The organism is Rothia sp. HMSC073B08 (genome assembly GCF_001812975.1).
GTDB classification, from domain to species: Bacteria; Actinomycetota; Actinomycetes; order Actinomycetales; family Micrococcaceae; genus Rothia; species Rothia mucilaginosa.
Map to the genome: position 1 here is coordinate 1 of NZ_KV811044.1, position 57671 is coordinate 57671.

At 58.6% G+C, this 57671-nt stretch carries 49 protein-coding genes and 1 tRNA gene (1 of these 50 running past the window's edge); 12 read left to right on the top strand and 38 right to left on the bottom strand.

Translation table 11 applies throughout. From position 1 onward, the window contains the following. The first annotated feature begins 79 nt into the window (after positions 1-79). Together HMPREF2884_RS00020 and HMPREF2884_RS00025 are read left to right on the top strand one after the other, a co-directional pair. Entirely contained in the window at positions 80-562 is a 483-nt protein-coding gene (locus HMPREF2884_RS00020; RefSeq protein ID WP_070614745.1) for an acyltransferase, read from the top strand. 1 nt (position 563) lies between these two features. Next, the gene (locus HMPREF2884_RS00025; RefSeq protein WP_070614633.1) at positions 564-1499 is read left to right on the top strand and encodes a glycosyltransferase family 2 protein; all 936 of its coding nucleotides are present in this window, start codon (positions 564-566) and stop codon (positions 1497-1499) included. A gap of 118 nt (positions 1500-1617) precedes the next feature. On the opposite strand, the gene HMPREF2884_RS00030 is transcribed toward HMPREF2884_RS00025, so the two are convergent. The 7 genes from HMPREF2884_RS00030 to rsmI all read right to left on the bottom strand — a co-directional run bounded on the left by HMPREF2884_RS00030 (position 1618) and on the right by rsmI (position 9275). Next, positions 1618-2811 carry a glycosyltransferase gene (locus tag HMPREF2884_RS00030; protein ID WP_070614635.1) on the bottom strand — a complete coding sequence of 398 codons (1194 nt, stop codon included), beginning with the start codon at positions 2809-2811 and terminating at the stop codon, positions 1618-1620. A gap of 77 nt (positions 2812-2888) precedes the next feature. Then, positions 2889-3905, bottom strand: coding sequence for a 4-(cytidine 5'-diphospho)-2-C-methyl-D-erythritol kinase (locus HMPREF2884_RS00035; protein WP_070614636.1), 1017 nt, complete (start codon positions 3903-3905; stop codon positions 2889-2891). A gap of 68 nt (positions 3906-3973) precedes the next feature. Further along, complete coding sequence (gene rsmA / locus HMPREF2884_RS00040) at positions 3974-4846, bottom strand: 16S rRNA (adenine(1518)-N(6)/adenine(1519)-N(6))-dimethyltransferase RsmA (protein WP_070614637.1); 873 nt, start codon at positions 4844-4846, stop codon at positions 3974-3976. Between the two features lie 456 nt (positions 4847-5302). Beyond that, positions 5303-6124: a glycosyltransferase family 25 protein gene (locus tag HMPREF2884_RS00045; RefSeq protein ID WP_070614639.1), complete on the bottom strand. Its 822-nt coding sequence runs from the start codon at positions 6122-6124 to the stop codon at positions 5303-5305. 11 nt (positions 6125-6135) lie between these two features. Beyond that, a complete protein-coding gene (locus HMPREF2884_RS00050) occupies positions 6136-6960 on the bottom strand; it encodes a glycosyltransferase family 25 protein (RefSeq protein ID WP_236146153.1) in 825 nt (274 codons plus the stop codon). A gap of 274 nt (positions 6961-7234) precedes the next feature. Beyond that, the gene (locus HMPREF2884_RS00055; RefSeq protein WP_070614644.1) at positions 7235-8308 is read right to left on the bottom strand and encodes a TatD family hydrolase; all 1074 of its coding nucleotides are present in this window, start codon (positions 8306-8308) and stop codon (positions 7235-7237) included. Between the two features lie 37 nt (positions 8309-8345). After that, positions 8346-9275, bottom strand: coding sequence for a 16S rRNA (cytidine(1402)-2'-O)-methyltransferase (rsmI, locus tag HMPREF2884_RS00060; RefSeq protein WP_070614646.1), 930 nt, complete (start codon positions 9273-9275; stop codon positions 8346-8348). Between the two features lie 184 nt (positions 9276-9459). Between rsmI and HMPREF2884_RS00065 the strand changes: the two genes are divergently transcribed. Continuing rightward, positions 9460-11106, top strand: coding sequence for a dolichyl-phosphate-mannose--protein mannosyltransferase (locus HMPREF2884_RS00065; RefSeq protein WP_070614648.1), 1647 nt, complete (start codon positions 9460-9462; stop codon positions 11104-11106). 120 nt (positions 11107-11226) lie between these two features. On the opposite strand, the gene HMPREF2884_RS00070 is transcribed toward HMPREF2884_RS00065, so the two are convergent. The 3 genes from HMPREF2884_RS00070 to HMPREF2884_RS09485 form a co-directional block, all read right to left on the bottom strand. Further along, entirely contained in the window at positions 11227-12561 is a 1335-nt protein-coding gene (locus HMPREF2884_RS00070; RefSeq protein WP_070614650.1) for a TIGR01906 family membrane protein, read from the bottom strand. Between the two features lie 147 nt (positions 12562-12708). After that, positions 12709-12936 carry a DUF3499 family protein gene (locus tag HMPREF2884_RS00075; protein ID WP_070614652.1) on the bottom strand — a complete coding sequence of 76 codons (228 nt, stop codon included), beginning with the start codon at positions 12934-12936 and terminating at the stop codon, positions 12709-12711. 20 nt (positions 12937-12956) lie between these two features. After that, a complete protein-coding gene (locus HMPREF2884_RS09485; protein ID WP_070614654.1) occupies positions 12957-13373 on the bottom strand; it encodes a WhiB family transcriptional regulator in 417 nt (138 codons plus the stop codon). Between the two features lie 663 nt (positions 13374-14036). On the opposite strand from HMPREF2884_RS09485, the gene HMPREF2884_RS00085 reads away from it, so the two are divergent. Next, positions 14037-14840, top strand: coding sequence for a TIGR03089 family protein (locus HMPREF2884_RS00085; protein ID WP_070614657.1), 804 nt, complete (start codon positions 14037-14039; stop codon positions 14838-14840). Positions 14841-14947: 107 nt separating this feature from the next. Here the strand turns inward: HMPREF2884_RS00085 and HMPREF2884_RS00090 are convergent, their stop codons facing one another. Beyond that, on the bottom strand, positions 14948-15565 hold the full coding sequence (locus HMPREF2884_RS00090) for a GtrA family protein (protein WP_070614662.1): 618 nt from the start codon (positions 15563-15565) through the stop codon (positions 14948-14950). A 339-nt stretch (positions 15566-15904) separates the two neighbouring features. Here HMPREF2884_RS00090 and HMPREF2884_RS00095 point away from each other — a divergent pair, with 339 nt between their 5' ends. The 3 genes from HMPREF2884_RS00095 (at position 15905) to HMPREF2884_RS00105 (ending at position 18854) form a co-directional block, all read left to right on the top strand. Beyond that, complete coding sequence (locus HMPREF2884_RS00095; RefSeq protein ID WP_070614664.1) at positions 15905-17095, top strand: 5-(carboxyamino)imidazole ribonucleotide synthase; 1191 nt, start codon at positions 15905-15907, stop codon at positions 17093-17095. 99 nt (positions 17096-17194) lie between these two features. Next, positions 17195-17833: a 5-(carboxyamino)imidazole ribonucleotide mutase gene (gene purE, locus HMPREF2884_RS00100; protein ID WP_070614666.1), complete on the top strand. Its 639-nt coding sequence runs from the start codon at positions 17195-17197 to the stop codon at positions 17831-17833. Between the two features lie 19 nt (positions 17834-17852). Further along, a complete protein-coding gene (locus HMPREF2884_RS00105; protein ID WP_070614668.1) occupies positions 17853-18854 on the top strand; it encodes a lipid II:glycine glycyltransferase FemX in 1002 nt (333 codons plus the stop codon). A 165-nt stretch (positions 18855-19019) separates the two neighbouring features. Here the strand turns inward: HMPREF2884_RS00105 and glpX are convergent, their stop codons facing one another. Further along, positions 19020-20027, bottom strand: coding sequence for a class II fructose-bisphosphatase (glpX, locus tag HMPREF2884_RS00110; RefSeq protein ID WP_070614670.1), 1008 nt, complete (start codon positions 20025-20027; stop codon positions 19020-19022). A gap of 417 nt (positions 20028-20444) precedes the next feature. Here glpX and HMPREF2884_RS00115 point away from each other — a divergent pair, with 417 nt between their 5' ends. Then, a complete protein-coding gene (locus tag HMPREF2884_RS00115) occupies positions 20445-21164 on the top strand; it encodes a carbonic anhydrase (protein WP_049338718.1) in 720 nt (239 codons plus the stop codon). Positions 21165-21388: 224 nt separating this feature from the next. Next, on the top strand, positions 21389-22795 hold the full coding sequence (locus HMPREF2884_RS00120; RefSeq protein ID WP_049338717.1) for a class II fumarate hydratase: 1407 nt from the start codon (positions 21389-21391) through the stop codon (positions 22793-22795). A gap of 133 nt (positions 22796-22928) precedes the next feature. Here HMPREF2884_RS00120 and HMPREF2884_RS00125 read toward each other — a convergent pair whose 3' ends face one another. The 5 genes from HMPREF2884_RS00125 to mca form a co-directional block, all read right to left on the bottom strand. Further along, on the bottom strand, positions 22929-24200 hold the full coding sequence (locus HMPREF2884_RS00125) for an MFS transporter (RefSeq protein ID WP_246827895.1): 1272 nt from the start codon (positions 24198-24200) through the stop codon (positions 22929-22931). Between the two features lie 417 nt (positions 24201-24617). Next, positions 24618-25124, bottom strand: coding sequence for an NUDIX hydrolase (locus HMPREF2884_RS00130; protein ID WP_070614673.1), 507 nt, complete (start codon positions 25122-25124; stop codon positions 24618-24620). Between the two features lie 126 nt (positions 25125-25250). Continuing rightward, a complete protein-coding gene (locus tag HMPREF2884_RS00135; protein ID WP_070614675.1) occupies positions 25251-25778 on the bottom strand; it encodes a prepilin peptidase in 528 nt (175 codons plus the stop codon). A gap of 118 nt (positions 25779-25896) precedes the next feature. Further along, complete coding sequence (uppS, locus tag HMPREF2884_RS00140; RefSeq protein ID WP_005508943.1) at positions 25897-26706, bottom strand: polyprenyl diphosphate synthase; 810 nt, start codon at positions 26704-26706, stop codon at positions 25897-25899. 280 nt (positions 26707-26986) lie between these two features. Then, a complete protein-coding gene (mca, locus tag HMPREF2884_RS00145; protein WP_070614677.1) occupies positions 26987-27958 on the bottom strand; it encodes a mycothiol conjugate amidase Mca in 972 nt (323 codons plus the stop codon). 432 nt (positions 27959-28390) lie between these two features. Here mca and greA point away from each other — a divergent pair, with 432 nt between their 5' ends. Continuing rightward, the gene (gene greA, locus HMPREF2884_RS00150; protein WP_049355875.1) at positions 28391-28888 is read left to right on the top strand and encodes a transcription elongation factor GreA; all 498 of its coding nucleotides are present in this window, start codon (positions 28391-28393) and stop codon (positions 28886-28888) included. A 170-nt stretch (positions 28889-29058) separates the two neighbouring features. Here the strand turns inward: greA and ilvA are convergent, their stop codons facing one another. The 19 genes from ilvA to sdhC all read right to left on the bottom strand — a co-directional run bounded on the left by ilvA (position 29059) and on the right by sdhC (position 53541). After that, a complete protein-coding gene (ilvA, locus tag HMPREF2884_RS00155; RefSeq protein WP_070614679.1) occupies positions 29059-30312 on the bottom strand; it encodes a threonine ammonia-lyase in 1254 nt (417 codons plus the stop codon). Positions 30313-30522: 210 nt separating this feature from the next. Continuing rightward, positions 30523-31758, bottom strand: a complete 1236-nt coding sequence (locus HMPREF2884_RS00160; protein WP_070614681.1) for an AI-2E family transporter — start codon at positions 31756-31758, stop codon at positions 30523-30525. A gap of 173 nt (positions 31759-31931) precedes the next feature. Beyond that, positions 31932-32939 (bottom strand): Bax inhibitor-1/YccA family protein, encoded by a 1008-nt coding sequence (locus HMPREF2884_RS00165; RefSeq protein WP_070614683.1) that lies wholly within the window; start codon positions 32937-32939, stop codon positions 31932-31934. Positions 32940-33136: 197 nt separating this feature from the next. Further along, positions 33137-34021 carry a Cof-type HAD-IIB family hydrolase gene (locus tag HMPREF2884_RS00170; protein WP_083309656.1) on the bottom strand — a complete coding sequence of 295 codons (885 nt, stop codon included), beginning with the start codon at positions 34019-34021 and terminating at the stop codon, positions 33137-33139. Between the two features lie 306 nt (positions 34022-34327). Next, a tRNA-Leu gene (locus HMPREF2884_RS00175) sits at positions 34328-34401 on the bottom strand. 288 nt (positions 34402-34689) lie between these two features. Beyond that, positions 34690-36075 (bottom strand): NAD(P)/FAD-dependent oxidoreductase, encoded by a 1386-nt coding sequence (locus tag HMPREF2884_RS00180; protein WP_070614686.1) that lies wholly within the window; start codon positions 36073-36075, stop codon positions 34690-34692. A gap of 470 nt (positions 36076-36545) precedes the next feature. Further along, positions 36546-38177: a S8 family peptidase gene (locus HMPREF2884_RS00185; protein ID WP_070614688.1), complete on the bottom strand. Its 1632-nt coding sequence runs from the start codon at positions 38175-38177 to the stop codon at positions 36546-36548. Between the two features lie 63 nt (positions 38178-38240). Further along, complete coding sequence (locus tag HMPREF2884_RS00190; RefSeq protein ID WP_005508954.1) at positions 38241-39194, bottom strand: Ppx/GppA phosphatase family protein; 954 nt, start codon at positions 39192-39194, stop codon at positions 38241-38243. 152 nt (positions 39195-39346) lie between these two features. Further along, positions 39347-39946: a DUF501 domain-containing protein gene (locus HMPREF2884_RS00195; protein ID WP_070614690.1), complete on the bottom strand. Its 600-nt coding sequence runs from the start codon at positions 39944-39946 to the stop codon at positions 39347-39349. A gap of 84 nt (positions 39947-40030) precedes the next feature. Then, positions 40031-40675, bottom strand: coding sequence for a septum formation initiator family protein (locus HMPREF2884_RS00200; RefSeq protein WP_070614693.1), 645 nt, complete (start codon positions 40673-40675; stop codon positions 40031-40033). 252 nt (positions 40676-40927) lie between these two features. Then, positions 40928-41839, bottom strand: coding sequence for a beta-1,6-N-acetylglucosaminyltransferase (locus HMPREF2884_RS00205; protein WP_070614695.1), 912 nt, complete (start codon positions 41837-41839; stop codon positions 40928-40930). Positions 41840-42012: 173 nt separating this feature from the next. Continuing rightward, positions 42013-43293 carry a phosphopyruvate hydratase gene (gene eno / locus HMPREF2884_RS00210; protein WP_005506838.1) on the bottom strand — a complete coding sequence of 427 codons (1281 nt, stop codon included), beginning with the start codon at positions 43291-43293 and terminating at the stop codon, positions 42013-42015. 371 nt (positions 43294-43664) lie between these two features. Next, positions 43665-44411 (bottom strand): nucleoside triphosphate pyrophosphohydrolase, encoded by a 747-nt coding sequence (locus HMPREF2884_RS00215; protein ID WP_070614696.1) that lies wholly within the window; start codon positions 44409-44411, stop codon positions 43665-43667. 89 nt (positions 44412-44500) lie between these two features. After that, positions 44501-48247: an ornithinee aminotransferase gene (locus tag HMPREF2884_RS00220; RefSeq protein ID WP_070614697.1), complete on the bottom strand. Its 3747-nt coding sequence runs from the start codon at positions 48245-48247 to the stop codon at positions 44501-44503. 248 nt (positions 48248-48495) lie between these two features. After that, positions 48496-49746: an amidohydrolase gene (locus HMPREF2884_RS00225; RefSeq protein ID WP_070614698.1), complete on the bottom strand. Its 1251-nt coding sequence runs from the start codon at positions 49744-49746 to the stop codon at positions 48496-48498. A gap of 242 nt (positions 49747-49988) precedes the next feature. Continuing rightward, positions 49989-50777 carry a succinate dehydrogenase iron-sulfur subunit gene (locus HMPREF2884_RS00230; protein WP_005508960.1) on the bottom strand — a complete coding sequence of 263 codons (789 nt, stop codon included), beginning with the start codon at positions 50775-50777 and terminating at the stop codon, positions 49989-49991. 1 nt (position 50778) lies between these two features. Then, positions 50779-52542 (bottom strand): succinate dehydrogenase flavoprotein subunit, encoded by a 1764-nt coding sequence (sdhA, locus tag HMPREF2884_RS00235; protein ID WP_070614699.1) that lies wholly within the window; start codon positions 52540-52542, stop codon positions 50779-50781. 51 nt (positions 52543-52593) lie between these two features. Next, positions 52594-53079, bottom strand: coding sequence for a succinate dehydrogenase hydrophobic membrane anchor subunit (locus HMPREF2884_RS00240; protein WP_049338686.1), 486 nt, complete (start codon positions 53077-53079; stop codon positions 52594-52596). Positions 53080-53082: 3 nt separating this feature from the next. Next, entirely contained in the window at positions 53083-53541 is a 459-nt protein-coding gene (gene sdhC, locus HMPREF2884_RS00245) for a succinate dehydrogenase, cytochrome b556 subunit (RefSeq protein WP_005508964.1), read from the bottom strand. A 347-nt stretch (positions 53542-53888) separates the two neighbouring features. Between sdhC and HMPREF2884_RS00250 the strand changes: the two genes are divergently transcribed. Together HMPREF2884_RS00250 and HMPREF2884_RS00255 are read left to right on the top strand one after the other, a co-directional pair. Continuing rightward, positions 53889-54998, top strand: a complete 1110-nt coding sequence (locus HMPREF2884_RS00250) for a mannose-1-phosphate guanylyltransferase (RefSeq protein ID WP_070614747.1) — start codon at positions 53889-53891, stop codon at positions 54996-54998. 280 nt (positions 54999-55278) lie between these two features. Further along, complete coding sequence (locus tag HMPREF2884_RS00255; RefSeq protein ID WP_070614700.1) at positions 55279-56643, top strand: hypothetical protein; 1365 nt, start codon at positions 55279-55281, stop codon at positions 56641-56643. Positions 56644-56780: 137 nt separating this feature from the next. Here the strand turns inward: HMPREF2884_RS00255 and HMPREF2884_RS00260 are convergent, their stop codons facing one another. Both HMPREF2884_RS00260 and trpS read right to left on the bottom strand, forming a co-directional pair. Then, positions 56781-57338, bottom strand: coding sequence for a 2'-5' RNA ligase family protein (locus HMPREF2884_RS00260; protein ID WP_246827897.1), 558 nt, complete (start codon positions 57336-57338; stop codon positions 56781-56783). A gap of 72 nt (positions 57339-57410) precedes the next feature. Continuing rightward, a protein-coding gene (gene trpS / locus HMPREF2884_RS00265) for a tryptophan--tRNA ligase (RefSeq protein WP_070614704.1) crosses the window boundary here: on the bottom strand, positions 57411-57671 show its end. 804 nt of this gene lie beyond the right edge of the window; the window shows 261 of its 1065 coding nt (coding positions 805-1065); its start codon lies off the right edge, out of view — the gene reads right to left on this strand; its stop codon occupies positions 57411-57413.

Consider the following 57671-nt stretch of genomic DNA (forward strand, 5'->3'; position numbering starts at 1 on the left):
CCAACCACACTCAACTCTGAAGAGCCCCTTTAATACTTATAGGGAGCGTTTTTCCCTGCCCACCCTTATGAAGGTATTCATGCTCAACACTCTCAAACAGCTCAAGCACCAGCATTTTCTGGAGCAGAAGACCAAACGCCGCGCGGCACGCATCGAAAAACTCCGCGCCGCCGGCGTCACCATTGGCGACGGCACCTACGTGCATCCCAGCTCCGAAATTCTTCCAGGGGCTCGGATTGGCTCCGGTTGCTGGATTAACCGTGATATCTTTATCGACTGCGCAGTCCAGATGGGCGACCGCGTCTACCTGGGCCCGCGCGTCACCCTATGCACCGCAAGCCACGAGATGGGTCCCTCACGCCAGCGTGCAGGAAAAAATGTTGAGGCTCCTATCGTGATTGGTGACGGTTCCTGGCTCGGCCAGAACGTGTCCGTCATTGCTGGCGTCACCATCGGCGCCGGATGCATGATTGCCGCGGGTGCTGTGGTGGTCTCCGACTGCGAGCCGAATGGCCTGTACGCCGGTGTCCCCGCCCGCCGAGTCAGGGAACTCGGTGAATAACATGAGCGAACAGTACGCGTACGAAGCCTCCGTCGTGATTCCTGTCTACAACGGCGCCGCATTCATTGAAAAGCAGCTACAAGCCCTGGCTGAACAGCAAACTAGCCGCTCTTTCGAGGTGCTGGTCAGCGACAACGGTAGCACTGATAATACCCGCGCACTGGTAGAGAGGTTCAACGCCCCCTACCCGTTGCGTTGGGTAGATTCCAGCAACATTAAGGGCCCCGCTAATGCCCGTAACGTTGGTGCGTTGGAAGCCCGAGGCAAGATTCTTGTCTACTGTGACTCGGACGACTACGTGGAAACCGGATGGTTGGAAGGCCACCTAGCGGTACACGACAGGCACAGCCCCGCGCTCGTTTCGGGAGCTAACCTGCACAATACCAATCCCACTGAGGTGCTCAAAGCCTACGGCGTGCCCCTCGATTCTGACGAGAAGGTCTTAGAGAACAGCTCCCTCGTGGAGACCGAAGACCAGGTACCTCCCTTCGCGGGTTTCCTGCCCTCAATTACCGGTTGCAATTTCTCCGTCCCGCGCGATGTATACATACGTAACGGCGGCATGGATTGTAGCTACATCGCGGGGTCCGAAGAGACTGATTTCTCCTGGCGCGTGAGCCTAAGCGGCGTGCCCTTCTACAAGACCTACGCCTCGCTGGTACGCTACCGTCTTCGCTCCACCCCAAAGCAGATTTTCCGTCAGCAACGTAACTACCAGCACTACCGCATGCTCCTCTGGGCTCGTTTCAAGGACCGGGGTATGACCGGCCCGAGCATCAAGTACTCGGTTATTGCTCTGGCGAAGTCCCTACCGCTGCTACTCTTCCCTGCTACTCGTTTGGTGGGTGCACGAGAAGCCGGTGCAAACCTAGGCGCTCTCAAGGGGATGCTCCAATACCGTTTCCATGCGGTCCCGGAACGTCAGCTCATGGGATAATAACGTATCTTTCGATGCACCTCTAATGGTTAGCCTGCAGAGGATATAGAAGAATGCCGGTTCTAGAGTAAATCTAGAACCGGCATTCTTCTATATAAGCATTCCTCGGTGCTTACAGCTAACGGTGGATAGAGCCAAAAACCTTCTCCCAACACTGAACAATATATTCGGGAGAGAAAATAGAGGACTTCTCAACGCACAAAGCAGATTTTTTAGCTCTCAATTCATCATCACCTATAGCCAGGCGTAGCTGCTTCGTCAGCGCCTCAACGCTACGTTCTTCAGCGAGATAGCCGAATTCAGGCAAATAGTCCAACAATAGATAGCTGGAGGGGTAAGAAACCAAAGGCGTACCAACGCGCATGCCCTCTTGCAAAGACATGGGGCCACCCTCAAAATCAGAGGCACAAATGGTCAATGATGCTTCAGCATAGGCTTCAAGCACCTGCTCGGAGCTCAGGGGTCCACCCACCACGATACGCTCGGCGAGGGCAGGTTCAAGGGTCTCGAGAAGTTCATGCATCTGACGCTCAGTCTCGTCATTTCCGCTGCCGTTGAGCTTCAAAGTCCATTCAGGGAACTCCGGCGCACACGCAATGAAGCTCTCCAGAATGCGCATGAGACCCTTCTCAGCCCCATAGCGGCCAATATACTGAATAACTGGCTTCTTCTGCTGAGCTATGCCCATAATCTTCTGCTGAATCTCAGGGGTGATATAAACGTTAGGGTTAAAGACAGCGTCAACCGGGCGGTTCAGCCATTCAGCAAAGAGGCGCGCGTCTCCTTCAGAAAGCGCGATGAAGGAGTCGTAGTAGCGCCCAATATCCTTAAGGGTCTTTTCACGAGTTGTGCGGTGAAAGCTGTCGAAAGCGCTGTGGAATTCGTAGAGATACCCGATCCCCTGCTTCCGCCCCTGTCGCGCATAGTCCACCAGATACTCAGCAATGTCGGTCATCGAGGTCAGAACAACGGTATCTTTGCCCAGCGACTGCAGGTAACGGCGGGTGCGCACTGCGTTATAGCGGTCCCACAGGACGGTAAATGCCTTCTTAGCCGCCAGCACGGCACCCAGCGGTCCGGGGTTGTTGTACACCAGCTTATTATGGGTGGTCTTCGAGACAAGCGAACCGGCGCGGATCACAAAATCCGGGGTCACAGCGTCAGGGTTATCTCCCGTATTGTCGTAGAGCGCCAGATAGCTAACGTTGTACCCGGCTTCTTTAAAGGCCCTGCCCAGGATCCTGTTAACGGTCGTAATACCGCCAAGAAGGCTAAAACGGTCCTGGGCGATAACAATATTTTTAACCTTCATAAGATTCTCCCTTTCCGCCAGAGAATAATAGAAGTCAGTGAGTGATAAATCGTTATCTAGTGTGACAGATATATGAGCTACGCACTAGTAACTTCGGCAGCTACGGCGTGGTGGCCCTCAACACGGAGAGAGGTAGCGAGAGCCTCTGCTCGTGCTTGAGAAGAGGCCAGTAGCAGCACGGTCGGACCGGAGCCAGACACCAGAGATGCGTGCACTGCCCCGTCATTGCGCAGGGCCAGGGTTTCAGCCAGCTGCGGGGCGCACGAGAGCGCGGGTGCCTGCAGGTCGTTACGCAACAGGGCCGCTAGGGAGGCGAGCGCCGCCTCCGAACCGTCATAAGAGTTCAGGGCTTCCAGAAGCTCTAGGGGTTCCACCAGCTCGCCGGAGGCGGGATACTCACCGGCGGCACGGCCCGCGTCCAGCTGCTTGAATACGCTGGGGGTGGAGAGGCCAAACTGCGCGGCAACAATCACCAGGTGCAGAGGTTCCCGAGGCGCCGCAATATTCTGCAGCTCGGTACCGGTCCCCTGCCCCAGTGCGAGGGCCTGCCCGAGCGCGGCACGCACGCTAAAGGGAATATCGGCGCCCAGTTGCGCGGCAAGACGTTCATAATCCGTCTGGGTCAGGAGCGCACCGGTGCGGCCGGTTGCGTGCAGATAGCGGTCCGTAGCAATGAGGGCGGCAGCCGCGTCCGCTGAACCGCCCGCCATGCCACCGGCCACGGGTACAGCCTTCGCAATGTGCAGGTGCAGCGCCGGCGTGGATTCAACGCCGTGCCCAGAAATACCGTGTTCGGCAAGAATCAGCTCGGCGGCACGGTATACGAGGTTCCGCTCGTCCATCGGCACGTCGGCGGGATCGAACTGGCCAGCCTGCATCTGCTGATCCACCAGGGAACCGGGCACAATATCCATGCTCAGGCTCAGGCCCTGAGTCTGCCCTTCAGAGACGGTGACGGTCTCGGTCAGAGAAACCGCAGCAAAAAGCGTGGTCAGCGGATGGTAGCCGTCCGGGCGAACGTCCCCCACAGCAAGGTACAGGTTTACCTTTCCGGGGGCATCAACCGAAATAGCAGTCTGGGAGGCGGTACTCATCAGCGCATACACCTTTCGCGCGGAAACTCGCTTAAGAACATCAATGAAAAATTCGGTGCAGGAGGAAACTACTCTGCGGCAGGCTCAGCCGGGACGGTCAGCGAAGCCTCCGCGATACGGATAAAGCCGTGGATGTCCAGCTTCTCACCGCGCTCGGTCGGGGCGATACCGGCAGCCACCAAAATCTGCTCCGCACGCGCACCCGAGCCCGCCCAGGAGCTCAACGCAGCGCGCAGGGTCTTACGGCGCTGGGCGAAGGCCGCATCGATAATCGTGAACACCAGGTCACGGTCCACGGTTGAGAGAGGCTCCTCGCGCATGCGGAAGCCCACCAAACCGGAGTTAATCTTCGGGGCCGGCCAGAACACATTCTTGCCGATAACACCCGCCTTGTACACCTCGGCGTACCAATTGGCCTTGACCGAGGGAACACCGTAAATCTTCGAACCCGGAGTCGCCGAAAGACGGTCGGCAACCTCGTCCTGAACCATCACCAGCGCGTGACGGATGCTCGGGAACTGCCCGAACAGGTGCAGGAGCACCGGCACCGCCACGTTGTAGGGCAGGTTCGCTACCAGGGCGGCCGGGGTGCGGGGAAGCTCGGTCACCTTCAGCGCATCCATCAGCACCACATCGATATCACCCGCCTTCTCGGGACGGAACTTCTCAATGGTGTGCGGGAGTTGCCGAGCCAGCGGCGGATCGATCTCCACCGCGACCATGTCCTTCGCCGCGTCCAGAATACCGAGGGTCAACGAGCCCAGACCCGGGCCGACCTCCAGCACCGTCTCCTCAGATGAAATCTCCGCGGCATTGACAATACGACGAATCGTATTGGGGTCAATCACAAAGTTCTGCCCAAGAGTCTTCGTGGGTCGAATGTCGAGGCTCTCAGCGAGCTCGCGAATCTCGGCCGGTCCGAGCAGGGGCAGATTGTTCACAGTATTCCTTCGGTTAGGTGGAGGGTGCTACCTTCCAGGTTACCGTGCCAGGCGGTGCTTCACATCTTCAACGGTAGACAACCAAGCGGTCTTAGCTATGGCCGTACGTACCTTCAGAGCCAGCAGGACACGCGGGAAATCAACGATATTGTTCGTCTATAGACCTTAGACGGCGTTTCAATATGGCGAATATTTGAGGTCGGTGATGAGGCGCGGGATTATTCCCAGCCGCGCAGATTGGGCTACGCGTAGCGCACATCCGCGCCCAATGCTGAATACAACATGCACCAATCTCAGATGTTCCAAGAATAAGACGCCATATGTTGCAGCTCTACTGGTGCCTAACAAACGAGTACCCCCTCCCTATCGTGTGTGCGATAGGGAGGGGGTAAAAGTCAGGCAGAAGCCCCACATATCAATTTTTATGTGATAGCAGTAGCCCATTCCGTCTCTGGGTTACCGTCCCAGGTGCCGCTTCAAATCCTCAAAAGTTGCCTCCAGGACATTCTTTGCATTCTGCAAACGCTTCCTCGGCGCCAGGGCGATGCGCAACCGGTCGATAAAACCGGTACCATACTGCGTGCTCTTGAGACTTTCTAAGTGACGAACGCCAGAAGTTTGAATGAGGCTAGTACCTTCCCAACCGCACAGGCCGGGCTGCACCAAATATACGTCTACTCCCCATTCTCGGTAGAGAGAATAATCATCAGCAACAACGCCGGGAACCGTCTCGCCATAACATTCTACGAGTCGTTCAGCTCCAGAGCGCGAAAGAAGATACAAGGCAGCACCGTACAGAGGCTTTGAACCATAGGTACGACCCATACGGTACTTGCCGTACACAAAAGGAGCAAGCAACGAAAGACGGGGATAATCAACCTGCGGGTTCAACTTGCCAGCTTCAGAAGCGTAGATATCGCCCAGATTAACCATCTGCACGTGAGGATACTTTTCGATAATCCTCTCCACTACAGGCTGCAGGTCAGGGGAAATGAGGACATCGTCCTCTGCTAGCAAAGCCCAGTCGGCATCTGAAGCGAGGAAGTCCTTCCACATGTGGTAGTGGCTCAAAGCGCAACCCTTTTCGGAAGGCCTCGGCTCTTTACCGTAACGAGTCAAGAACAGCTTGCTATCGAATTGTGCATCAGTGAGGTAATCATCACGGTTATCCACCGCAGAATAACGCTGGAAATCTTGAGCAGGTGCCCCCACCGAGAAGAAAGAATCAAACCGGTTAGCGCCGTCCAGTCCCAGAACGTATTTCAGAATTTTTGCCATGAATTTCCCCTTTACTCCGCCTTACCCAGGCGGTGCTTCACCTCATCAAAAGTGGCTTCCAGAGCATTCTTAGCATTTGTAATACGCTTCTTGGGCGCCAAAGCAATACGCAAACGGTCAAGAGGGCCAGTACCGTGTTGGAGACTATTCACCTTATCCAGATGACGCTTACCAGATTCCAGAATAACGCTACTACCCTCCCAGCCGCACAGACCAGGCTGCACAAAACGCACATCCACGCCCCACTGCTGGTACAGCTTATAGTCATCAGCCACAGTACCCGGAACCTTACTCTCGAATTGCTTGAGCAACAGCTCAGCACCCGATCGGGAAATCAGATACAGGCCAGTACAAACCAAAGGCCAGCTACCGTACGGCTTACCCATACGGTACTTGCCGTATACGAAGGGAGACAACAACGACAAGCGAATATACTCCACGTGCGGATTCAATTTGCCAGCGTCATTCGCAAAAGAATCACAAAGGTTCACCAGTTGTACCTGCGGATACTTCGTGATAATTGCGTTCACCACCGCCTCAGCGTCAGGAGAAATAAGGATGTCGTCTTCAGCAATCAGCGCCCAATCAGCGTCACTAGCGACGAAGTCACGCCACATCTTCACGTGGCTGAGCATACACCCCTTCTCAGCGGGGTTAGGGTCACAATGCCAACGACTACGGAAAAACTCTACGTCAAACTCTTCATCGGTGACGTGGTTATCGCGGTTGTCCACCGCGGAGTAACGGACAAACCCCTGTGCGGGAGCGCCCACAGAATAGAACGAGTCAAAACGGTTAGCACCATCCAGGCCCAGAACATATTTAGTAATTCTCATCAAAAGAATTCTCCGATTTCATGATGACGTCGCATGGGGAGCACATAGTGCTTAGAGGGGAACCCGGACATGGCACATGTCGTGCAAACGTCAGGTGGTTGGGGTATCTCTATCTACGACTTCCGGAAGAGAATATTTATTATGAGAGTGAATAATATGAAACTATCACAGAAACATGCACATTCGCTAATAAAAAGATAATGCACAATTGCAACTGTCATAGAACATCGTACTGAAAAATACACTCGCCTCATAACCTAGCAGACTAATCAGCCTACCACTGACCGTACACACGCTCCGAATTTTCGCGAATGCGGCGGCACAACGCCTCCAGCTCCTCACCGCGGTGAGCCGCCATAAAACGCACTGTGTAATTTGTCATATAAGACGCATTCGGGCGACCACGGAACGGATGCGGGGTCAAGAACGGCGCATCCGTCTCAGCCAGAATCAACTCGGGACGAGCCATCGCCAGCGATTCCTGAATACCCTTCGAGTTCTTGAAGGTAACCGTACCCGAAAAGCTCATGTACCAGCCGCGCTCGTTACAGATTGTGGCCAGCTCGGGCCCACCCGAGTAGCAGTGGAACACGGTACGTTCCGGCGCACCCTCTTCATCCAGGATCCGCACAACGTCCTCGTGCGCGTCACGGTCGTGAATCTGCAGCGCCAGGTTATGCTTCTTTGCCAGACGGATGTGCTCGCGGAAGCTGTAGTGCTGTGCTTCCTTACCCTCACCTCCGGTGCGGAAGTAGTCCAGGCCGGTCTCACCGATGGCGCGCACGCGGTCGGCGGTGGCAAGCTCGTCGAGGGTGGCGATCGCCGCCTCCAACTGTCCGGCTGCAGCCAGCTCGGGGGCGGTGTTGGGGTGAATCGCAATAGCGGCGAGGACACGCTCATCAGCCTGCGCGGCGGCGACCGCGTATAGGGAGGAGGGGATATCGCATCCGACCTGCACGATGGCGCCGATGCCGAGTTTCTCACCGGCATCGAGTGCATCGCGGGCGCTGATTTCTACTTCGCCGTCGAGCAGGTCCATGTGGGTGTGGTTATCCACAATCGGGTACGGTAGCGGCTCGGGGGCGGGCGGGAAGACCAGGTTGCGGCTACGGCCGTTCTCGCCGGTGGTGGAGCGGCGGCGGGTTCCTTCTCCGCCTTCGGCGTCGCTGATGCCGGTGTAAAGTTCCGCCTTATAGGGTGCGGGTACTTCACCGGGCACCGGCTCCCAGCCGTTAGGCAGGGTGGTTGCCTGGAGTGCCGCGGGGGTGGGCAGGGTGTAGTTCGCCAGGGCGGCGAGGGAGTTCAGATACTCCTGGGTGATTTCAGGACCGGGGTGGCTCTGACACATTGATAAATCCTCGGGATAAAACTGCGGGTGTTTTGGGTTATTCGGAGCGGGCAGCCAGGGCTGCCTCGTACAGGTCACGCTTGGAGGTGCCGGTCTCGGCAGCGACCGCGGCGCAGGCGCTCTTGAGGCGCTCGCCGCCCGCTACACGGTCGAGAACCAGCTGCACGACGTCCTGCGCTTCGGGAGTTTCGGGGGCCTGCGCGCCCTCAACAATAATGACGATTTCGCCTCGGACGCGTTCAGACTCAGCCCATTCGGCAAGCTCAGCCAGGGTACCGCGTCGAACCTCTTCGTGAAGCTTAGTTAGCTCACGGCTGACCGTTCCGCGGCGGTCAGCGCCGAAGATCTGCACGAAGTCTGCCAGGGTTGCGGCGGTGCGGTGCGGGGATTCGTAGAAAATCATGGTGCGCTCCTCTCCCGCCAGCGAGGCGAGGCGGCGCGAACGCTCGGAGCCCTTGCGGGCGAGGAAACCCTCAAAGGTAAATCGTCCGGTGGGCAGACCCGAGAGCGCGAGCGCGGTCAGTGCAGCGGAGGGGCCGGGCACCACGGTGACGGGCAGGTCGGCTTCCGCGACGGCTGCGGCGGCAACGTAGCCGGGGTCGGAGATGGTGGGCATGCCCGCATCCGAGAGCAACAGCACGCGCTGACCTTCCTGCACCGCCTGCACGATGGTTGCGCTACGTTCTTCTTCGTTATGGTCGTGGTTGACGATGACGCGACCGCGAGTGCGCACGCCAAGCCCGGAGGCGAGGGTTCGTAGCTTGCGGGTGTCTTCAACGGCGATGAGGTCTGCGGTGGCAAGAGCCGAGCGCAGTCGGTCGGAGGCGTCAGCCAGGTTGCCGATGGGGGTGCCGCCGAGGATGAGCACACCGCCTTCTTCGGAGGTGACAGCGACGTCAGCCTGGGGTGCCTCGACCGTTTCTGAGGGGTCGACGATCTCTTCGGTGTATTCTGCGGGTGCGGTCATGGCAGGCCTCGTGTCTGTGTCTGGTCTTCGTGTACCCACTAAGTGTAACGCCCGCACTCTGTCCGGCGCCGGGTGATCTTGCCGGGCGGGGCGCTGCGTCAGGCGCAGGTTCAGGGTGCTTCATATAAGCCGTTCACGGGCTGAAATGGTGCATCGTGCGTTCTGACCCTTTAGGATTGATGGGGTGAAGATACCTAAGCTACTTTCTCCCGCATCTGCCGCTCCGGTTGGTCCGGCCGATTTGACCCGTTCTTCGTCTGAACGCGGTCGTTACGGCCTCGATTCTCTGCTGGATGCGCTCGCTGTTGCCTATATTCGTGCCCCGCGTTGGGGTTGGTTGGCGCCTGCATTGATTGTGCTGGTTGCCGGCATTCTGCGTTTTTATAATTTGGCGCATCCGAATGCCATTGTTTTTGATGAGACGTACTACGCCAAGGACGCCTACTCGTATGTGCATTATGGCTATGAGTTGAGCTGGTCGAAGGACGCTAATGCTTCCTTTGCGGCGGGTCACCCGTCGGGTCTGTTGACGGATTCGCCAGAGTATGTGGTGCATCCACCGTTGGGTAAGTGGATGATTGCCGCGGGCATGGCGATTTTTGGTGATAATAATCCCTTTGGTTGGCGTGTTTCTGCTGCGGTGATTGGCACCCTGTCGGTGGCGTTGATTGCCTATGTTGGCTGGTTGCTGTTCCGTTCGATGACGGTGGCGACTATTGCGGCGTTGCTGGCTGCTGTGGATGGTCTGATGCTGGTGGAGTCTCGTTTGGCTCTGCTGGATATTTTCCAGATGTTCTGGATTCTCGCGACTTTTGTGTGTCTGGTGCTTGACCGTATTCAGGCGCGGCGCGTGTTGGCGCGCAATATTGCGGAGGCGGCACGCCAGAATAGCGGTGTGCTTCCGCCGATGCCGTGGGGCCCGAGCATGGGTCTGCGCCTGTGGCGTTTCGCTGCCGGTGTGTGTGCCGGTGCCGCGGTGGGTGTGAAGTGGAATTCGCTGTTCTTTATTGCGGCGATGGGTCTGCTGACGGTGTTCTGGGATATTAATGCTCGCCGTATTGTTGGCCTGGACAAGTGGGGTTTGACGGCGCTGGTGCGTGACGGCATCCCCGCGTTCTTCCAGATGATTGGTGTGGGTCTGCTGGTGTATCTGAGCACTTGGGCGGGCTGGTTCCAGTCGTCGAATGCGTATTTCCGCCGTTGGGCTGTTGAGAACCCGGGCAAGGGCGTCATGTGGCTTCCTGAGGATCTGCGTTCCTTGTGGGAGTATCATGTGTCGGCGTTTAAGTTCCATTCTGGTTTGAGCAGCCCGCACACGTATGCTTCGCAGGCGTGGCAGTGGCTGGTTTTGGGTCGCCCGACCTCGTACTACTATGAGTCGCCGAAGCTGGGTTCTTCGGGTTGTACCGTGAAGTCCTGTTCCGAGGCTATTTTGAATATCGGTAACCCGGCGATTTGGTGGGCGTTTATTCCGGCGATTATTGTGGCGCTTCTGGTCCTGCTGTTGAAGCGTGATTGGCGTTTTGGTGCGCTGCTAGTTGTGTTCGGTGCGGGCTATTTCCCGTGGTTTATGTACCCGACCCGCACGATGTTCTACTTCTACGCTCTGTCCTTTGAGCCGTTCCTGATCCTGCTGTTGGCGGGTGTTTTGGGTCTGGCGCTGTCGGGTGCTCGCGGTTCGGTGTTGCGTGCCCGTTTGGGCGTGACGCTGGTGGCGATTTACCTGGTGGGTGTGCTCATGTTGAGTGCGTACTTTATGCCGCTGTGGACTGCTCAGGTGATTCCGTATGAGCAGTGGTATTCGCACATGTGGTTTAAGTCCTGGATTTAGGGCTCGAGCGATACGAGCTTGGGTATAGCGAAGGGGGCTGGGTTCTACCGTGTGGTAGAGCCCAGCCCCCTTTGTTGTGCCCTTTCCGCGCTGGTTTGCACGGTGAAGCGGCTGATGATTTTAGTTCTCGCCGACTCGTGCGGAGGCGAGCTTGACGCGCAGTTCCTGGCGTTCCTGGCGGCGGCGTTCTGCCTTGAGCTTGCGGTACTTGGTGGGCCAGGTGGTCACGAGCAGGAGGATAATCTGCGCTGCTACGAGGACCGCTACGGCGATTGCCGCGTCGATCCAGAATTGCGGCGGGTAGAGGCGGATCAGGGAGCTTCGTATGGAGAATTCCCAGTTGCCCTGCGGGAAGAACACCTGGTGGAAGGTAGTGAACAGCCATTCCCAACCGAAGACGCCCACGACACCGAGCACCGCAATGAGTCCCAGGGTAATCCATGCGCCGGCAAAGAGGCTACGGCGGATGGTGCCGGGGGCGCGCTCGCGCAGGGAGATGCTGCTAAAGAGCGTCAGCAGGAAGAGTGCGGCAACGGCTACGGTGGCGATGAGCAGTACCCATTTCACGTCGTGCATGTGGTTCACTTCTGCTTCTGTGAAGGCGAGGGTGTTGTCGGCACCGGTGGTGACTCGGGCGAGGTATTCGCGCGGCGCGAAGTTGTTGATGTAGTCCACGCCGTAGGAGCCCAGGCGCATCCTCTCGACGAGGTAGTAGCCGTAGCTGTCTTCGGGGAATCCGGGGCGGTGGTATTCGAGCCAGAGGAAGGGCGCGGAGGCTACAGCGCGGATTGCGATCATGAGTACGGTCAGCGGTACGGTGAGCGCGATGAGGGTTGCGCGGAGCTTGAGGAAGCGCGGGGTGTCTTCCACGGCGTCTTCGCGGGCTGCGGCGCGTTCTGCAGCTTCGGGCGAGGCAGCCAGGGAAGATAGCGGTGCGTTGGGGTCCGCGACCGCGTGGGTGTGACCGGTGCGGGTGGTTTCGGTGCGGTACTTGCGTCCGGCGGTGGAGGCGCTTGCCGCCTCCACGGTAGCGACGGTTTCTGCTTCAGCCGCATTTTCGGCTTCTGCTGCTGCAGCTGCTTCTGCTTCGGCTGCCCTCTGCATGGTTTCGCGGTTGAGGTCGCTGAGGGTCGGATTTTTGGGGGTGCTCTGCGAGTCACGCACGAGGGGCACGAAGCCGGTGGAGACGTTGGTGCGGGTGCGTACGCGGGTACCGACACCCTGTTCGCGGAGTTTGCTGCGTGCGGGGACGACGGGTACGGAACCGGTAGGCAGGTCGGGTTCTTCGGCGACGGTGGGTACGTCTGCTACGATGCGTCCGAAGGCTCCGGTGTGCGGTGCCGGTTCGCTGGTCACGGTCTCTGCTCGGCGAGCTTTGAGGAGTTCTTCGGCGCTATTTCGACGGATGGCCGGGCGCAGTGCGCCCCACATTCCTCGGTGTGTTTCTTTGCTCATGGATCTCGCGTTCTTTTCGAGTGAATGGTGTTTGAGTGAGTTGCGGGTGTCTGTACTATCTGCCAGTTTCTCATACGCAAAGAACCTTCCGCATGAATTCACGGAAGGTTCTTTGCATTCGGGTGTTTAAATTCTTGGGTTCGAATTCTAGGATTCGGTGGTGTCCGAACCCTGGACGGGTACCTTGTAGACCACTCGCCAACCCTGCGGTGCCGTCAGCCGTGCAGCGTGATCATCGCAGAGGTCGTAGGCGTGGGGCTCACGAAATTCAGAGAGAGCGCCAATGATGGCCGTGGAGTCTGCGTAGGAGTACTGGAGAGTAACAGTCGCCTCTCGCTGGCAGGTCTGGCGGGAGCACAGTCGTGCGGTCTGCATGTGGGTGGTACCTTCCTGGCTTAGTTCGCCTGCTTACGCAGTCGGCGGCGTTCACGTTCTGACAGGCCGCCCCAGATTCCGAAGCGCTCGTCATTGTCCATTGCATATTGTAGACATTCTTCGCGCACGGGGCATACACCGCATACCCTTTTGGCGTCTCGGGTGGAGCCACCTTTCTCGGGGAAGAAGGCTTCGGGGTCGGTTTGGGCGCAGAGCGCTTCAGCTTGCCAGGCGAGTTCTCCGTCTTCGCCTTCGGTTCCGTAGAGTCCTGCCGCTGCGGTCCATACGTCGGTGCAGGCAGGAGCGTTTCGTTCTGCGTCTGCTAGAAAGGCGTCGGCGGCTTTTTCGAGGGATTGAGTGGGATTCATGCTACGGTGCTGAGCGCCTGATGCGCGCGCGGCCGCGATGGAGCGGTCCGATGCAATGTAGGAGCCCATGGGTTTTCCTTCCGTGTTCTCATTGTGAGCTTAATGAGTCTGCGGATCCGTCGTGGACGGAATCTTAGTGTGTATGGTGTGGCATGGTTTGCTCTGGCCTCTACGGTCCCCCAAAGCAAACGTGCTTATATATCTATTAGACGTGCGACACGCCGATTCGTCAAACTAGACTTAAACAATATTTAGATGTATGTGTTGCGGGCGTCATATTTAATGTAAATTTGACCTTTATACATTTTTACGCCTGCCACCCCTCCTTGCTTGCAACCAAGGGCTACCTCAAGTTTTCCACTCCTCATATTGGCACCCACTAGGGCGGTAGCCCACAGAAAATCCGCATTCTGACCGCAAATATAGATCCCCGGTTTAGGTGTCCACACCACCTCTGCAGAAACAAAGAAGATAATTAGATGAAAAAAGTTTATCTTTTCTCACCATGCAGTTTCTGAATATTTTTTCGGGGCATTGCGAAGCATTTACATTTCAAATTCATATTTATGCCATATTTCAAATGCACTTTAGATCTGTCAAATATTTTCAGGTATTAGGTTTTTACAAGCCCCTTAGGAGCTTTTGCTTTACGCCTGTATCTTTAGCCCAGTGTTTCGCGTCCTTCCCAATGCCCTCAACCAGCGACGTTAGAGGTGCTGTAGAGTGAAACACATGGTTACTCTCTCCCCCGCCGGCGCATCCATGCCCACAACTCTGAATCGCTTCTTTGAGAAGCTCAGCAGCCTGCAGACCCCCGCCCTCATCTGGTACTCGGCAAACGGCGAGCGCATCGAGCTCTCCGGCAGGGTCCTCATGAATTGGGTTGATAAGAGCGCAAACCTGCTGGTTGAAGAATGCGAGCTGGAGCCCGGTGAGGGTTTTGATCTGCAGGCACCCCTGCACTGGCGCACTATTGTTCTGGGCTTAGCGGCGTTGCGCGTGGGCGCTCTGCTACAGCGGGATGAGCCGCTGGTTGCTGCGGTCTGCTCCGAGCAGGAGGCGGGCTATACGAATGACCCCGCGTACCTTTTGGCGGTTGACCGTGCACCGCTGGCTCTTTCTTACGCCGGCGATCTGCAGTCGCTGGCTCCGCACGCCGAGGAGGTGCTCGATTACTGCGCTCTGGTGCGTAGCTTTGGCGACCAGTACTCGGGTCTACTTCCCGATGATTCGGTAGAAATCATTGAGGGTTTCAGCTACGCGGAAGCCTACGAGCAGGCTCTCACGCAGGCACAGGCCTATCGTACGGCGGGCTATACGCTACCTTCGGGGCAGCGTGCGCTCGCTTTGGAGTTGAGCCCCGACTACGGTTTTGATGCCTCGGAGGCGACCTTGAGCACCCTGTTGGAGGTTCTGGCGATTTTGCTCTCCGGCCATGCGGTGTTTGTGGCTGACCCGAACGTCAACTGGCAGGGTGAGCAGCTTGCATCCCTGATGGCGTCCGAGCGTGCGGCGGAGATTCCCCGCGGCGAGTGATTCTTCCAAGTTTCCTGGATTTTAAAAAACTTATCCCCCGATACGCGCCGTATCGGGGGATAAGTTTTTAGAACACGTCTTAGCTGATGGTCGGTGTTAGGCGGGGTCTAGGAGTTCTGCGAACCGGGCTTCGCCTGCGACTCGGGTGCGGTTGCTTCAGAGGTAGCCTTACGTGCTACAGGCTCTTCGCCGTCGAGAATGGCGGCAGCTTCGTCAAACATGCGGCCGAGCTCTTCGTGGTCGGTGCCTTCACCTTCGTCAACCTTCTGGCGGTGCGAACCATACACCCAGAAGCGGTAGAGGAAGTAGCGAAGAATGGTGCCCAGAATGGTACCGATGATTGTACCGGAGATGAAGGACGCCTCGGGGGTGCGCAGGTTCAGCACGTAGGTACTGAATGCCACACAGCCTGCCTCAACGAGGATGCCGAGCAGGTTCACCAGGCCAAATTCGATGGCTTCGCGCTTCCAGTTTTCGGAGCGGGAGTCGCGGAAGGTCCACAGGCGGTTCATGAGCCACGAGAAGATGGTTGCAACGATACTTGCAATAATCTTCGCCTTGGTGTGAGCCTCCGACATGACGGTTATCATCAGCACCCACACCGTCACAGAGTTCACGATGAAGGCGGCGCCGCCCACGGTACCGAATTTGAGAACCTCAATACCGTAGCTGTCCCAGAGGGATTTCAAGCGTTCGGTGAGGGTCGGTTTCGTCTGTGCGCTCATGCGGGACCTATCTAGAGGAGTTCAGGGGAAAGAGCTGGCACTGTTACGGCGGGTGTCATTCATGCCGCCACTATGGAGTGCGTCAGCCTCTTTTACAAGCTCTTATATGTTATTACAGTCCCGGTTGGTTGTTTGTACCTTTGAGAGTTTTTCCACGGACCTCCCAGCTAACGAGACATTCCCTTTCATCTCACGTTGACTGGGCAGAAGGCAGGTTTTTACGATTTCTTCCGGCTTTTACGCCCAAATATTGGGCTCTGCCGCCCAGCTAAACCCATTCTGTGACCTTAATGTGGTCTTGCTCCCATAAGCACTCTGAAACCGGTACACTTAGGTGCTGTGACTTACCCTGTGACTGGACCCGTAATTGGCGTCATCGGCGGAGGCCAGCTGGCCCGCATGATGGCTCCCGCAGCAACTAACCTTGGCCTGAACCTGCAGATTCTCGCGGAGGCGCCCACCGTCGGCGCCGTGGCAGCGGTACGTACCGCCCCCGTCGGGGACTACAAAGATCTGGACACCCTCCGCGAATTTGCTCGCGGCAAGGATGTCATCACTTTCGACCATGAGCATGTGCCCACCGAATTTCTGCGCACCCTCATGGCGGAGGGTGTGAATGTTCAGCCCCGTCCCGAAGCTCTCCAGTACGCTCAGGACAAGCTCCTGATGCGCGCCGCTATTGAGCGTCTGGGCCTGCCGAACCCCCGCTGGGCTAAGGTTTCTACCCTGGACGAACTACTCGCCTTCGGCGATGAAATCGGCTGGCCCGTGGTGCTGAAGACCCCGCGCGGCGGCTACGACGGCAAGGGCGTACTCGTTCTGGATTCCCCCGAGGAGGCTCGCGAGCGCAGCGCCGAATGGTTCGAGCAGCTGCCTTCCCGCACCGATTTCTCCGCTCTACTTGCCGAGGAGAAAGTACCCTTCACCCGTGAGCTCTCCGCTCTAGTGGCTCGCCGTGAAAGCGGCGAGGTGCGCCCCTGGCCGGTCGTTGAGACGATTCAGGTGAACTCCATCTGTGATGAGGTTATTGCACCCGCACAGGACCTGGACCCCGAGATCGCTGAGGCTGCCGCAGCCGCTGCGGTGACCATTGCCTCCGAGCTGGGCGTGACCGGTGTAATGGCAGCTGAGCTTTTCGAGGTGCCCGGCTCCCCCGCCGGCTTCTACATCAACGAGCTGGCGATGCGCCCGCACAACACCGGCCACTGGACTCAGGACGGCTCGGTGACCAGCCAGTTCGAGCAGCACCTGCGTGCGGTACTCGACCTTCCGCTGGGTGATACCTCCGTGCTCGAGGGTGTTGCCGTGATGAAGAACTACCTGGGCGGCGAGAACGAAGATATTTTCGGCGTCTACCCGCTGGCGCTTTCGGCTGAACCACGCGCAAAGATCCACTTCTACGGCAAGGAGACTCGTCCGGGCCGCAAGATTGGTCACGTGAATATTTCTGGCACGGTGGCTGAGCTTGAGGCGCTGCGCCATAGCGCTGCGAATGCTGCCTCCATTTTGCGTGACGGCCGCCCCCTGTAGCCCCTGTTTTAGCCGGTGCGTGGGGTGAGAGCATCCTGCGTATCCGACGCACCCTATTGATGGTGGTTCGCCACCGCATCCTGAAAGGATATGAGGATTATGTCTCAGTCTCCCTATAATTCTTCCCAGCCCATTGTTGGCATTGTGATGGGTTCGGATTCGGATTGGTCGGTCATGGAGGCCGCAGCCGAGGTTCTGGACGAGTTCGGCATCCCTTACGAGGCTGATGTTGTTTCTGCACACCGCATGCCCGAGGACATGATTGAGTACGGCAAGAAGGCTCACAGCCGCGGTATTCGCGTGATTATTGCCGGTGCCGGCGGCGCCGCTCATCTGCCCGGTATGCTCGCTTCCGTCACCGCTCTGCCTGTGATTGGTGTTCCGGTGCGTCTGAAGAACCTCGAGGGCATGGACTCGCTGCTGTCGATTGTTCAGATGCCCGCCGGTGTTCCGGTAGCTACCGTCTCCATTAACGGTGCTCGCAATGCGGGTCTGCTGGCTCTGCGTATTCTGGGTTCGGGCACCGATGCGTTTGCTCAGCAGGTTCACGCTGATTTGCGTCAGTTCTCTCAGAATCTGCGCCAGACCGCAATGGACAAGGGAGCCGCTCTGCGCACCCGAGTTGCCGAGGCCAAGTCCAAGGCAGCGGCCGAGCGTGAGGCTGAGGAGAGCTCCTCCGCACCCCGCCCCACTCCTGCACCCGAAGCTTCGTCGGAGCCCCAGGCTTACGTTCCCTAAGCTCGGATACACTAGAAGTATGAGCAATATTCTTCAGTCCGATATTTGGGCACGTTTTCAGGAATCTAATGGTCACACCGTAATTCGTAAGAGCGGTAACGGCTGGTCGTACCTTGCGACCGTTGAGGGCGGTGCTACCGGCCGCTACTTGTACAGCCCGTACGGACCGGTTGCTTCGAGCGCTGTGGCCTTCGACGAGGCTCTTGCCTCGTTGAAGGAAGAGGCCGCGAAGCTTCGTTGTCTGTTTGTGCGTATTGAGCCTACTGAGTCCGCCATCTGGGGCGATCAGGATGCTGCGGCGTTCCTGGCTCGTCGCGGTGCGGTTCTGGCTCCTCGCCAGGTGCAGCCTTCGCACACGCAGATTATTGACCTCTCGGGCACCGAGGATGAGATCATCAAGGGAATGATTTCCGGTTATCGTACTCGTCATCGTAATATCCACAAGAAGGGCGTGACCGTTGAGGTGTCGACCAATCCCTCGGATATGTCGATTCTCTTCGGCTTCCTCGAGGAGACCGCGGAGCGTAACGGCTTCAACCGTCAGCACGACGACTACCTGATGCAGGCGGCTCGCGTGCTGATGCCCGCCGGTGCGGCGTCGCTCTACATTGCGAAGCTGGCGGGCGAGAACGGCGAGAGCGCCCCGATTGCGGCGGCGTTCGTGTACGATTCGGACGATACCCGCACCTACGCGCACGCGGCGGCATCCTTCGAGCACCGCACCCTTAGTGCCGGTGTTGTGGTGATGACGAACTTAATCCTGGACGCTAAGCGTAAGGGCCTGAAGTACGTTGACCTCTTCGGCATCGCGCCGGAGGATCAGCCGGATCACGAGTGGGCCGGTTTCACGAAGTTCAAGAAGTCCTTCGGCGGCGAGTCCGTGGAGTACCCGGGTACCTGGGATATTCCGGTGTCCTCGCTGGGTTACCGCGCCTACACCCTGGCGTATAAGGCACGCCCGGCAGTTCGCGATGCGGTGTCGAAGGCGAAGGCGAAGGTTCAGTCTTTTCGCTCTCGCTAACGGGTTCAGGTGCACCCTTACCGGGGAGCACTCTGAGAACTAAAAGCTAAATACATGAGGGAGCCGCCCCCACCGAGTTCTTCGGTGGGGGCGGCTCCTGCGCGTATGTATGTGCAATGTTCGAGGAGTCTTAGCGCGGCTCCTCAGCCCTTGCGGGGGCGAAGATTACTGATCTTCGGGGCTGTTGGTCTGTGCGAGGATTTCGCGCAGGCGGGAGAGGCGGTGCTCAGCCTCGACGGTACGGACGGTACCGGAGGAGGAACGCATGACCAGCGACTGGGTGGTCACGGTGTTCTTGCCGTAGCGAACGCCGCGCAGCAACTTGCCGTCGGTGATACCGGTTGCGGCGAAGAAGCAGTTATCGCTGGTGACCAGGTCGTTGGTGGTCAGCACACGGTCCAAATCGTGGCCGGCTTCCAGTGCCTTTTCGCGCTCTGCGTCATCGGTCGGTGCCAGGCGGCCCTGGATGACGCCACCGGTTGCCTTGATAGCGCAGGCTGCGACAACGCCTTCGGGAGTGCCGCCGGTGCCGAGCATCAGGTCCACACCAGTGTTCTCACGGCAGGCTGCGATAGCACCTGCAACGTCACCGTCGAGGATGATGCGGGTACGAGCACCTGCCTCGCGGATTTCCTGAATCAGCTTGGCGTGGCGGGGGCGGTCCAGCACGCAAACGGTTAGCTCGCTGACTTTCTTGCCCTTTGCCTTAGCAACCAGGTGCAGGTTCTGCTTGACGGGCAGGCGCAGGTCGACGAATTCTGCAGCTTCGGGGCCGGTGACCAGCTTCTCCATGTAGAACACTGCGGAGGGGTCGAACATGGTGCCGCCGTCTGCCACAGCAATCACGGAGAGGGCGTTGTTCATACCCAGAGCGGTCAGGCGGGTGCCGTCGATGGGGTCCACTGCCACGTCGAGGGAGGGACCGGAGCCGTCGCCGACGTTCTCGCCGTTGTACAGCATGGGGGCCTGGTCCTTTTCGCCTTCACCAATGACGACGGTGCCGTTGAAGCTGACGGTGGAGAGGCGGTAACGCATTGCGTCTACGGCTGCACCATCTGCGAGGTTCTTTTCGCCTGCGCCGACCCAGGGGCCTGCAGCAATTGCTGCTGCTTCAGTCGCGCGGACCAGTTCCATTGCGAGGTTGCGATCGCCGTGGTTGTTGTTCGTAGTCATAGACTCACCTTCGAGATTTCTGAATACACCGTCGGCTGGCTGGTTCTTTCCAGCACGAAGTCGCCGACGCAGTAGTGCTCCTTTCAGGATAGCGCGCGGGCGCTTCGTTTTTCTTGTTCTGAACGAGTTTGCGTGCGTGTTGACTTTAAGGTGAGCAGATGCGGCAAATCTGTGAGGGCTGCGTCTCTCTTCGGCGCTTCATACGCTCTGAGGCACTGATTTTGGGTGTTGTGAAGGCGCGCCAAACTAGCTATTTTTCGCATATTTAAGGCATATTTGAGGTAGGTTCTTTCTCCGGGAGGCTCCCGGCGAGAAACTCAGCTTCAGCGCGAGCGCCTGAAGCCCCACATACCCGTTCGCAGATTCGCTGCCTCCGACGGCATGCGTTATCTGTACTTGTCCGCTAAGGAGCATCACATGGCTGGCATCCAACCGACTCCCGCAGAAGCATGGAAGCGTCTGAAGGACGGTAACCGCCGTTTTGTTGAGGGCAGCAACGAGCACCCCAACCAGGACACGATTCGCCGTACCGACCTGGCATCGGGTCAGTTCCCGTTCGCCTCGATTTTCGGTTGCGGTGACTCTCGCCTCGCGGCAGAGATTATTTTTGATCTGGGCCTGGGCGACGCGTTCGTGGTGCGTACCGCCGGCCACGTCCTGGAGAATGCCGCGCTCGGTTCGTTGGAGTACGCGGTTGATGAGTTTGAGACCCCCATTGTGATGGTTCTCGGTCACGACTCCTGCGGTGCTGTGACTGCGGCCAGCAAGTCCTTGGAGTCCGGTGAGATGCCGCACGGCTTCATCCGTAACCTGGTGCAGCACATCCTGCCTTCGGTGATGTCCCCGAAGCTGCCGGAGAACCCGGTCGTTAACGACATGGTGCGTGAGCACACCCGCCAGACCGCCATCCGCATTATTGAGCAGTCCCACATCATTTCGGATGCGGTGGTTGAGGGCAAGGTCGCCGTGATTGGTGTCTTCTACCATCTGAAGGAAGGTAAGGCGGAGCTGGTGTTCAGCTCGCAGGACCTGACCCTGCCGGAGGAGAAGAACGACGCGCAGAACCCGCCGACTCAGGCGCTTCCGGTGGTCGTGAAGACTCCCCCGCGCGTTGTGGTTGCGGAGAACCTGGACTAGGTTTCCTCTTCTCCGCTCATTACGAGCCTTAGCGCGAGAACCCACATGCTCGCACTTAACAACAGATTTTTCTATGGGATACCCCCGCCACGGTAGCGTGTTCGCACATCTACCGGGGCGGGGTTTTTACGTGCCTTCTCACGCCTCAAAATTTATGAGCGTTTTTCCTCTTTTGACACCTTTTCGAGGCGACGTAAGCCACTTTGAACGCCTATGCTAGAGGTATGGCTGAAAACATTGAATACCGCATTGAACATGACACCATGGGCGAAGTTCGCGTTCCGGCTGATGCACTTTACCGTGCACAGACCCAGCGCGCAGTCGAGAACTTCCCGATTTCGGGTCAGACCCTCGAATCCGCCCATATTCGTGCGCTTGCCCTCGTGAAGAAGGCAGCCGCGACCGCCAATGAGGAACTCAAGGTGCTCGACGCTGAGCGCGCCCAGGCTATCCGCGATGCAGCGGATCTGGTAGCAACCGGTAAGTACGACGCCCACTTCCCCATTGACGTCTTCCAGACCGGTTCCGGTACCTCCTCGAACATGAACGCGAACGAGGTTCTGGCAACCCTGGCAACCCGTTCCCTGGAGTCCAAGGGCATTGAGGTTCACCCCAACGACCACGTGAACGCTTCCCAGTCCTCCAACGACGTCTTCCCCACCTCCGTGCACGTTGCTGTGACCGAGGCTCTGGTGAAGGACCTGATTCCCGCTCTCGAGGTGCTCGCTGAGTCTCTGGAGCGCAAGTCTGCAGAGTTCAAGGACGTTGTGAAGTCCGGTCGTACCCACCTGATGGACGCAACCCCCATCACCCTGGGCCAGGAGTTCTCCGGCTACGCCGCAACTGTGCGTTACGGCATTGAGCGTGTGAACGCTTCCCTGCCCCGCGTGGCTGAGGTTCCCCTGGGCGGTACCGCTGTGGGTACCGGCATTAACACCCCGGACGGCTTCTCCGCTCGCGTGATTGAGCTGCTCGCTGAGGAGACCGGCCTGCCCCTGACCGAGGCTCGTAACCACTTCGAGGCTCAGGCTAACCGTGACGGCCTGATTGAGGTTTCCGGTCAGTTGCGCACCCTGGCGTACGGCCTGATGAAGATCAGCAACGACATCCGCTGGATGGGTTCGGGCCCGAACACCGGCCTGGGCGAGCTGCACATCCCCGATCTGCAGCCCGGCTCCTCGATTATGCCCGGTAAGGTCAACCCCGTGATTTGTGAGGCTACCATTATGGTTGCCGCTCAGGTCATCGGTAACGACGCAACCATTGCTCTGTCTTCCACTAACGGCGCGTTTGAGCTGAACGTGGGTATCCCGGTGATGGCTGCTAACCTGCTGCAGTCGATCCGCCTGCTCGCTAACGTTTCTCGCGTTTCGGCTGAGAAGATGATTGACGGTCTGACCGCTAATGTTGACCGTTGCCGCTTCCTGGCTGAGGCTTCGCCGTCGACCGTGACCCCGCTGAACAAGCTGATTGGTTACGAGGCTGCTGCGAAGATCGCTAAGTACTCGGTGGCTCACAAGGTGACTGTCCGTGAGGCAGTTGTGGCTCTGGGTTACGTGGAGCGCGGCGAAGTGACTGAGGAGCAGCTGGATGCAGCTCTGGACGTCACCAAGATGCTGGGCAACTTCTAATCTCACCCCGCCTGAACCTCGCCTGAGGTTCGCGGCTTAACCATAGAGGGAGGGGCGACTCGCCATGACGGCGGGTCGCCCCTCCCTCTGTATGTGTTCTCTGCCCCGTCATTGAGTTGGTAGCGGGTTCTCACTATTGTTCAACAATATTGAACACTTTGAACTGTTTATAGTGGACCAGCGTGTAGATGAGGCAGAGTACAGCCGGGATACTGACGACAAGCGCAGCATTGAAGGAGCCGAGATGGTCAAGCATCAGTGCTACCGCGCCCATGGAGTACAGCGTTCCTAGCCCAAACACGGCACCGTCAAGGGAGCTGGCACGCCCCAGTAGCTCATTCGGTGTAATGCAGTCACGCAGATTGTTGGAGAAGATGAAAGCTGATGCCCATCCTACGTCCAGAATGAAGAGCAGGGCGCCGAGCACTACAGGGTTATTGCTGATGGTGACGAGCGGTATTCCCAGCAGGGATACGACATTGGCGACCAGCAGCATTCCTCGTGTGTTCTCGAAAGAGAGGAAACGATCGATGATGAGCGCCGCGACGATACCACCGATACCGCTGCAGGCCATAATCATGCCTACCACTGAGGCTTCAAAAGTGAGCTCCTCATACAGGCGGTAAATAATGATGAGTGAATACGATGCCGTAGCTGCCGCCAAGAAGAACGTGTAGACAAGGATAAGTCTCTGCGGGGCGCCGGAGAACATGTATTGGATACCGTCAAACATGCGGTGAATAAATCCACGTTGTGCGGTTTCGCGTTGCTCAGTTTTAGTTTCCATCTCTACGGATGGCAACGTTGCGTATGAAATAGTTGCCGCTCCGAAAAGGAGCACCGGGACGATAAGACCGACCGTTGCACCCGCGACAAGAACAATAAATCCTGCCGTAGGGGGCGCAACGATTGCGGATATTCCCTCGCAAATTTCACGACGTGCGTTATACGAAAGAAGGTTTTCTCGTCCGAGAAGCTGCGGAATATATCCTGCTTCTGAGGCAGCAGCCAGCTCGGAGAAGACACCGCTCACAAATCCTAGTGCGGCGATGGCGAACCATGACAGCATATGCTGCTCAATCATCAACGCCAAGGTAAGGATGCTGAGGATGTTTACTGCCCCGGCAATCACAATCATAGGTTTTCGAGGCAGACTATCCGATAGGGTTGCTAGTGGATATGCCAAGGCGATATTGGGGATTTGCATGGCTACCGCCATTACGCCAGCCAGCCCAATTTCGCCTGTACTAGCGAGAATCGCAATGGGTAGGGCGAAGGAATATATTCCTGTACCTACCAGAGAGCCAATAAGGGCTACGTAGATTCTCCAGGGTATTTTATGTGTTGTCATGCTTTGCTCCTTCCAGGACGCATCAAAATAGCGCCCAAGAATTGCGATGAACACAATGAGCCTAGTTCACAGAAAAATGGCATGCCTTAAAGATTTATAGGCAGAGTAAAAGGAAAGCGACTACGCTCACCAGAACATCACGTGAACGAATCTTTCTCGGGTTACTGACTAATACGGGGCCGTCACTCCCAATGTAACCCGTGTCATATATAAAGCATCTCATGTACACCACTCATAGCTCGATACGCAGGCACAACTTAAGGTAAAAAAGACAAAAACAAAATAAAACCACGGCAACATTTAGGCTTCCAGTCCCCCACTCCCACAGAAAAGCAGGAAGAACCACCCAATAACATGTAACAAACTGTCATAAAAATACTGGGAGGGGCGACTCGCCATGACAGCGGGTCGCCCCTCCTTCTGTATATACACGCCTCAATCAGCGGCTTTTACTCAGTCCCAGTAGCCGGCCTAGAGCTCTTCCGGCGGCACCGACTCCAAACCAAAACGGCAGTGGCCGTCATAGTTCAGCGCCGCATCAATACGGTCCAGCATCCGCTCCGAAAGCAACGCACGCTCCGCCGGGTCAGACACATCCACCCAACGCACCTGCGAAGACTCCTCATCGTTCACCTTCGCCTCACCAGAAACCCAACGGCACAGGAACGTATGATCCAAGAACTGGCAGCGATCACCATTACCGAACTGCATCGGTGGGTCAGCCTTCACCTGCGCCAACTCCAGCACCTCAATCTGCACGTTCGCCTCCTCCTGCGCCTCACGCAGGCAGGTCAGTGCGGGGCTCTCCCCCGGGTCCACAATGCCCGTAATCGGGGTCCACGCCCCGTTATCGCTACGGCGCACCAGCAGCACCTTAGAATCCTGCTCACGGTATACCACAGCCGTCGCACCGGACAGCCACAGGTAATCCGATCCAATCTGCTCACGCAGCTTACGGATATAGGGAGGAGTAGGCATAACATCAACCTTTCAAAAGCCCCGGCAAATCTACCGGGAATAGGTGCTAGAGAGCAGAGCAAACAGCCGCGAGCCGCACACAGAACAAGCCCGCCACTTAGCCGGACGGTCACCCTACTTCGAAATCTACCACAGAGAATACGCCGGAGCAGCCAACGCCACCAGCGCACCCAGAAGCATAAACGGACCGAACGCAATACGGGTGCTACCGCGCGCCTTCGTGAACAGCACCAGAGCCAAAGACACCAGACCACCAGCAAGGAACGTCACCAGCGATGCCCATCCCAGATTCGCCCAGGACAGGTACCCGAGCACGCCACCCAGAATGCCGGCAAGCTTCACATCCCCGCGGCCCAGCGCGCCAAAGGACAGGATACGCAGAAGCAGGTAGCAGAACCACAGCGCCAGACCGGCACCAATCACACGCCAAATATCGGCGGGGCGACCGGCAAAAAGCAAAGACACAGGCAGTGCCGTATAGGTGGCAATAGCCAACGGAATCAGGATGCGGTGCGGCAGACGGTGCTCCCGCACATCAATACGCCACAGCCGCAGGGCGCACCACAGGAAATACAGCAGGTAGCTGCCGAGCACCAGAGCGGCAATAACGGAGACGCCTCCAGCGTTGTAGAGGCGGGAAAGCTCAGCGAGCATAGAACGTCCATTCTGTATTGCTGGAGGCTGTACTACCGGAGACTGCTAGCCGGGAACCATCTAGCAAGGAACCAGCCAGCCGAGAAACATGCACCGATGGCGCTAGGGCATCCAAGTTCTAGGAACCGAAGCGGCGGGAACGATTCGCGTAATCCCGCAGGGCACGCAGAAAATCAACGCGCGTGAAATCCGGCCACAGGGCACGGCAGAAGTAAAACTCAGAATACGCGCTCTGCCAGGTCATGAAACCGGACAGGCGCTGCTCACCCGAAGTGCGAATCAGCAGGTCCGGGTCAGGCATATCGGCGGTGTACAAGTGCGAAGAAATATCCTCCACGCTCAGCTGTTCGGCAAGCGAGTCCAAGGATGCGCCCTCAGCGGCGGCCTCACGCAGAACCGAGCGGACCGCGTCCACAATCTCCTGGCGACCGCCATAACCGACCGCAATGTTCACGCGAACACCGGGCAGGTGCGCCGTCTGTTCAATCGCCCAGTCCAGGCGCTCGTGCAGCTGGCGAGGAATCAGGTCAATATTGCCGATGGCACGCACCGGGCCGCAGGCGGACTCCACCAGGCGCACCAGGAACGCATCAATCACAGCGACCAGACCGGTCAGTTCCTTCTCGGGGCGCTTCAGATTCTCAGTGGAAAGCATGTACAGGCTCACCTGCGGAATCGACAGCTCCGTACACCAGGCCAGAAAATCAATAATTCGCTCCGCACCGGCGGCGTGGCCCTCACGGGTGCTCAAGCCGCGCTGAGCCGCCCAGCGACGGTTACCGTCCACCAGCACTCCAATATGTGCCGGCAGGGATTCGGGGCTCAGCGAGCGCGCCAGAGCCTGCTCATAGACGGTAGGCTCAGTGACAGTGCCGGGGTTGCTGGCGTGGCCGTGCACAGTAATCACGGGCAGGGCGTTGGCGCTCATAGCTCATACCTCATTCGGCTGTCGTGGCAGATAATTCAGCGGGCTCATAACGAAAGAGTCCAAGCTCTTATTCTACGCCGCCGCGCCGTACCTTCGCGGCAATCAGCATCGCGGTTGGGCTGAGAATCGGCTCAAAATTTGTGGCGGCTGGTGGCGGTATCCGGGGGTGCGTACAGGGGCTGCACGCATCGCGCGCCTAAGAATGGATGATGCCCTTCACCTACAACTCATATCGTGGGTGAAGGGCATCATTGTAACGCGCGGGGCGATGCACCCCAGCCTAGATAACGTAGTAGTCGCTCAGGCCCTCGTCCAGGCTAGATTCGGGCAGCTGAACCTCAGCGTGCGAGGCAGCCAGCGTGTAGTCCTCCCAGGGCCAAATATCCTTCAGCTGCTCACTGGGCACCGCAAAGAACACGCCATTCGGGTCCACCTGCGAGGCGTGCGCACGCAAAGCCTGATCTCGCTGCTCAAAGTGCTCAGTCACCAGGATGCGGGTCGTAGTCTCGTGGCGAGGCGCCTCACCCGACGTTGCGCGGTGCGCAATGTTCTCAATCCAACCGCTCAGCAGGCTCTCACCGTGCGTATCGAGCAGGTGCTCGTGCAGGGCGAGGGTGCGTTCCGGGTTGAACGCGCGATCGTAGTAGAGCTTCAGCGGGGTCCAGGGCTCGCCCTCCCCCACATACGCCTCGGGGTCGCCCGCCTTCTCGAATGCCTCCACAGCAACCTTGTGGGTCATGATGTGGTCGGGGTGCGGGTAGCCGCCAATCTCGTCATAGGTGATGATGATGTGCGGGCGGTACTCACGCACCAGACGCACGAGCGGCGCGGCGGCACGATCCAGGGGCATGGTGCCAAAGCTACCGAAGGGCAGAGGCGGCATGGGGTCACCCTCCGGCAGACCGGAGTCGAAGAAGCCAATCCAGCGGTGCTCAATACCCATAATCTCGCGAGCAGCCGCCATTTCAGCGCGACGCAGACCCGGCAGGTCACGGTGTGCACGCGGACTATTATCGATCTCCTCATTCAGGATGTCACCGCGCTCGCCGCCGGTCATCGTCGCCACCATGAAGCGAGCACCACGGGCAATATACGCCGAAGCGGTACCGGCGCCCTTAGAGGACTCGTCGTCCGGGTGAGCGTGCACCGCGAGGATGCGCAGACCGGTGTAGTCCTCATCCAGCGGTTTGAGGGAGTCCACGGGAGGGTGAGTCGGCAGGTTTGCCTTCAGCTGTTCGATGGCTTCGCTCACGGTATGTGTCCTTTAGTTGATGCGGCCAGCGCGGATGGGCGGCTGATGTGTCTGTGATTCGCGAATGCGAGCGCCACACTGCGGAAATTTTACGTGTGTAGCTTCTCGTATGATACCCAAGGACAGCGCCGGTACACTAGCGCAGATGACGCCGTGTGACATCGTGAAATGTACCGTCATATCCGCGCAATCACATGGTAACCAGCCGACAGAAACCGCCACCAGGTTCAGCTACCGGCATGCACCCCGGCGAGGATGCGCTCAGAGGGGAAGATACGACCGGCATAACAGCCGAAAATCCTCCGGTGCTCTAGAATAGGTCTGTTGATTCATTCCGTTACCGGCATCGCCGTCCCCTTTCTGAACGCGGCACGCGGTAGCGGGTTTATTCGTTTCGCACCGGCAAAGCCGGCGCATAAGCAAAGGACACGCATGGCTGAAAACACCGGTGCATGGCTCACTCAGGACGCCTTCGACCGCCTCACCCAGGAGCTGGAGTACCTCTCCGGTCCGTACCGTCAGGAAATCGTTGACCGCATCGCGCAGGCACGCGATGAGGGCGACCTCCGCGAGAACGGCGGCTACCACGCGGCACGCGACGAGCAGGCTAAGAACGAGGCGCGCATCAAGCAGCTCAAGCACCTGCTCGAAACCGCACAGATTGGTGAGGCACCCGTTGACGACGGCGTGGTCAGCCACGGCATGGTCATCGAGGCTGAGGTTGCAGGCCGCACCCTGAAGTTCCTGCTCGGCTCCCGCGAAATTGAGGACACCCTCCCCGCAGGCACCGATCTGAAGGTCTTCTCCGAGAAGTCTCCGCTGGGCGCCGCAATCATGGGTGCTAAGCAGGGCGACGAGGTTTCCTACACCGCTCCGAACGGTAAGGAACTGAGCGCCAAGATTGTCTCCGTGACCCCTTACCAGGGCTAAGAGACTAGCTAAGAAGCTAGGCTGCGAGACAGCGCTAGATTTAAAACAAACAGTGCGGGGTGCTGACTATAACGGTCAGCACCCCGCACTGTTTTTTTGTCTATTCTTGCGTTCTGCCGATAAGTCGCAGGCGCACCTATTACAGCTCGTCAGCTAATAAATATATCGGCTTAGTAGACGATGATTGGCTTGAAGCCCTCATCCTCCAGGGCAGAAATGACCTGGCGGCAATGCTCCACACCCTTGGTCTCCATGTCGATCGTAATCGACACGTCGCCCATGGAGAGCGAGCCACCCACGCGGGTGTGGTCCACACCGGTCACGTTCGCGTCGTTCTCAGAGATGATGCGGGAGATGGTCGCCAGCTCACCCGGGCGGTCAGAAAGCATCATCTTCACGGTCATGTATCGGCCAGCCGCAGACAGACCGCGCTGAATCACCTTCAGCATCAGCATCGGGTCAATATTGCCGCCGGAGAGCACACACACGACCGTACCCAGGTCGCCGTACTCTTCCTTCAGCTTGCCGTTCATCAGCGCCGCCACGGGCACCGAACCGGCAGGCTCCACCACAAGCTTGTTACGTTCCATCAGGAAGATCAGGGCGCGAGCAATATCGTCTTCGCTCACGGTCGCCACATCGTCCACCAGCTCCTTGATGATGGAGAAAGGCATCTGGCCGGGGCGGCCCACCGCAATACCGTCAGCGATGGTGGAAACCTTCTTCAGCGGCACCAGAGCATCCGCTGCCAGCGACAGCGGGTACGCCGCCGCGTGCTCCGCCTGAACACCAATAATCTTGATTTTCTTGCCGAGCTTCTGCTCCTTCGCGCGGATAGCAGCCGACAGGCCAGCCAGCAGACCACCGCCGCCGACGCCCACAATGACGGTGTCAACGTCCGGAACCTGCTCCAGAATCTCCAGACCGATCGTGCCCTGACCGGCAATAATGTCTTCATTGTCGAAGGGGTGCACGAACACCGCGCCGGTCTCATCGGCGTAGCGCTTCGCCTCCGCCAGAGCCTCATCCACGGTCACGCCGTGCAACTCAACCTCAGCACCGTGATCACGGGTTGCAGTAATCTTCGGCAGCGCCGCACCCAGCGGCATGTAAATACGGGCTTTAATGCCCAGACGGTCAGCCGCCAGAGCCACACCCTGAGCGTGGTTACCCGCGCTCGCCGCCACAACGCCGCGCTTCTTCTCCTCCTCGGAGAGCTTCGCCATGCGCACGTACGCGCCGCGCACCTTGAAAGAACCGGCACGCTGCAGGTTCTCACACTTGAAGAAAACCTCGGAACCGAGGCGCTGGCTCAGCGCACGCGAATGAGCGACGGGGGTGCGTTCAATAACGCCTTCGAGCAGCTCTGCGGCACGTTCAATGTCGGTGAGGGTCACGGGCAGGGAGTCGAGATCTACGCTCACGAGGTTTCCATTCTGATGGTACGTATTCTGGCGGCACCTAGCCACGCACGCTGAAAGACGCGCGGTGGCACAGTGCACACTCCATTCTAGAGGATGCACAGGCATAAAGCAGGGGCTGCCCCTACACTCTCAACAGATAGTGCAGAAACAGCCCCTACTCTAGGTGATATGCGAGCGTCTAGCCCGCGGTTAGTCACATTGACTTGAGTTCTAAGCCTTCTCAGATTCCTTAGATTCCTTAGATTCTTCAGAGCTTTCGTAAGTCTTAGCTTCCTTCGCCTTTTCAGACTCTTCAGCCTTCTTACGGCGCTCCAACTCATGCGGGAAGAGGAACTCCTCCTCACGAGGCGCCTCCTTCTCCCAGTCACGATTCGCCAGGTAACGCACCACCGCGTTGACCACAGCCAGAGTCGGCACGGCGAACAGAGCACCCACCGCACCAAAAATCATGGAGCCACCAGCTACCGAGAAAATAACAGCCAGCGGGTGCAGGGAGACAGCCTTACCCATAATGAGCGGCTGCAGAATGTGGGATTCGAGCTGCTGAACCAGCAGAACAATACCGAGCATAATCAGCGCCTGCACCGGACCCAGAGCAACCAGCGCCAGCAGCACAGCCACAGCACCGGAAATGAGGGCACCAATCACCGGAACGAAAGAACCGAGGAAGACCAACACACCCAGCGGGATAGCCAGCGGAACACCCAGAATTGCGGCACCAATACCGATGCCGATAGCGTCAATAGCCGCCACCAGAATCTGAACGCGCACGTACGCACCCAGGGACTTCCAACCCGCGCGACCCGCACCGTTGACTGCGGCACGCGCGTCCTTCGGGAAGAGGCGAGTGACGAACAGCCAGATACGCTCACCCTCCATCAGGAAGAAAACCAGGGTAAACAGGGTCAGCAGGGTACCGGTCGCAACCTCAGCCGCAGTCGAACCCACCTGAGACACACCGTGCAGCACGGAGCTGGGGTTATTGGTTACAGCGCTCTCCATCTGATCCAACAGCTGGTTCATCTGGTCGGCACCGAACTCGTAGCCGAGGTTCTTCAGCCAACCAATCAGCTGCTGGTAGCCCTGCACCGCCTTATCCGCCATGGACACAAAACCACGCAGAATCTGCTGACCGGTCAGCGAAATAATACCGGCGAGCACCAGAATCATACCGATTTCGGCAATAGCCGCCGCGCCACCGGCACGAACACCTTTCTTACGCAGAAGCATCACGGCGGGGCTCAACAGAGCCGCCAGAAGCAGAGCCACCAGAAGAGAAATAACCAGCAGGGAGACGTGCCCCAGACCCTTCCAAAGAATCCAGCCGGCACCGGCAATCATAATGATGCGCCACGCCCAAGCACCGGCAACTTCCATGGCAAAAGGAACCCGGTAGCCGCGCTCCTCCTCGGCTACATGCTCTTCTGCAACAGGTGTAATTTTCACGGTGTCTCCAAATCATTATCGGTGTCGCACTCGTGCGGGACAGCTTCAGCTACCCCATCGGAGGCGGTGTGTGGTGTTGTTATTGTGTGCTCTCCCCCGCGCATCAATACACAGGGGAAGTAAAGCGGCAAAGGCGGCGGCACCATCACGGTACCGCCGCCTCAAAGTGAGCTTTAGTCGTTGCTAAAGATACTTGCCAGGTACATGAGAACACGCAGGATCTCAACGTACAGCCAGACCAGAGAAGCGGTCAGGCCGAAAGCAAGGCGCCAGGACTCACGCTCGGGCAGGCCAGCCTCCACAGCTTCGGAGGTGGTGGTGAAGTCCAGCAGCAGCGAGTAGGTTGCCAGCGCAACAGCGAACAGGCCAACAATCAGACCCAGGGGAATACCGAAGAGGCTCACGCTACCCAGTGCGGAACCGAAGATACCCGCGCCCAGGATCGAGATGAGGCCGTACACCAGGTAACCAATAGCGCCAATCATGAAAATCTTGTTGAGCTTAGGAGTTGCGCGCAGCTTGCCATTTGCGAACAGAGCCAGGGTGGTACCTGCCACCACGAGGGTTGCCAGAACCGCCTGAATTGCCACGCCGGGGTAGCGCATATCCACAACAGCGGACAGGCCACCGAGCAGCAGACCTTCCATAAGCGCGTAGGTCATGACCAGAATCGGGGAAACCTTCTTCTTGAAGGAGTTCACCAGACCCAGGACCAGACCACCAACCAGGCCCAGGAGCATCAGCACCGGTGCATTCCATGCAACAGCGGCACCGACAGCGACCAGGCCCAGGTTGATGCCGGTCTTAACCATGACATCGTTCATGGTCAGACGCTCACCTGCGGGGATGGGCTCCGAGTAGGTGGGGGTTGCTACGCCGTAGTCAGCCTCACCGTACGGCTGGCCGTACTGTGCCTGCTGACCGTACTGGGGCTGGCCATACTGCTGACCATAGGGCTGCTGGCCGTACTGCGCCTGCTGACCATACTGGGGCTGGCCGTAAGCATTCTGACCGTAGCCCTGCTGGTCATACTGCTGCTGACCGTACTGGCCGTAGGTCTGCTGCTGACCGTACTGCGCCTGCTGGCTGGTCTGCTGAGGCTGTGCACCAAAGCGACCGAAACGAGAGTCACCCTGAGTGACATTCTTCGTCATCGAATTCAGAAGCGGGTTTCCCGCCATCATGCTCTCCTTAAACGGGTACAAAACTAATTCTGTTAATTCTATCGGATAGATTCTGCGCTCACGGGCGCTGTTCGTTACCAGCAGGGGCTTCTAGCAGCTTTGCCAGAATATTTCAGGGCGGTGTTTACCTGAGGTTCACCCAGGTCCGCACCGCCCCGCACGCAAACGCTTCTGCGCGTCTCTTGGTGAAGCGTCTATTGCGAAGCTTCCAAACGGTCAAGGAGCTGCTCCAGATACTCCAGAACTGCCTGTTCCTCGTTCGAGCCAATCACCTCGTCAGCAGCATTTCGCACAACCTCCGGGGCGTTAGACATAGCAACGCCCCAGCCCGCGTAGCGGAGCATCTCCATGTCGTTCTCACCGTCACCGAAGGCAAGAATGCCCGCCGGGTCGGCGTTCAGACGCTCGCATAGGTCCTTCAGACCGGTCGCCTTGTTGACACCGGTACGCACCAGGTCAATGGCGCCGAAGCCACTCACCATCGGGGTGACGGTCTGCGGAAGAGCCTCACGCAGGTAGACGCTCAGCTGCTGCGTCTGCTTCGGCGGGGTCAGCAGCGGGAACTTGATGGGTACACCCTCAAAATCTTCAATAGAGTCAACCATGACCGAGCCGGGGAAGAAGAACGCCGCAAAGTCCTCCAAGGTGAGGGTTTCGGGAAGCTCCTGACCGGTGTCTTCAAAATAGCCGCGAATCATGTGCACAATCTGGTCACAGCGGTCCTTAGGCAGGTAGATACCCTCGGTAGTGCAGACCAGCAAACCAATCTGATCCAGCCCCTGGACTATCTCAATGATGCGCGGCACATCCTCTTCCACAAAGGGATGCACGGCAAGCTGACCGCTCTCATCAGCAAGGTATGCCCCATTTTCAGCAATATAGGTAAGACCTCGCCCTTCAAAGCCACGCATATAGTCCCGCAGCTTGGCGTAGGTGTTTCCGCTCGCCACAACAAAGTGAATTCCCTGCGCCTGCAGGCGGGATAGGATGCGCGAGAAACGTTCGGTGTCGAAAGTTTTGGAGTCGGTGAGGAAGGTGCCGTCCATATCGACAGCAATGATGGAGGGTATAGTCTGCATGCTGTGCCTTTCTGACTCTGCTGCCCCATTCAGGCTGGGGTGCATCTGTGGCTGCGTCTCTTCTAGGGTCTCACGTTTTTGAGCTCCGGAAGACGGTATGCGGGCGTTTTTGAGAGTGGAGCCCACGGGTACCATCGCTTCCTTCGAGCAGGTGGGCATCCCCATGGCAACCGAACTGGTCGGGGGCATCGCCTTTTAAACTCCAAACACCACACCCCAGACATGTAAACCCTCAGACACACAAGCGGCGGCCCCTCCCCCACGGGAAGAGCCGCCGCCTATCTGCACCTACGCGTGTCTACGCAGTGCCCCCACTGGGACTCGAACCCAGAACACAAGGATTTTAAGTCCTCTGTCTCTGCCAATTGGACTATGGGGGCGCACCCCGTATACGTCGGGGCACAAACACCTATTATTCCACGAAAACGCACCCGAACCTAAGCGGAAACACATTTCAAACGGTTCCCCGCGCTCAGCCGCAGCAATCACCATGCAAAAGCACAGGTGGGCGGCTAAGCTAGACGGCCCGCACGCGCCCAGACACAAAAACCCAGACACAAAAACCTAGGCGCAAAATGGGCGGTGCAGAAGACTAAAGTCTTCCACACCGCCCTTTGCTTTATCTCAAGTGCGCTATCTCAGGGGGCATACCCCTAAGTCAGGCTATTTTAGAGCTTTGCCTTCTGGCGTGCCGGTGCAGTACCGGTTGCTTCCTGGAATGCCAGGCGCGGGGAGCGCTGGTGGCGAATCGAGGAGGTGTCGCGACCGAAAATCTGGTTCAGAGCCCAGGTGGTCATAACGCGAACGGTACGCTCGGTGGTGGGGATTGCAGAGCCGTGGTAGCCGCGGTGCATGATCCATGCCAGCGGGCCGCCAATGGTCTTGCCCTTGAAGTTTGCAACGCCCTTCCACAGACCCAGACCTGCCACAACACCGATGGTCTCGTGGTAGTAGTCGGTCAGGGGCTCGCCGCGGCGAGCAGCCAGCAGGTTCTTAGCCAGAACAACAGCCTGGCGGGAAGCGTGCTGAGCGTTGGGAACGCAGAAGCCACCCACGCCGCCACCGGAGAGATCCGGAACAGCTGCGTTGTCGCCTGCTGCCCAAGCGCCCTCGACCACACCGTCGTCGCCGGTGACGCGCAGGTCTGCGCTCACGCGAACGCGGCCGCGCTCGTCAATCGGGAAGTCGGTGTTCTTCAGCATCGGGGATGCTGCCACACCTGCGGTCCAAATCAGGGTGTCGGTCTTAATCTCGCCTGCGGGGGACTTGTCAGCCATGTTGATCAGCTGCAGGTTGCCGTCGGTTGCGTCAGAGAGGGAGGTGTTCAGCAGGATCTCGATGCCGCGTGCACGCAACTCTGCAACAACCTTCTCTGCACGGTCTGCGGGGACCTCGGGCATGATGCGCGGTGCAGCCTCGACCATGACGAAGTGCAGGTCGGAAACGGAGAGACGCTCGTTGCGCTCGACAGCAACGCGTGCCATGTCCTCGAGCTCGGAGATGGTCTCAACGCCAGCGAAGCCACCACCAACGATGACGAAGGTCAGGGCGCGGCGGCGTGCCTCAGCGTCGGACAGCATGGATGCGACCTCGATGCGGTCCAGAACCCAGTTACGAACGGAGACTGCCTCTTCAATGGTCTTCAGACCGATAGCAACCTCTGCCAGACCCGGAATCGGGAATGCACGGGTCACTGCGCCTGCACCGAGTACAATCTCGTCGTACTTCAGCTCGAAGGGCTCACCGTTGTCGGTGGGCTCAACTACAGCGGTGCGCTCTGCGTGGTCGATGGAGACAACGCGGCCGGGAATCAGCTCGGTGTCGCGCAGGTGCTGACGCAGCGGCACAGTTGCGTTACGACCTTCCATGGAACCTGCCGCAACCTCGGGGAGGAAGGGCTGGTAAGTCATGTAGGGGTTCGGCTCGACGATGGTGACAACGCCACCGGTCTCCTTGATAGCCTTCTGGATCTTCTTAGCAACGGTGAAGCCGACGTAGCCGCCACCGACGATCAGGACGCGAGGACGGTCCTGTGCCACCTTAGTGAATGCCATTTTGTTACTTCCTAGTCTTTAGGTACCGAGGTTCGGTAGCCCCGGTAGGGTGGTATGTGCAACTTTCGGGTCGTTCCGAAAGCTCCCCTGACGAACAAAGCGGCTCGCTCTGGAAGTCCTTGCGCAACGCGAAGTGGCTAGCAGCACGAGCCTGTCTATCACATACCTGTTGTCTTTTATTTTACGCCTTTGTTTAGGTAATTTCGCACCTATGGTCCCTTTGAGCTGAGCCTAAGTTAAAAGTTTTGAAGATATGAACAGAGTTCATCTCGTGATGCGGGTTACAGTCAAAAATACCCTTTCCGTTTTTTGCGCAACATATTCGATATTTTCGTTTATTGGGGTGTTCCGCCGTCTCAAGCCAGATCTCAAAGAACAAAGCCCGGGACCAGCTCAAAAGTCAGCCCCGGGCGAACAGGAGAAGTCTCCGCAGAGAAGAAAAACACCGGCACCCCAGACTCACAAGAACCCTAACGAGTCCCCCTCCGGGCACCCCGCTGCGACCCCTTTGAAACACGACTCTTTCCGTGATGAGCACCCGGATGATGCGCCATCTCACGAGCCATCCGCGCAGCCTGCCCCGCGCTCACATGCATCCTATGCAAACGATGCACCGAACCAGCCGTAATAATCGTCAGCCACAACGTCAGCGCCGCCAAAATTACCGGCGGCAACCAGCCACGATCCTCCGGAGGACGACGCGCATCCGGCGCAGCCGCCTTCACAATGCTCTCGCCCTCCTCATGGACCGGCGCAGCATCACTCGGAATCGGCTCACTCACCTGCTGCTTACGGTGCACCGCAATCCACTCAGAAATCGAACCCAACGGATTCGCCGTCACCGTAGGCGCCGCCAAAGCCATCGCATCCTGCGGATTGAAAATACCGTAACCATACAAAGGGTCACGGCCCGTCACACCAGCATCATCAGCCGAAGCAATCAAACGTTGGACCAGCTGAGCCGCCGACTCCTTCGGATACTTCTGCTTCAACAAAGCAGCAACACCCGTCACCAACGGAGCAGCAGCCGAAGAACCCGACCAAATCATGTACCCATTACCCGGAGCAGCCGCAATCATATCCGTACTCGGAGCAACCACAGCAATCGAAATACCCTGAGTCGACGAGCCCTCAGAAACCTGTTTATTCCGGTCAATACCGCCCACCGTCAACACGCCAGGAATCGTCGCCGGAGCACCAACCTGCGTCAAGCCGCTACCGCGGTTACCCGCAGCCGCAACAATCAGCACGCCCTTCTGCTCCGCATAGGCAAACGCCTCATCCCAGCTCTGCGGCCAGCTCGTCTTATTCGAGCCAATCGACATGTTAATAATCTGAGCCCCGTGGTCGACTGCATAACGCACCGCCGCCGGGATCTGCTCATCAATACTCTTACCGCCGGTCGTACCCATATTCAGCGAAATCGGCAGAATCTTCGCCTCGGGAGCCACACCAATCACACCGGTCGGCTTACCCGGCTGACCCGCAATCGCAGAATAGCCCTGCGTATCGTGGCCGTGACCTGCAATGAGAGAAGCGACCTCCGTGCCGTGCATCGGCTCAGCACCCAGGCCCTTCCAGCCGTCCTCGCTGCCCACGCCCGAGGCATCATAACCACGCAGAACATTACCCTCAAGATCCGGGTGGGTACCGTCCACGCCCGTATCAATCACAGCAACCGTCACGCCCTTACCCGTAGCCTGCGACCACAAGGACGTAATACCGTACTCGTTCAGCCAATACTCACGCTGACGAACATCATCACCATTCGTGGTCGACGTGCCCTTACTCGGAGTTGCGGAAGTCTTCGGCACCGCAGTAGCCGACGGTGAAGGAGTCGCCGTCACCTCCCTCTTCGGGCTCGGCGAAGCAGAAGGGGTCGGGTCCGTCGCCCAGGCAACAGGCGCCATCGGAGTCCACAACGGCAGAAGAGTCAACGCGGCACTGGCACCCAAAGCTGCAACCTTACGAATGCGGCGAGTAGCGCCTCGGTCAGAACCAACCGAGGCGCGCACACCAAATACACGAGACGCACAGGCGAAAGACGGCGCAAAAGACCAGCCGGTCAGGGGCATACCTCGCCGACGCTCAGAACGAACCATTAAAACTCCTCAAGCTGAGCCGCGCCGTGAATCACCGTTGGTTCACGGCGCGAGCGCTCAAGCCTACAGCTGGGACAGAGCGATACCGTCCAGAATGTCGTGCTCACTGACGGTCACCGAATCCACGGCGCCATCAGTCATCTCATTCAGACGGGTCAGGATACGGGCGTAAATCGTCGCGCCGGCACCAATCACATCCACCCGACCGGGGTGCATGTAGCCGAGCTCCTCACGCTCAGTACGGCTCAGCGAAGCCAACCAGCGGGCAGTCTTCTGAACGGTCTCTACGGAGAAGCTCTGAGCGTTAATAGCTTCAGAGTCATAACGGTCCAGACCCAGCGCGGCAGCAGCCACAGTGGTTGCGGTACCAGCCACAGCCACCACGCGGCGCGCATCCTGCAGGGGCACAGTCTTACGTGCCACCTCGAGAGCCTCGTCAGTATCAGCCTCAACGCGGGCAATCTGCGAGTCAGTGGACGGGGCGCTCATCATGTGACGCTCAGTCAGGCGCACACAACCAATATTGACGCTGCGGGAAGCCTTCACACCCGACTCGTCGCCGAGCACGAACTCAGTCGAACCGCCGCCCAGGTCAAACACCAGGGTGTCACCGTCGCCGTAACCGACAGCGCGCACCGCACCAGCGAAGGACAGAGCAGCTTCCTCATCACCGCTGATCACCTCGGGCTCAATACCCAGAATCTCGCGGATACCATCCACGAACACCTGACGGTTACCCGCATCGCGAGTCGCACTGGTCGCCACAAAACGCACCGAATCAGCGCCGTGCTCCTTCAGCAGCTGCGCATACTCACGAGCCGCAGCGAAAGTACGGTCCAGCGCCTCCTGCGCCAGCCAGCCGGTCGCGTCCACGCCCTGACCCAGACGCACAATGCGCATCTCACGCACAACGTCCTTCAGGACGGTCTTCTCGACCCCGTCCACCACCTCAGTAGTGGAATCAGCAATCAGCAGGCGAATAGAGTTCGTACCGCAGTCAATCGCACCAACGCGCACGGTGGGTTCCTTTCAGGTCTTCAATACCAATCAGTGCCAAAGGCAACGCGAGCGCCGCAGGCGAAAAATTTTCGCTTTTCGGCGCTCTTTCTTCTATCTATTATGCGCCCGCACCGTCGCTGACGACGATGCGGGCGCACCAGAATCAATATTTAGGCTTCTTCACGCCACGCAGGGTCGCAGGAGCAGACCTCGGGGGTCCACCACTCGGCGATAGCGTCCAGACCGCGGTCACCCATCGGGTTCACGCCGCGACCCACCGACAGGGTGTGGCCGATAACGGCGTGCAGGCACTTCACGCGGGTCGGCATGCCGCCGGCAGAGATGCCGTCAATCTCCGGGACCTCTTCGGTGCCGCTGATCAGGCGGATGCGCTCACGCTCAGCCAGGTAGTTCTCGTGTGCAGCAGCGTACTGTGCCGCCAGGTCCGCATCCTCAGCGAGCGAGTCGGTCATCTCGTACATCAGACCGCCCGCCTCCAGACGGGAAGCCGCAGCGGTAATCACCGGATGCGCCAGGTAGAACACGGTCGGGAAGGGGGTGCCGTTGCTCAGGCGCGGCGCGGTAGCAGCCACGAGCGGGTTACCGCACACGCAACGCGCCGGAATCTCGACCACGTCGCGGACCTTACGGCCCAGCTGCGCGGAAAGAACGCGGACGTCCTGCTCGGTGGGGGTCAGAGTTTCAACAGTTACGCCGAAGCCGCCGGGGGTGCGTGCCTTCAGCTCTTCAATGGTGTTTTCGGTGCTCATAATCCTAAGTTTCTGGAACGAGGGGTCGCCTCGTCCACTTGTGCCGGGTGTCTGCATGTGCAGGGTTGCTGCCGGCAGCTGGGGCTAGTTCTTCTCGAGAGAATTCCAAACCTTAGTAGTCCAGGCTTCCTCGGGGGCGTTCTTCGCATTCGCAGAAGTACCGTCCGCCTTCGTAGAGTCCTCGGTAATGCCGGTGACCACGTAGGGGGTGTCGCCGGGGTTCACATAGTAGAGGCGGCTACGTGCCTGCTGGCGAACATAGTTGTCGTCATTCCACCAGGTCTGCTCCGCCTTCAGCTGGGCGTTCTCCTGCTGCAGCTGAGAAATATGCGTGTTAATTCGCTTGATTTCCCGGTCCTGGTCAAAGTAGGTGACCACCGGGTATGCGGTACCGAGCGCAATCACGCCCACCACAACAGCGGTCAGGAAGCTACGGCCGGAGAACATGTGAGCCGCCACGGGGGCGTCGTATCCGTCCTCTTCACGGCCCTGCTGGGCAGCGGCGCGGCGGCGGGCACGCTCCTCACGGCGAGCCTGCGCCTGACGTTCACGCTCAGGGTGACGCTGGTTCAAACCCACGCCGAAGAAAAGGGCACTAGCCTTTTTCATCAGGGAAGTGCGGGCTTCCTTTGCGGCGCCTCGCGATTCTTCGGAGGCGGTAGCACCCTGAGCGGGTGCAGTGGAACTCGTAGAGTGCGACCGGGTCTGCTGGCTTGCTCGCTGGCTCATTGCTCTATCCTTCGTTCCGTTCTGTACCGCTAAACGCTTCCTTCATATTCTACCCGGGTTTGTACACTCACCTGAGCGTTCCCTCTGGAGCTACTTCCGGGGCCGTTTTGAAAGACCTTCGGGCTTTTTCGCTATGTGTTCGGGTGGGGTGCTGACACCCACCCAGGTAGAGCAAAAGGCGACGCTACCCCCAACGGAGATAGCGTCGCCTCTCGTTAAAAGCACCCCTGAATTGAAGGGGAGAACCCATCATTATCCGCGCTGGATGGCATCCAGAGCATCAATGAGCTGGGCAGATGCCTGGGGCTCAACCTTACGCGTAAACCATTTTCCTGATTCGAGGATGACAGGGAGATCTTTCTCGGTAAGCACCTCAGGGTGGGCGCCATTCCCGCTCCAGTCAATGTAATGGTGATTTGCATGGTTCTCCGAATGCTTTGTGCCCGGTGCCAACTGGCCGTCGGTCTCCCAGGCCTCAGCATTCTCACGAGCGGGTATATTGAGGAGTATACTCTGCATCCACATCTCGTCAGGCATAGGGGCAGAACGGAAAATCTTGGTGACCTCTCGGCCCGTCGGAGTTTTCAAAAAGTCCATCACCTGAAGTGCAGTCGAACGGGACACCGTCCAATAAGCCGACCCCTGATAAAACTGAATCGGCAAATTCTTGCGGGGGAACAGTCGTGAAATCTTATAACACACTTTGTGTACGCCCCTGCGGATAATCCCTTCAGGCAGTAGGCCTTCAAAGTCCTTATATTCCCGGTACAGCACCAGGACGTAGTTACGCATTCCGGGGGCTAACGCATAGAAGCTTACCCAAGAATGCTCCAGATTTTCGGGTCGAGCAAGATAATCAGCGTATTCGCGGAGAGGACGTACAGGGTAGCACTGCCCTGTAATGGACGCGTAATGAGTTGCTTCCGGATATTCTTTCAATGCCTGGGCTAGCATTTTTTGAGTTGCCTTCACAGCAGAGTAACCTGCCCAACGCACGTTTTCGCGTTCGCGGACATAAGATACGCCCTCGACGTAGAAATCATCGATATCTGCTTTCTTATCAATGTGGGCAACGCAGACACCGCCCGAGTTCAAAATATGCTGAGCAATTTTTTTGAACAGCTCCGGGTACTTATGGGCGAGGATGAGATAACAAACAGTCATGATTTTCCTATGTGATGCGTGAGTGAACGTATATGACTGATTATATGGCGCTGACAAGGAAAAACCGGGCCGACCCACAATACATGACGTGATGAATTACATCACTATGTATCGGGTTCGACCCGGCCTGTTCAGGGACGTTCAGCAGAACATCCCGCAACCTTCAAGCGTCATTATGCCTTGAAGCGGGGGAATGCGGACTTGCCAGCGTAAACAGCTGCCTCGCCCAGCTCTTCCTCAATGCGCAGCAGCTGGTTGTACTTAGCAACGCGCTCGGAACGTGCGGGAGCACCGGTCTTGATCTGGCCAGCGTTGGTTGCAACAGCCAGGTCAGCGATGGTGACGTCCTCGGTCTCACCGGAACGGTGAGAAACCATGCAACGGTACTCGTGGCGCTGTGCCAGCTCCATTGCATCGAGGGTCTCGGTCAGCGAACCGATCTGGTTCACCTTCACGAGCAGAGCGTTAGCTGCGCCCTCTTCGATACCGCGAGCCAGACGCTCGGGGTTGGTCACGAACAGGTCGTCACCGACGATCTGGACCTTGTCACCGATCTGCTCGGTCAGGGTCTTGTAGCCCTCCCAGTCGTTCTCGTCCAGGGGATCCTCGATGGAAACCAGGGGGTACTTTGCAACGAGGTCAGCGTAGTATGCGCTCATCTCAGCTGCGGACTTCTTCTGGCCCTCGAACTCGTATGCGCCGTCGTTGTAGAACTCGGAGGATGCAACGTCCAGTGCCAGTGCAACCTGCTCGCCCGGCTTGTAGCCAGCCTTCTCGATTGCCTCAACGATCAGGTCCAGTGCGGCTGCGTTGGACTCCAGGTTGGGTGCGAAACCACCCTCGTCGCCCAGGCCGGTTGCCAGGCCGCGGTCGTGCAGCACGGACTTCAGGGAGTGGTAAACCTCAACACCTGCGCGCAGAGCGTCAGAGTAGTTGTCGAAGCCGATGGGAGCAATCATGAACTCCTGGATGTCAACGTTGGAGTCTGCGTGAGAACCACCGTTGAGGATGTTCATCATGGGGACGGGCAGAACGTGAGCGTTCGGGCCGCCGAGGTACTTGTACAGGGGCAGATCAGCGGACTCAGCAGCTGCCTTAGCAACAGCCAGGGAGACACCCAGGATTGCGTTTGCGCCCAGCTTGCCCTTGTTGTTGGTTGCATCCAGAGCAATCATGGCTGCGTCAACAGCGCGCTGGTCGGAAGCCTCAATGCCGATGACCTCTTCAGCGATTTCTTCGATAACAGACTTCACTGCGCCCAGAACACCCTTGCCCAGGTATACGGACTTGTCGCCATCGCGGCGCTCAACAGCTTCCCACTCACCGGTGGATGCGCCCGAGGGCACAGCTGCGCGTGCGAAAGCACCGTCTTCGAGCAGAACCTCAACCTCAACGGTCGGGTTGCCACGGGAATCCAGGATCTGGCGTGCGTGAACTGCGGTAATAACAGCCATGAATTGTTCTCCTTATGAGATGTCAAGGATGTGAACGGCTCACCCGGTAGTGGACAAGTCGCGTCCCCTAAATTCTAGCAAAACTCCCACACAAACACACTAGTTGCCACCGCTTTTTTATTGCCTTATTGAAGGTCTAAATAACCCTTAGTCAGGCGCTACAAAGCGGAACAAGACCCACACTCCCCCACATTGGGAGGGTGTGGGTACTCGACCAAAGCACAACATGAGCCCAAATGCCGGGGCATGTGCCACGAGCATCCTCACGGCCACCCAACACAACCCCAAACAAACAGAAGGCGCTTTGAAACCTCTTATTCCCTCAGAGAACAGATTTCAAAGCGCCTCACAGAAGAACTCAACCACCGTTTCTAATAGCTCGGCTCATCATGCGTATGCTGAGCAATATAGCGACGAGTGTACGAACGTAGGGCACGCTCCGGATCCAAACCATTACGCTGTGCGCGGCTCACCAACGCAAAGAGCAGCTCGCCGAACTCCTCTTCAGTGTGCATATAGCGCAGGTCGTCCTCCATGCTCGTAGGCTCCGGCGGCAGAATAATACCCGCCTTACGTGCCTTCACAGCAGTCTTCTCAGCCATAGCGAGCGCCGGCAGATGCGGCGGAATACCGTCCAGCGCGCCACGGTCACTCTTCTCCTTCTTCTTCAACGCATCCCACGCCGCCTGCTGCTCAGCTGCGGTGCGGGGCGCCTCCGAAGAGCTCTCAGACTCAGCTGCGAACACATCGGGGTGGCGCGAACGAAGCTTCTGCACAAGGCCCTCAACCACCTGCACAATGTCGAAGCCCTGCGGGTTTGCCGCAGCAATATCGGAATGGAACACCACCTGCAGCAGCACGTCGCCCAACTCCTCACGCAACAGCGGCATATTCGGCGCGCCACCGGTTTCTACCGCCTCGACAACCTCGTAGGCTTCCTCCACCAGGTAGCGGATTAGGGAGGCGTGAGTCTGCTCAGCATCCCACGGGCAACCGCCCGGTGCGCGCAACAGCGCCATGGTTTCCACCAGGGTGCCAAAGGCTTCAGCCGCGCGGGCGGCAGTGTCCTGAACGTTCTGCGCCGCAGAAGCCTCAGGAGTATTAGGGGTATCAGTCATAACAATCTTCCTCGTCGAAAAAAATGACAAACATAGCGCGCCGCGCCGACCCCCACACGGGGAGCCGGCGCGGCGCACCTTACAAGGTTTTAGAGGTTCCAGTGCGAAAGCGCGCTCGTCATATGAGCCGGGATCTTCGAACCCAGACGCGGGAACATGCGCAGCTCCTCAACGTAACGCTCAGCATCCAGCGGACGCGGGTAGGTGACAAACGCCTGCTCATTCGCATAATCGAATGCCGCCTGAACCGGCACGCCCGGGGTGAAGGTCAGGCTCATAGCCAGCGGCGAGCCCTCACCCTCGCTGTACGAGTCGGTCTTCAGCGCCGGAATGTCCAGCAGGGTTTCGGGGATCAGCTCGAAGGTACGGACCTGCTCCCAGAAGCCGTTGCGGCGCACGTGGGTCAGGGCGTCGTAGTAGGATCCGAGGGCACGTACACGAATCAGCACGGTGGTGGCGTCCTTTGCGGTGCCGTTCTCGCCGAAGAGGTGCTCGACGACCGGCGCCAGACGCTGAGCAACCTGAGCCTCCGTCAAAACCAGGTTGCCGGCTGCCAGCTGAGTCTCCGAGGGGACCAGCGGGCTCTGCACCGCGGCGGAGGGGGTGTCCGGCTCAGCCACGATGGTGGGCAGCTGGTTGAGCTCGCTCAGCGCGGACGCCGAGATGCTGGAGGAGATACCTGCCGGGGTGCTCTCCGGCAGGGCAACCGGGGTGGTCGCCGCAGCGGGTGTCGCCTCTGCTACCGGTGCAGTCTGAGCGGTAGCCTCGGAGGCGGGCGCAGCCGCGGCGGAAACCTCACCAATCTTAGCTGCGGGGGTCACCTCAACGGTCTTGAGCTCAGCGACCTTCTCAGCGGGCTCTTCCTGAGCGACAGGAGCCTTTACCTCGGCAGCCTTCGACTCAGATGCCTTTGCTTCGGTTGCCTTCGCATCAGCACCGGCGGTGCCCACAGCGGCAGCTGCGGCAAGAGCACCAGCCAGACCGGGAGCCACAGATGCGCTCTCGGAGACGGGCTCAGCGTCCTCCAGAGCGGGTGCCTCTGCAGAAGCTTCAGCGGAGGCAGCCTCGGTGGAGGTCTCGTGTTCGGGCAGCAGATCAGAGTCATCCAGGAACGCGGGCAGGGCAGGCTCTTCAGCCTTCTCTGCTACCGGCTCTTCTGCGGATTCCTCAACGGGCTGGGTACGATCCAGAGTGAAGGACTCAGCAACCACGGGAGCGGCAACCTTCTGGTCCTCAACAGCAATAACTTCCTCAGCGGACGCTTCCTCAGCAACTGCGGCAGGAGCTTCTTCCTCGGCGTCCAGCTTCTTCTGAGCGTTGACGACAATGGTGGCCAGGGCGGCTTCCATGTCTTCGCCGGGCTCTACAGAGTCCTCGGCAGATGCCGCGACTGCCTCAGCGGCAGATTCTTCGGCATGCTCGGTTTCGGGCTCTACGGTAGCCGCACCGAAGACCGGGTCGTTCTCGTAATCGTGCTCGAACTCAGCTTCAACCGGCGCAAACTCAGCCTGGGCAGGCTGGGCAGAAGCTTCAACAGCCTCCTCTACGTCTTCCTTCTCCTGCGCAGAAGCGACAGCAGAACCAGCCACAGCAGTACCGGCCGCAGCAAGACCTGCAGCAGCCGCCAGGCCCGAAGAGGCAGGCTCTTCAGCAGTTTCAGCAACGGGCTCTTCAGCAGATTCAACAGCGGCCTCAACCTCGTTAGCTACCTGCTTCTGAGCAAGCTCAGCCTCCAGCTCACGCTCAATAGCCTCACGTTCAGCCTCAACCGAGTCAACGCTCTGAACGGTAGCCTCAGCGGCCTCAGCGGTCGCAACGGGCTTAGCCTCGACAGCGGTGCCCTCCAGCAGGAAGCTCTCACGGGTGGTCTGGCCGTCCGCCATACCCAGGTAGGATGCGTGAACCTCCAGGCCGTCACCTAGACGCGGGTTCAGGGAGACCGCCGCGCGGTTCCAGGTTGCGCCGGCCTGCTGAGCCTCGGTGTACAGTGCCGCCACGGGTGCGAACCAGTCAATGCCGGGCACAACAATGCCGGTTTCGACCTCGCGACCGCGGTGCAGCAGACGGTAGTGCATGTCCTCATCAACTTGGCGCAGTTCCAGGCTCATGGTGCCCGAACCGCGGGTACGCATGAGCTCCGCGAGGCCGTAGAGGGCACACTGCTCCGTAAGAGCGGGCAGGGTTGCCGCGCCCTCAACGGGCTCGCTCAGGATGATGGATTCGGCAACCAGTTCAGCTTCGTCTTCGCTGAGCTTCTGCTCGGCTTCCTTCAGCTCAGCGGCGGATTCCTCAGCGGATTCTTCACCGGTAGCCGAGGTAGCCTCGTGCTTCTCGGCTTCCTTCTTGTCGATGCCCTCTGCAGTCAATGCGACGCCCTGGGAGTTGCCCTTCTCTGCCTTCTCATCCGCGTTTTCGCTCTTGAAGGCAGTCGAAGCAGCAACCGCAGCGGCGGGTGCCGCAACAGCGGCGGCAAGCGCGACACCAGGAGCTGCAGAGGTGCTCTTGGCGGGCTCGTCGTCCGCAGAGTCGGTGTCTTCAGATTCCCCAGATGCAGAGTCCTCAACCTTGGTTCCGGATGCTACCGGCTCGGAGGTTACCTTTTCGGTCTCTTCCACAGCGGGTTCTTCCGCTGCGCTTTCTTCGACAGCGGAAGCATCAAAAATTAGCTCAGCGGTGTTCTCTTCTTCAGCGTCAAGGCTCTCAGCCTCGAACGATTCAGAGGCGGATACTTCACGTTCCTCCTCAACGGATACAGCAGACATCAGCTCAGTCTCGTCAGAAACCGCGTTCTCCTCGTCAGCGATTTCAGCCGCCAACAGTTCGGGTGCCTCAACGACAGCCTCAATCTGTTCTTCTTCAGCCTCTTCGACGGGTTCAGTAATCTCAGCGGATTCAGCAGAGTCTGCATCCTCAGCAACTACCTCAGTAGTAGTTTCCTCAGCGGTCACCTCGTCGGAAGCAACCTCGCTAAAGGTCTCTTCTTCGCTATCGAGGGTGATGCCCAGGCGTGCCGCGTAGGCTGCCGCCAAATCATCCAGACCAGCGTTCTGTGCCTCGGTGACGGCGGCGCGGGTACGAGCTGCCTTCATGTCTTCAACAGTCAGGGTTTCCTCAGCATCGGCGGAAGAAGCCTCAGATACAGAATGAGTGTTCTCCGACTTTTCCTCAGTTGCCTCTACAGCTGCGGGTGCAGTCACCTCAGGTTCTTCATCGGCTTCATCTTCGGTGTTCTCAGCACGCACAGCACGCAGGTGCTTCTCAAACTGGGATCGCGCATCCTCCGCAGCATCCTTCGGCTCCTCAGCATCAACCGACGCTTCCTCAGCCTCAGAGGTAACCTCTTCATCATCACGCAGGAACGCAGGGGTAGCCGGCTCGGGTGCTTCAGCAACCGGAGCAGCATCTTCTTCAATGTCCTGGATCTTAGCGACCTGCTCAACCTCAACAGGTTCCTCAGATTCCTGGGGGAAAGCACCAAGCGCCGCCAACAGGCTACGGCGCTCCTGCTCCTCAACCTGCTCTTCAGTCAGTTCCTCAGCAGAGGGATTCTCTTCAACCTGTTCGTCATCGTGCAGGAGGGCACGCTTGAGATCCTCAACAGCACGGTACTCTTCACTCTGCTCTTCGTCCTGGTTCTGGTGGCGTGCGCTCTCAGACTTCACGAAGCGGCGCAGGGAGTCCTCCCACTGCTGCTGTTCCATAATCTTTTCGCTCAGTCGTGCGCTCTTGGGAGCGTCTTCGTTTGCCTGTTCTTTCTGAGCCTTGGCAGTTTCGGCGCTCTGTTCTTCGCGCGATTGTTCATCCAACTTCTTCTTGCCGATTCCAAAGAAGCTCATTGGGTGTCCTCCTCCGGCGTGCGCCGTGTGATGATGCGCCATTTCCTTCATCCCCCGAGGGTGTGTGGGCACGGGGTCGGGAACATAACGCAAATGTCCTCATAATCCCTTTAATTCTATCGCGTGCATAGAGTTTCACCCCGTCACTCGGTGAGAGGTGACGAGGTGAAACTTGTACAGCTTTCAAGGCTTGATGTGGCGAGATAGTCGCGTCTTTACACCTGACTCATAAGCTTTCGAGTGGCTCTTTAGCGCGCCTCATCGCGGATGGGGTTCGCAGCCTTCGCAGCCTTCGCCAGTTCAAAGCGGACGGCGCGCAGGGCGGTTGCCGCCATGACGCGCACACCAATGCCGATTGCCTGCTCGCTCGGGGCGTAATCGCCCTGATGCAGATCATAGGTGGGGTCGCCGGGGGCACGGGTACCCAGGCGGAACATGGAACCGGGAACTTCCTGCAGCATCCACGCGAAGTCTTCGCCACCCATGGACTGCTCGACCAGCACGATGGAGTCCTCGCCCAGCTCGGCGCGGGCTGCGTTCTCGAGCATGGTGGTTTCCAGATCGGTGTTCACGACCGGGGGTACGCCGCGGATGTGCTCCACCCGCGCCTTCACGCCGAAGGGTACAGCGACTTGCTCGATCACTTCGTCCAGCAGGTTGCCTGCCTGGCGCCAAACCTCAACGTCCAGGCAACGCATGGTACCCGCCAGGTAGCCCTCGGCGGGAATAGCGTTGGGGGCAACGCCAGCACTGACCTGGCCCCATGCCACCAGCACACCCGAACGTACGTCAGTGCGGCGGGTCAGCACGGCGGGAACCTGCACAGCAATCTGGCTCATGGCGTAGATGAGGTCTTCGGTCAGGTGCGGGCGAGAAGTGTGGCCGCCGTGACCGCTCAGATGAATTTTCACGGTATCCGAGGCGCTGGTAATCGCACCGATGCGGGTACCGATCTGGCCCAAGTCCACCTTCGGGTCACAGTGCAGAGCGAAAGCACGCGGAATATCCTTGAGTAGACCCTGCGAAATCATCTGCACCGCACCGCCGGGCAGCTGCTCCTCAGCGGGCTGGAAAAGAATGCGGACGCTACGGCCCAGCGGGGTCTTCTCGTTCAGCTCGTGCAGTGCCAGAGCTACACCGAGCATGACGGTCTGGTGAATATCATGGCCGCAGGCGTGCATCACGCCGGGCACGGTGGAGGCGTAGGGCAGGTCTGTCTGCTCAACAATGGGCAGAGCATCAATATCGGCACGCAGAGCCACGGCGAAGGGACCGCTTCCGATATCGACGTAGCAGCCGGTGCCTTCGCAAGCAACAGGATTCATGCCGGCTTCTCGCAGTCGGTTCATGAGGCGCTCAGTGGTCGCCACTTCACGGAAGGAAAGCTCCGGGTTGGTGTGCACTTCGCGGCGGAACTGCACGAGGGTACCCATCATGCGCTCCACCCAGTCGTCGAAGACGGGGGTGGACAAATCGTAGCGAGAATTAGCGAAAACCATACACAGTAGAATAACGCCGCCCGCCGAGGTTTACCTACCCGCTGCCCCTATCTGACAGCAGTCGAGAATATCTATGACTTTATGACAGATTGTGAAGAGTTTTTGTGCGCTCCCAATCCCCTGAAAATGCTCTACTCCATCATTTCCATCAGACTTTTTCTGTCAAACGATTCAAGCCGCCACCCGGTGTGGGTGACGGCTTGAATCGTCAATGCTGTATCAGCTGATACCGCGTGCTCAAATTAGAGCGAACGGCTCAGGATTGCCTGCTTCACCTCGGCAATAGCCTTGGTGATCTGGATGCCACGGGGGCAAGCCTCGGTGCAGTTGAAGGTGGTGCGGCAACGCCACACGCCTTCCTTGTCGTTGAGGATTTCCAGACGTAGGTCGCCTGCATCGTCGCGCGAGTCGAAGATGAAGCGGTGTGCGTTCACGATAGCGGAGGGGCCGAAGTACTGGCCGTCGGTCCAGAAGACCGGGCAAGACGAGGTACATGCTGCACAGAGGATGCACTTGGTGGTGTCATCGAAACGTGCACGGTCCTCAATGGTCTGCAGACGCTCACGCTCAGGCTCGTTCGAGTCGTTGATGAAGAACGGCATGATTTCACGGTATGCCTGGAAGAAGGGCTCCATGTCAACGATGAGGTCCTTCTCGCAGGGCAGACCCTTGATGGGCTCAACAGTAATCGGCTTGGTCAGGTCAAGGTCCTTCAGCAGGGTCTTGCAAGCCAGGCGGTTACGGCCGTTGATGCGCATCGCGTCCGAGCCGCAGATGCCGTGTGCGCAGGAGCGGCGGAAGGAGACGGAGCCGTCTACTTCCCACTTGATCTTGTGCAGAGCGTCGAGCACGCGGTCGGTGCGGTACATGGTCAGCGGGAATTCGTCCCAGTACGCCTCGGAGGAAACTTCCGGGTTGTAGCGACGAATCTTGATGACCACATCGTAGGTGGGGATGGAGTCGGAGTCGCCGCCGGTCATACCCTCAAACAGCTTGACGGATTCCGGTTCGGGGAGTTCGTTTTCAGCCATTTTAGTACTTACGCTCCTTCGGCTCGTAGCGGGTGTAGACAACGGGCTTGGTATCAAATCGCAGGCCCTTAACACCCTCAAACTCGGATTCGGGGTCGAGGTAGACCATCGAGTGCTTCATGAAGTTAACGTCGTCACGCTTGGGGAAGTCCTCGCGGTAGTGACCACCACGGGATTCCTTACGGTGCAGCGCGCCAACGGACATGACCTTTGCCAGCTCAATCAGGAAGCCGAGCTCAACAGCCTCGAGCAGGTCGAGGTTGAAGCGCTTGCCCTTGTCCTGGATGGCGATGTTCTTGTAGCGCTCTTCCAGTTCAGCGATAGTTGCCAGTGCTGCGCGGATGGTCTCGTCGGTGCGGAACACCTGCATGTCAGCTTCCATAGCCTTCTGCAGGTCTGCGCGGATAGCGCCGACCTTCTCGGTGCCCTTGCCTTCGAGGATGCCGTTGAGCATGTTCAGAACGCGATCTGCTGCATCATCCGGAACCGGCACGAACTCAGCGGATGCTGCGTACTCTGCAGCCTTGCGGCCTGCACGCTTACCGAACACGTTGATGTCCAGCAGGGAGTTGGTGCCCAGACGGTTTGCACCGTGGACGGACACACAAGCAACCTCACCAGCTGCGTAGAGGCCGGGGATGGTCTCTTCGCTGTTGCGGTAGACCTCGGTCTCGTTGTTGGTGGGGATACCGCCCATTGCGTAGTGCGCGGTGGGGAACACCGGGATGGGCTGGTGGTGCGGTTCCACTGCCAGGTAGGTACGAGCGAACTCGGTAATATCGGGCAGCTTCTCGTCGATGTGGGAGGGCTCCAGGTGGGTCAGGTCCAGCAGCACGTAGTCCTTGTGGGGACCGCAACCGCGGCCTTCGCGCACCTCGTTTGCCATTGCACGTGCCACGATATCGCGGGGTGCGAGGTCCTTAATGGTGGGTGCGTAGCGCTCCATGAAGCGCTCACCGTCAGCGTTACGGAGAATACCGCCTTCACCACGAGCACCCTCGGTGACGAGAATGCCCAGGCCAGCCAGACCGGTCGGGTGGAACTGAACGAATTCCATGTCCTCCAGGGGCAGGCCTGCACGCAGTGCGATAGCCATGCCGTCACCGGTGAGGGTGTGTGCGTTGGAGGTGGTCTTGAAGATCTTGCCACAACCGCCGGATGCGAAGATCACGGACTTAGCCTGGAAGACGTGGACCTCGCCGGTTGCCAGGTCGTAGGAGACGACGCCAGCGGGGCGGGGCTTGCCCTCTTCGTCCTTGACCAGGATCAGGTCGAGAACGTAGAACTCGTTGTAGAACTCCACATTGTGACGAACGCAGTTCTGGTAGAGGGTCTGCAGAATCATGTGGCCGGTACGGTCAGCTGCGTAGCATGCGCGGCGCACAGCAGCCTTACCGTGGTCACGGGTGTGACCGCCGAAGCGGCGCTGGTCAATGCGGCCTTCGGGGGTTCGGTTGAAGGGAAGACCCATCTTTTCCAGGTCGAGCACAGCGTCAATAGCTTCCTTAGCCATGATTTCTGCTGCGTCCTGGTCGACCAGGTAGTCGCCACCCTTGACGGTGTCAAAGGTGTGCCACTCCCAGTTGTCCTCTTCAACGTTAGCCAGAGCGGCGCACATGCCACCCTGTGCAGCACCGGTGTGGGAGCGGGTGGGGTATAGCTTGGTCAGTACCGCGGTGCGAACTCGCTGACCGGCCTCAATGGCGGCACGCATACCTGCGCCACCGGCACCGACGATCACTACATCGTACTTATGTACCTGCATGATGTTCTTTCTGTGTTTTAGATGTTTTCGTTTGTCTCGGATACGTCGCCGTTAGCGTGCCGAGCAGAAGCTGGGGAGCAGTTCAGCCGCTGCGCCGGAGGGGCAGGGGTCGAACGCGAAGATGGTGAGGGTACCAATCAGCAGGACGAATGCGCATGCTGCGAAGAGGATGATCTTCAGCCAAACGCGCAGGCGGTCCTTCTCAGCGTAGTCATCGATGATGACGCGGATGCCGTTAGCACCGTGCAGCATAGCCAGCCAGAGCAGCAGCAAATCCCAGACCTGCCAGAAGGGGTTAGCCCACTTGCCGCCCACGAAGCCGAAGTCGATGGCGTGGATACCGTCACCGACCATGAGGTTGGAGAACAGGTGACCGAAAATCAGCACGACGAGTACGACGCCGGACAGGCGCATACCCAGCCAAGCGAACATCTCAAAGTTGTTGCGCTTGGAGGAGGAGCGGTTGTACTTCACACCGTCGATGCGGTTGTCACGCAGACGGGGTACATAGGTGCGGGGCTTAAGCGGAGTAGCCATAGTTTAGTGACCTCCCATGTGCGAGAAAACGATCGGCAGGTGACGTGCGGCAAAGCCAGCAACGGTGATTGCCCAGAGGAAAAGCACAACCCAGAGAATCTTGATGTGCATGTAGGTTGCCTTCTGGCTGATTTCGACGTTGCCGTCCTTGTTCTTCGCCTGGATGTGCTCCACGTGCGAGTTGGTTGCCTTACCCCAGAAGTCAATAAGGATAATACGAATACCGTTGAACGCGTGGTAGACGATGGCGGCGACAAGCGCGGTCTCGCCCAGGCCCATGATGGGGTTCTTGTACAGGCTCAGTACACCGTTGTAGGCCTCCGGGGAGATACGCACGACGGCAGTATCTAGGATGTGTACAAGAAGGAAGAAGAAAATCGCGATACCGGTAATGCGATGAGCAACCCAGGACCACATGCCCCAGCGGCCGCGGTAGAGGGTTCCTTTAGAACCATTCAACACTGAATAACCTCCTGCTGCGACGGCGAGCGTCTGGGTTCTGGTACCGCATTTTTAGGCCCCAGCTTCCAGGCACAGCTGTGTGCTCACCGACTGCTTTTGTTCGTCTGTTACTTCCAAGATATCAGGTAAATTCACAGCTTACTGACACCCTGTTTAGGGTTTTTTTACAGGTTCTAAAAGCAAATTAGGGCACATTTTCTTTACGATATCCCCTAATCCCCTGTGTTTGTACGGAACTTACCTTAACCTAACCTCAAACATCACCTAAATGAGAGCCGCCTGACACTTTTTTGTTAAAACCTAAAAGAATTCGATATATGACAAATTCACCCGCTATTCTTGAAGCGATGAATACTGCACTCACTCGATTCCGCCCGCTTATTCCCGCCGGCGGTGTTGGCTCGCGTTTGTGGCCCCTGTCCCGCGCGCATGCCCCGAAATTCCTGCTCGACCTTACCTCGTCGGGCAATTCCCTGTTGCGTGACACCTACGACCGTCTCATCGATCTCAGCAACGGTTCCGTCATGGTAGTTACCGGCACTTCGCACGCCAATGCGGTTACCCAGCAGATTCCTGAGTTGCGTGCCGCTGACCTGGTGCTGGAGCCCTCCCCCAAGGACTCGGCTGCAGCTATCGGTCTGGCTTGCGCTATCATCTACCGCCGCGAACCGGACGCCATCATCGGCTCCTTCGCAGCTGACCACGTCATCAGCCCCGTGGATGAGTTCCACCGTGTGGTGACCGAAGCTGTCACCACCGCGGCAACCGGCAAGATTGTCACCATCGGCATTACCCCCACCGAGCCTTCCAGCGCGTTTGGCTACATTCATGCCAGCGAGCCCCTGGGCATCGAGGGTGCTCCCAACGCACACGCAGTGGACACCTTCGTGGAGAAGCCGGACACCGCCACCGCACAGAAGTACCTGGACTCCGGTGAATACACCTGGAACGCAGGCATGTTCGTGGCACCTGCCGCCCTGATGCTCAAGCACCTCGAGGCGAATGAGCCTGAGCTGTACGCAGGCATTATGGAGATTGCTAACGCTTGGGACACCCCCGAGCGCGAGGCCGTTATGGAGCGTGTCTGGGAGACTCTGCCGAAGACCGCTATTGACTACGCCGTGGCAGAGCCCGCCGCAGCCGCAGGTGACGTCGCCATGGTTCCCGGCTCCTTCAGCTGGGACGACGTTGGAGACTTCGACGCTGTGGCTCGCCTGAACACCGAGAAGAGCGGCGAAGAGCTGACCATCCTCGGCGAGAAGGACAACGTCATTAACCACGGTTGCTCCGGCATTATTGTCGCGAACACCGAGCGCAAGATCTCCGTGATTGGCTTGGACGATATCGTTGTGGTTGACACCCCCGATGCTCTGCTGGTCGCACCGCGTTCCAAGGCACAGGCTGTCAAGGATGCCGTGGGCGAGGTCAAGGCGCGAGGTCTGAACAACCTCCTCTAAATTTTTGGCCTTGAGTAGGTACATGAGCCTTACTCGAGCAAAAGATACCTCTAGAAACCGGCTCTCTTCTTTTCGGAAGGGAGCCGGTTTTCTTTTGCCCTAATGGGTCATTTTGCAGGTAGATTCAAGGCTTTTGCCTAGTGGGGCATGGAAGGATGCTCCCTGCGGCTGGGCGGGGGTCGGAATGCCTTACGCACCCGGCGTGGGCTACACTTCCAGAGTCTGATACGAGCCAAGGATCAACCACTATAGAGAACCATTCTCATGTTAATCTTGGTGCATGCACATGACCCGTAAGTTTTTCCTCACCCGCGCCGGTGCACTCGGCGCTGTAGCCGCCCTCGCACTGACCGCCTGCGGCTCCCAGACCGCCCAGAACGCACAGACCAGCCCCAGCGCCTCCACCTCCGCGAGCGCTACCCCCGCATCCATCACCGAAGGCAAGGGCGCGGCAAGCCGCGTTGCCATCACCTACGACGGCGGCGTGCTCGTTTACGACGCCAAGGACATGAAGCTGCTCGCAGACATCCCCAAGGAAGGCTTCCTGCGCCTCTCTGACGCTGGCGATAACCGCCACCTCGTCGTTGCAGACGGCAACAGCTACACCTTCCTGGACACCGGCGTATGGTCCGTAGCGCACGGCGACCACTCGCACTACTACACCACTTCCCCGTCGCTGTCTTCGCTGTCTCTGGCGGCTGACCACACCGGTCACGTCATCAAGGACAACGGCAAGGTCGCGGCATTCGCTGACGGCACCGGCTCCTTCGCCGTGTACGACCCGGCGAAGCTGACCCACGACAAGCGCACCGCCTCCTCCCTGGAGACCACGACCGTCACCCTGCCGAAGCCTCACCACGGCTTCGCAATCCCGCTGCCCAACGACCAGTACCTGGTAGCGGTCGGCGACTCCAAGACCCGCACCGGTGCCGCTGTTGTGGATGCTCAGGGCAAGACTGTCACCGAGAGCCCCGCCTGCCCCGGCGTTCACGGTGAAGCCATCGCCAAGGACGGTGCATTCACCATCGGTTGCACCGACGGCGCGCTGGTCTACAAGGACGGCAAGTTCACCAAGATCACCAACCCCGAGGACCCGTACTCGCGCTCGGGCAACCAGGCGGGTAAGGCCGATTCCCAGTACGTTCTGGCGGACTACAAGACCGATAAGGACGCTAAACTGGAGCGCCCCGAGAAGTTCTCCATCATCGACACCGTTGCGGCAACCCGCACCGTCTACTCCCTGCCTTCTGGCGTGAGTTACACCTTCCGTTCGCTGGGTCGCGGCCCCCAGGGTGAGGCCCTGCTGCTGACCACCGACGGTAAGCTGCGCGTCTTCGATCCGGCGACCGGCACTGAGCTGGGCTCCGTACAGCTCATGGAGGCGTGGACCGAGTCTGAGACGTGGCAGGACGAGCGTCCGGCACTGTGGGTGGACGGTAAGACCGCCTACGTGACCGATCCGGCGACCAAGAAGCTCATTGCGGTGTCCCTGTCGAACCCGGCAGCACCGAAGGAGCTGATGAGCGTGGAGCTTCCGAAGACCCCGAACGAGATCCTGGGTGTTTCTTCTGCGAACGCTGCACCGGTTGAGGCAGAGGCACACGGCGCAGAAGCTCACGGCTCGGCTTCCGCTGACGCACACTAATCCGGCGAGTCTGGCGAGGGCCACTCCCGCTATGGTTCTCACGCTGAAGCAAACCTAGCGAAAACATAAAGAGAGATGCGACCGATAACCTATCGGTCGCATCTCTCTTTGTGCATGCAGGGTTTATGCGCCAGCTACTAACGCAACGGCAGACCCCCAATTTCTTCCCAGTTCTGCCCATCGTAGGAGTAGCAGTGCAGGTGATCCACGGTGAAGGTACGTTGCTCGGCGGGCAGAGCGTCAAACACCTTGCGGGCGTTCGCCACCTGCTCCTCACTCAAGCCGTGGCCCAGAGTCACGTGCGGCACGTAGGGGAAGGATGCCGCGCCGGCACCGAATAGCTCAACCAGCTTCTGGTGAATCTGCTCGAACTCGGTTTTACCCGCCTCCAGGTTCAGGTACTCCACCTCGGTTACCGGGCGGAAGGAGTGTACCGAACCCCAGCGTGCCTCAAAACGCGGCGTGTCCAGCGCCTCGCGGAACTGCGGGGACTGCACCGCAGCCAATAGAGACTCGTTCAGCTCTGTCAGGTACACGGTCACGTGGGTGCTGATAGGCGCCACCGCACCACCAGCTACCGCGCGCTTCCACTCTTCCAGGCGCTGAACATTCTCACCGCTCACGTGCGCAATAACGCTCAGGTAGCGGCGACCGGGTTTCAGGGTCGGGGATACAGGAGCCGTCGTGGGGCTCAAAGAGTTCTCTTGTGCTGTCATCTCAATCGTGCAGGTAATGCGGCGTCTCAGCCGATTTGGCTGAACAGCGCGCTAGATTGCTGCGGCAGGCAGGAAGCCAACCTTCTTGTACACGTTCTCAATGGTGACCGTAGCGATCTCGCGGGCAGCGGATGCGCCCACAGCCAGCAGGCGGTCCAGCTCGGCGGGGTCGTCCATCAGCTCGAGGGTACGCTCACGCACCGGGGTGAGGCGCTCCACCACGATATCGGCAAGGTCAACCTTCAGGTGGCCGTACATCTTGCCCTCGTAGCGTGCCACAATCTCATCGATGCTCTCGCCGGTCATTGCCGA

Excerpts from the sequence above, each read along its gene's own strand:
- HMPREF2884_RS00020 (WP_070614745.1), top strand. The coding sequence starts at position 80 with ATGCTCAACACTCTCAAACAGCTCAAGCACCAGCATTTTCTGGAGCAG.
- HMPREF2884_RS00025 (WP_070614633.1), top strand. The coding sequence starts at position 564 with ATGAGCGAACAGTACGCGTACGAAGCCTCCGTCGTGATTCCTGTCTAC.
- HMPREF2884_RS00030 (WP_070614635.1), bottom strand. The coding sequence starts at position 2,811 with ATGAAGGTTAAAAATATTGTTATCGCCCAGGACCGTTTTAGCCTTCTT.
- HMPREF2884_RS00035 (WP_070614636.1), bottom strand. The coding sequence starts at position 3,905 with ATGAGTACCGCCTCCCAGACTGCTATTTCGGTTGATGCCCCCGGAAAG.
- HMPREF2884_RS00045 (WP_070614639.1), bottom strand. The coding sequence starts at position 6,124 with ATGGCAAAAATTCTGAAATACGTTCTGGGACTGGACGGCGCTAACCGG.
- HMPREF2884_RS00050 (WP_236146153.1), bottom strand. The coding sequence starts at position 6,960 with ATGAGAATTACTAAATATGTTCTGGGCCTGGATGGTGCTAACCGTTTT.
- HMPREF2884_RS00055 (WP_070614644.1), bottom strand. The coding sequence starts at position 8,308 with ATGTGTCAGAGCCACCCCGGTCCTGAAATCACCCAGGAGTATCTGAAC.
- rsmI (WP_070614646.1), bottom strand. The coding sequence starts at position 9,275 with ATGACCGCACCCGCAGAATACACCGAAGAGATCGTCGACCCCTCAGAA.
- HMPREF2884_RS00070 (WP_070614650.1), bottom strand. The coding sequence starts at position 12,561 with ATGAGCAAAGAAACACACCGAGGAATGTGGGGCGCACTGCGCCCGGCC.
- HMPREF2884_RS00075 (WP_070614652.1), bottom strand. The coding sequence starts at position 12,936 with ATGCAGACCGCACGACTGTGCTCCCGCCAGACCTGCCAGCGAGAGGCG.
- HMPREF2884_RS09485 (WP_070614654.1), bottom strand. The coding sequence starts at position 13,373 with ATGGGCTCCTACATTGCATCGGACCGCTCCATCGCGGCCGCGCGCGCA.
- HMPREF2884_RS00085 (WP_070614657.1), top strand. The coding sequence starts at position 14,037 with ATGGTTACTCTCTCCCCCGCCGGCGCATCCATGCCCACAACTCTGAAT.
- HMPREF2884_RS00090 (WP_070614662.1), bottom strand. The coding sequence starts at position 15,565 with ATGAGCGCACAGACGAAACCGACCCTCACCGAACGCTTGAAATCCCTC.
- purE (WP_070614666.1), top strand. The coding sequence starts at position 17,195 with ATGTCTCAGTCTCCCTATAATTCTTCCCAGCCCATTGTTGGCATTGTG.
- HMPREF2884_RS00105 (WP_070614668.1), top strand. The coding sequence starts at position 17,853 with ATGAGCAATATTCTTCAGTCCGATATTTGGGCACGTTTTCAGGAATCT.
- glpX (WP_070614670.1), bottom strand. The coding sequence starts at position 20,027 with ATGACTACGAACAACAACCACGGCGATCGCAACCTCGCAATGGAACTG.
- HMPREF2884_RS00115 (WP_049338718.1), top strand. The coding sequence starts at position 20,445 with ATGGCTGGCATCCAACCGACTCCCGCAGAAGCATGGAAGCGTCTGAAG.
- HMPREF2884_RS00120 (WP_049338717.1), top strand. The coding sequence starts at position 21,389 with ATGGCTGAAAACATTGAATACCGCATTGAACATGACACCATGGGCGAA.
- HMPREF2884_RS00130 (WP_070614673.1), bottom strand. The coding sequence starts at position 25,124 with ATGCCTACTCCTCCCTATATCCGTAAGCTGCGTGAGCAGATTGGATCG.
- HMPREF2884_RS00135 (WP_070614675.1), bottom strand. The coding sequence starts at position 25,778 with ATGCTCGCTGAGCTTTCCCGCCTCTACAACGCTGGAGGCGTCTCCGTT.
- uppS (WP_005508943.1), bottom strand. The coding sequence starts at position 26,706 with ATGAGCGCCAACGCCCTGCCCGTGATTACTGTGCACGGCCACGCCAGC.
- greA (WP_049355875.1), top strand. The coding sequence starts at position 28,391 with ATGGCTGAAAACACCGGTGCATGGCTCACTCAGGACGCCTTCGACCGC.
- HMPREF2884_RS00165 (WP_070614683.1), bottom strand. The coding sequence starts at position 32,939 with ATGGCGGGAAACCCGCTTCTGAATTCGATGACGAAGAATGTCACTCAG.
- HMPREF2884_RS00170 (WP_083309656.1), bottom strand. The coding sequence starts at position 34,021 with ATGCAGACTATACCCTCCATCATTGCTGTCGATATGGACGGCACCTTC.
- HMPREF2884_RS00180 (WP_070614686.1), bottom strand. The coding sequence starts at position 36,075 with ATGGCATTCACTAAGGTGGCACAGGACCGTCCTCGCGTCCTGATCGTC.
- HMPREF2884_RS00185 (WP_070614688.1), bottom strand. The coding sequence starts at position 38,177 with ATGGTTCGTTCTGAGCGTCGGCGAGGTATGCCCCTGACCGGCTGGTCT.
- HMPREF2884_RS00195 (WP_070614690.1), bottom strand. The coding sequence starts at position 39,946 with ATGAGCACCGAAAACACCATTGAAGAGCTGAAGGCACGCACCCCCGGC.
- HMPREF2884_RS00200 (WP_070614693.1), bottom strand. The coding sequence starts at position 40,675 with ATGAGCCAGCGAGCAAGCCAGCAGACCCGGTCGCACTCTACGAGTTCC.
- HMPREF2884_RS00205 (WP_070614695.1), bottom strand. The coding sequence starts at position 41,839 with ATGACTGTTTGTTATCTCATCCTCGCCCATAAGTACCCGGAGCTGTTC.
- eno (WP_005506838.1), bottom strand. The coding sequence starts at position 43,293 with ATGGCTGTTATTACCGCAGTTCACGCACGCCAGATCCTGGATTCCCGT.
- HMPREF2884_RS00215 (WP_070614696.1), bottom strand. The coding sequence starts at position 44,411 with ATGACTGATACCCCTAATACTCCTGAGGCTTCTGCGGCGCAGAACGTT.
- HMPREF2884_RS00220 (WP_070614697.1), bottom strand. The coding sequence starts at position 48,247 with ATGAGCTTCTTTGGAATCGGCAAGAAGAAGTTGGATGAACAATCGCGC.
- HMPREF2884_RS00225 (WP_070614698.1), bottom strand. The coding sequence starts at position 49,746 with ATGGTTTTCGCTAATTCTCGCTACGATTTGTCCACCCCCGTCTTCGAC.
- HMPREF2884_RS00230 (WP_005508960.1), bottom strand. The coding sequence starts at position 50,777 with ATGGCTGAAAACGAACTCCCCGAACCGGAATCCGTCAAGCTGTTTGAG.
- sdhA (WP_070614699.1), bottom strand. The coding sequence starts at position 52,542 with ATGCAGGTACATAAGTACGATGTAGTGATCGTCGGTGCCGGTGGCGCA.
- HMPREF2884_RS00240 (WP_049338686.1), bottom strand. The coding sequence starts at position 53,079 with ATGGCTACTCCGCTTAAGCCCCGCACCTATGTACCCCGTCTGCGTGAC.
- HMPREF2884_RS00250 (WP_070614747.1), top strand. The coding sequence starts at position 53,889 with ATGAATACTGCACTCACTCGATTCCGCCCGCTTATTCCCGCCGGCGGT.
- HMPREF2884_RS00255 (WP_070614700.1), top strand. The coding sequence starts at position 55,279 with ATGCACATGACCCGTAAGTTTTTCCTCACCCGCGCCGGTGCACTCGGC.